This is a genomic window from Enterobacter sp. ENT02 (genome assembly GCF_019219165.1).
In the GTDB taxonomy this organism is placed as follows: Bacteria; Pseudomonadota; Gammaproteobacteria; order Enterobacterales; family Enterobacteriaceae; genus Enterobacter; species Enterobacter mori.
On sequence record NZ_JAHUWD010000004.1, the window covers coordinates 230,687 to 278,235 of the forward strand.

Sequence of the window (47,549 nt, forward strand, 5' to 3'; positions counted from 1 at the left end):
AGGCAGGCGAAACCCGCTGCCATCGCGATGGGGTTGCCCGAGAGCGTTCCCGCCTGGTAAACCGGACCGGTTGGTGCCAGCGCTTCCATGACGTCTTTACGACCACCGAATGCCCCGACCGGCATGCCGCCGCCGATGATTTTGCCGAGGCAGGTGAGGTCTGGCTCAACGCCGTAGTAAGACTGGGCACCCGCCAGCGCCACGCGAAAGCCGGTCATCACTTCATCGATGATCAGCAGCGCGCCGAACTCGTCGCACAGGGCGCGCAGGCCCGGCAGGAAGTCTGGCTGCGGTGGGATGCAGTTCATGTTGCCCGCAACCGGCTCAACGATGATGCAGGCGATCTCCTGCGGATACTGCTCGAACGCCGCGCGAACGGTGTCCAGATCGTTGTAGGTACAGGTCAGGGTATGCTTAGCGAAATCGGCCGGTACGCCCGGCGAGTTTGGCTGGCCGAGCGTCAGCGCGCCAGAGCCCGCTTTCACCAGCAGACAGTCGGCGTGGCCGTGGTAGCAACCTTCGAATTTGATGATTTTATCGCGACCGGTAAAACCTCGCGCCAGACGAATGGCGCTCATGGTGGCTTCGGTGCCGGAGTTCACCATACGTACCATGTCCATGGTGGGCACCAGTTCGGTCACCAGTTCCGCCATTTTGACTTCCATTTCGGTTGGCGCACCAAAGCTCAGGCCGCGCTGGGCCGCTTCAATCACAGCGTTACGAATGGTTGGGTGGTTGTGCCCCAGCACCATCGGGCCCCAGGAGCCGACATAATCGATATAGGCTTTGCCATCGACATCATACAGATACGCGCCGTCAGCACGTTCGATAAACAGCGGCGTGCCGCCCACGCCGGTAAAGGCGCGCACAGGTGAGTTCACGCCACCCGGAATAAGCTCGCGGGCTGCACTGTAGAGGTTTTCAGACTTGCTCATGGCGTCGTTCCTGGTTCGTATAAAATGATTAAGCACACTATTCTAAGTGATTCGGGGATGGTTATGAAATTTTTACCCTGGCAATGCTTTAAGATTTGTTAAGTAATTTTCAGGAGACGGTGGGGCGGTCTCTGGTAAAATCCTGACGGCGATTTGTATGACGAAAAGAACAGGCAATGAAATCAGACTCACCCTCATTTGAAGAACAACAGTTTGCGCGCGCGCGACACCGTATCAGCATCCGACGACTGCTCAACCGCGACAAGACGCCGCTGGCGATTCTGCTGGGCGCTGCCGTGGTGGGAACGCTGGCGGGGCTGGTGGGCGTCGCGTTCGAAAAGGCCGTCAATGGCGTGCTTAACTGGCGTATTGGCACCGTTGCGGGTTATGCCGATCGCGAATGGCTGGTCTGGATCCTGGCGTTTGGTTTATCTGCACTGCTCGCCATGGTGGGCTATTTTCTGGTGCGGAAATTTGCCCCGGAAGCGGGCGGTTCAGGGATCCCGGAAATAGAAGGGGCACTCGAAGAGCTGCGTCCGGTCCGTTGGTGGCGCGTGCTTCCCGTGAAGTTTATCGGTGGGTTAGGCACGCTGGGTGCGGGCATGGTGCTCGGGCGCGAAGGGCCGACCGTACAACTGGGCGGTAATGTTGGCCGTATGGTCAGCGATCTGTTCAGGATGCGCAGTGCTGAAGCCCGCCATACGCTGCTGGCAACCGGTGCCGCCGCAGGGCTTTCCGCCGCGTTTAATGCCCCGCTGGCAGGGATCCTGTTTATTATCGAAGAGATGCGCGCTCAGTTTCGCTATAACCTGATCTCGATAAAAGCGGTGTTTACCGGGGTGATCATGTCGAGTATCGTCTTTCGCCTTTTCAATGGCGAAGGGGCGGTCATCGAGGTCGGGAAGCTCACCAATGCGCCGGTCAATACGTTGTGGCTGTATCTGATCCTCGGCATGATTTTTGGCATTGTTGGTCCGCTGTTTAACAGCCTTATTTTACGTGCTCAGGACATGTTTCAGCGGATCCACGGTGGTAACACGACCAAATGGGTGCTGGTGGGAGGGCTGCTCGGCGGCATGTGTGGGGTTCTGGGCTTTATCGAACCCAACGCGGCAGGTGGCGGTTTTGGGCTTATCCCCATTGCGGCGGCGGGAAATTTCAGCATTGGTCTTTTGCTGTTCATGTTCATCTCGCGGGTGATCACTACCGTGCTCTGCTTCTCCTCCGGCGCGCCTGGCGGCATTTTTGCCCCGATGCTGGCGCTGGGCACGCTGCTGGGAACCGCTTTTGGCATGGCGGCGGCTGTGGGTTTCCCGGCCTATCATCTTGAAGCCGGGACGTTTGCCGTCGCCGGAATGGGGGCACTGCTCGCCGCGTCCCTGCGTGCACCCTTGACCGGGATCGTGCTGGTGCTTGAGATGACGGACAATTACCAGCTCATTTTGCCAATGATCATTACCTGTCTCGGCGCGACACTATTAGCCCAATTCCTGGGTGGAAAACCGCTATACTCCACCATTCTTGCACGGACCCTGGCGAAACAGGAGGCTGAACGGGCCTCAACGCAGAATACTTGAATGAATTACCAGGGTATTAGATAATGAAAAAAAGAATTGGGTGATTTTTACCCAATAGCAGTATGCAGTATTCATGGGAGCATAAGATGAGTGATGACGTAGTAGCTGTACCGCTCGAATTTACCGAAGCAGCAGCCAAAAAAGTGAAAGTCCTGATTGCCGATGAAGACAATCCGGAACTGAAACTCCGTGTTTATATTACCGGTGGTGGCTGCAGCGGCTTCCAGTATGGTTTTACCTTTGACGACCAGGTGAACGAGGGCGATATGACCATCGAGAAGCAGGGCGTCGCGCTGGTGGTTGACCCGATGAGCCTGCAATACCTGGTCGGTGGTTCGGTTGATTACACCGAAGGTCTGGAAGGTTCGCGCTTTGTGGTGACCAACCCGAACGCGACAAGCACCTGTGGGTGTGGTTCGTCGTTCAGTATTTAAGAGGGTGCGAGCTGATGCTCTCACCCCGGCCCTCTCCCACAGTGAGAGGGAGAAAAGACGAAAAACGGTAACCTTGCGGTTACCGTTTTGCGTTTACCTGTCATCCAGCGCAAACGTCGGCAGTTTCAGGTGCCAGCGTATCGCCGCTAAACGTATCACCAGCGTCACGACCATGCCCAGCATCGCGGCATTTTCCAGCGGGACCGCAAAGGTGTAATACGCGGTGGCGTGAACAATTCCCCCTACAATACAGGCCGTCGCGTAAATTTCAGTACGCAGGATCATCGGCACTTCACGCGCCAGAATGTCGCGAATGATCCCGCCGCCCACGCCGGTTAATACACCCATGCAGATCGCCACCATCGGACCGGTACCCGCATTAAACGCCTTATTAACGCCAATACCGACAAACACGGCGAGGCCGACGGCATCCAGCACCGGTAATATCCATTTGGGTAATCTTCGGGGTTGACGAACCAGTACAATGGTCAACATGCAGGTGACCATCGCCACCACCAGGTCGGTGGGATCTTTTACCCAAAATACCGGGCCATTCGCCAGCGCCATATCGCGGATTGTTCCGCCGCCCACGGCGGTCACAACGCCCAGCACCAGCACGCCAAACGGATCCATGCGCAGTTTTCCGGCGAGTAAAACACCGGAGATAGCAAAAACGGCTGTGCCAAGAATATCCAGCCAATACACGAGCATCGTTAAATCCTCGAAAAGTATTTATCTATGTTAGTGACTCTCTGCCAGCGCGGCACAGAGTTGTTTTGCGGCGAGGATAATACGCGGGCTGGCGCGTTCAAACCAGTCACCGTTGAGCGGGATCACTGGAATTTTAAGCTGGCTTTGCCAGAATTGTTCAACTTTAGGAATATCGCTCGCATTTCCGACCACGACGATAGCCTGCGGCTGGCGAGCAAGCACCTGTTCACGGCTGACCTGAGGCCACGGTACCCGGCTGGCTGCAAAGATATTTTCGCCGCCGCAGATTTCCAGCACCTGATTCTGAATCGAACCTTTTCCGGTGGTGAACAACGGCTGGCTACCAAATTGCAGAAAGATGCGTTTTTTGGCGGGGGTGTTGTACCGGGATTTCAGCGCCGCATAGTCGCTGAGCATCTGTTTCGCAGCGTCCTCGGCTTTTTTGGGCGTGGGGCTAAAAGGGGCCAGATCGCGCAGCGTCTGGGCGATTTGCTCAATACTGACTGCGTCCACCCACATGACCTTAATACCCAGTGAGGTCAGTTGGTTGACCTGCCGCTCGGCATTGCCGCCACGCCAGGCCAGCACGAGGTCAGGCTTAAGCGCCACAATGCGCTCGAGATTCATTCCTTGCCAGGTCGCGACCTGCTCAATGCTGGCGGCCTGGGGGGGATTATTCGAAAAGCTACTCACGCCCACAGGGGTGATCCCGGCAGCAAAGGCCAGTTCGGTATTCGCGGGGGAGAGAGTAATCACACGCGGCATGGCGAAAAGCCATGCCGGTGCGAGAAGAAGCAGGGCGGCCAGCGCCCTGACGGTATGTTTAGCCACGAGCCAGTTTCTGCACCAGACGCTCCACCATCACGGTGGACTGTTTTGCCGCCACAACAAGGAACTCGTCAAAGCTAATGTGGGACTGCTGGTCTGCCACGTCAGAGATCGCGCGAACCACCACAAACGGTACGCTAAAGTTATGGCAAACATGAGCAATCGCGGTTGCTTCCATCTCAACGGCAACCGCCTGCGGGAAGTTATGGCGGATTTTCGCCAGGCCCACGGAGCCGTTAATGAACGCATCACCGCTGACAATCAGGCCGCGTACCGCGTTGAGGTTGAGTTCTGCGATGCAGCTTTCTGCCGCGGCAATCAGGTTGTCGTCGGCTTTAAACCCGGCCGGGCAACCTGGAAGCTGACCATATTCGTAGCCGAAGGCGGTCACGTCGGCATCGTGGTAACGTGCTTCGTCGGAAACAACGATATCACCCACTTTCAGCGTCGGTGCCAGACCGCCCGCAGAGCCAGTGTTAACGATCACGTCCGGCTTGCAGCGTTCGAGCAGCAGGGTCGCACCCAGCGCAGCCGCAACTTTACCGATGCCAGATTTCAGCAGAGCCACGTCAACACCGTTCAGCTGGCCGGTGTAGATCTCACAACCACCAAGAGAGAGAGTCTGACGGTTCTCAATTTTGTCACGCAGCAGCGTAACTTCTTCTTCCATTGCACCAATAATGCCGATTTTCATAGATTTACTCGCGATGTGCCTTGTTAAGATGCATAGTCTATCATGCGGTTAAGGGGAAACGCATTCTCACGCGGGGGAGCACATGTCACCAATCGATTTTCGCACCAAAATTAACTGGCACCGACGTTTCCGTTCGCCGCAGGGCGAAAAGAGCGAACATGAGATCCTGCGTATCTTCGAGAGCGATCGCGGGAGGATCATTAACTCGCCCGCTATCCGGCGCTTGCAGCAAAAGACCCAGGTGTTCCCGCTGGAGCGTAACGCCGCGGTGCGCACGCGCTTAACCCACTCCATGGAAGTTCAGCAGGTTGGGCGCTACATTGCCAAAGAGATTTTGAGCCGCCTGAAAGAGCAGCGGCTGCTGGAAACTTATGGTCTGGATGAACTGACCGGGCCGTTTGAAAGCATCGTTGAGATGGCCTGCCTGATGCATGACATCGGCAACCCGCCCTTCGGCCATTTCGGCGAGGCGGCAATCAACGACTGGTTTAAGCAGCGGCTTTTCCCTTTGGACGCGAAAAGCCAGCCGCTGAGCGACGATCGCTGCGTGGTGAGGGATTTACGCCTGCGTGAGGGTGAAGAGGGCCTTAACGATCTGCGTCGCAAAGTCCGTCAGGATCTCTGCCATTTTGAAGGTAACGCGCAGGGGATCCGCCTGGTGCACTCCCTGATGCGCATGAATCTGACGTGGGCGCAGGTGGGCTGCATACTCAAATACACGCGCCCGGCCTGGTGGATGGGAGAAACGCCTGACACGCACAGCTACCTGATGAAAAAGCCGGGCTACTATCTCTCCGAAGAGGCTTATATTGAGCGGCTGCGTAAAGAACTTTCATTAACGGCAAAGGGACGTTTCCCATTAACGTGGATTATGGAAGCCGCCGATGACATTTCCTATTGCGTGGCCGACCTGGAAGACGCCGTTGAGAAAAGAATATTCAGCGTCGAGGAGCTTTATCAGCATCTTTATGATGCCTGGGGTAAACATGAAAAAGGGTCGCTGTTTTCTCAGGTCGTCGAAAATGCCTGGGAAAAATCGCGCTCTAATTCCCTCAGCCGCAGTACCGAAGATCAGTTCTTTATGTATTTGCGGGTCAATACATTAAATAAGCTGGTGCCTTACGCGGCGTCGCGCTTTATTGATAATTTGCCGCTGATTTTCAGCGGGGAATTCAATCACGCGCTGCTGGAAGATGACAGCAGTTTCAGTCAACTCCTTGAGCTTTATAAACATGTGGCGATGCGCCATGTGTTCAGCCATCCGGACGTGGAGCAATTAGAGCTGCAGGGATACCGGGTGATCAGTGGGTTACTGGAAATTTATTCCCCGTTGCTTCACTTATCGGTCGATGAATTCAGCGAGCTGGTGGAACACGAGCGCGTGCGGCGAATACCTATCGAATCCCGGCTTTATCAGAAACTTTCTACCCGTCATCGTCTGGCGTATGTCGAAGCGATTGGTAAGCTGGCGCGCCACTCTCCTGAATGGCCGGTAATGGAATATTATTATCGCTGTCGCCTTATCCAGGACTATATCAGCGGCATGACAGATTTGTATGCCTGGGATGAATACCGCAAGCTCATGGCCGTGGAATAAGCGCTGAGTTTTGTAAAGACGACCAATAAATTTTTACTTTTTCCATAAACTTAATCCCGGAACTAAGCGGTATAAAACGAATCTGAGTTACACAGCAATTTTGCGTTATCTGGTAAATCGAGATTGAGAAACATGAAAAAAACCACATTAGCAATGAGTGCACTGGCTCTGAGTTTAGGTTTAGCGCTGTCTCCTCTGACTGCTACTGCAGCCGAGACCGCGTCGTCGGCAGCAACCGCGCAGCAGATGCCAAGCCTGGCACCGATGCTCGAAAAAGTGATGCCATCGGTGGTGAGTATTAACGTTGAGGGCAGTACGACCGTCAATACGCCGCGTATGCCGCGTAACTTCCAGCAGTTCTTCGGCGACAACTCGCCGTTCTGCCAGGACGGTTCGCCATTCCAGAGTTCACCGTTCTGTCAGGGCGGTGGAGCAGGAGATGACAGCCAGGGCGGCGGCCAGCAGCAGAAATTCATGGCGCTTGGCTCGGGTGTCATCATTGACGCCGCAAAAGGCTACGTGGTAACCAACAACCACGTTGTGGATAACGCCAGCACCATTAAAGTTCAGCTGAGCGACGGTCGTAAATTCGATGCCAAAGTCGTGGGTAAAGATCCGCGCTCCGATATCGCGCTGATCCAGATTCAGGATCCGAAAAACCTGACGGCGATTAAGCTTGCCGATTCCGACGCGCTGCGCGTGGGTGACTACACCGTGGCAATCGGTAACCCGTTTGGTCTGGGCGAAACCGTGACTTCGGGGATCGTCTCTGCGCTGGGTCGTAGCGGCCTGAACGCGGAAAACTACGAAAACTTTATCCAGACGGATGCGGCGATCAACCGCGGTAACTCCGGCGGTGCGCTGGTTAACCTTAACGGTGAACTGATCGGTATCAACACCGCCATTCTGGCACCGGACGGTGGCAACATCGGTATCGGCTTTGCTATCCCGAGCAACATGGTGAAAAACCTGACCGCGCAGATGGTGCAGTATGGCCAGGTGAAACGCGGTGAGCTGGGTATCCTCGGGACTGAGCTGAACTCCGAGCTGGCGAAAGCGATGAAGGTTGACGCCCAGCGCGGGGCATTCGTCAGCCAGGTGATGCCGAATTCCTCTGCGGCGAAGGCGGGCATTAAAGCGGGGGATGTGATCACCTCCCTGAACGGTAAGCCGATCAGCAGCTTTGCCGCCCTGCGTGCCGAAGTAGGCTCGATGCCGATTGGCAGCAAAGTCACCCTCGGCCTGCTGCGCGACGGTAAGCCGGTTAACGTGAGCCTGGAGCTGCAGCAGAGCAGCCAGAATCAGGTGGATTCCAGCACCATCTTCAGCGGGATTGAAGGTGCTGAGATGAGCAATAAAGGCGCAGACAAAGGCGTGGTAGTGAATAACGTGAAAGCGAATTCACCGGCAGCCCGTATCGGCCTGAAAAAAGGTGATGTGATCATGGGCGCTAACCAGCAGCCGGTGAAAAACATCGCTGAACTGCGCAAAATTCTCGACAGCAAGCCTTCCGTGCTGGCGCTGAATATCCAGCGTGGTGATACCTCACTTTATCTGCTGATGCAGTAATCCTCTCAAGCCCCTGTTCGCAGGGGCTTTCTCGTTTCTGTGACTGTTACCACAACTCCATACTTCTCCCTCTCTCTTTGTGCATTCGCACAATGCAGCCGTCGCTGAACTTCCCTATGCTTGAGCTCTGCTCACAGGAGGGTTACATGGCTGGCTGGCATCTTGATACCAAAATGGCGCAGGATATCGTGGCGCGCACCATGCGCATCATTGATACCAATATCAACGTGATGGATGCTCGCGGGCGCATTATCGGCAGCGGCGATCGCGAGCGTATTGGGGAATTGCACGAAGGTGCATTGCTGGTGCTCTCCCAGGGCCGCGTGGTAGATATCGACGATGCGGTAGCAAAACATCTGCATGGCGTACGTCAGGGCATCAATTTGCCGCTGCGCCTTGAAGGTGAGATTGTGGGAGTAATCGGTCTGACCGGCGAGCCGGAGTCGCTGCGTAAATACGGCGAGCTGGTCTGTATGACGGCGGAGATGATGCTGGAGCAGTCGCGCCTGATGCACCTTCTTGCCCAGGACAGCCGCCTGCGCGAAGAGCTGGTCATGAACCTTATACAGGCGGATGAGCATACGCCTGCACTCAGCGAATGGGCGCAGCGGTTGGGGATCGATCTAAACCAGCCGCGCGTGGTGGCGGTGATTGAGGTCGATAGCGGCCAGCTTGGCGTGGACAGCGCCATGGCAGAGCTGCAGCAGCTGCAAAACGCGCTGGCGACGCCGGAACGCAATAACCTGGTGGCGATTGTGTCTCTGACTGAAATGGTGGTGCTTAAACCCGCGCTCAATCAGTTTGGCCGCTGGGATGCAGAAGACCATCGCCGCCGTGTGGATCAGCTGATTGCACGTATGCAGGAGAACGGCCAGTTGCGTTTTCGCGTTGCGCTGGGCAACTACTTTACCGGGCCGGGCAGTATCGCCCGCTCATGGCGGACCGCACGCACCACCATGATGGTGGGTAAACAGCGTATGCCGGAAAGCCGCAGTTATTTCTATCAGGATTTGATGTTGCCGGTGCTGCTCGACAGCCTGCGCGGCGGCTGGCAGGCCAATGAGCTGGCTCGGCCATTAGTGCGCCTGAAAGCCATGGACAACAACGGCCTGCTGCGCCGCACATTGCAGGCCTGGTTCCGTCACAACGTGCAGCCGCTGGCGACCTCGAAGGCGCTGTTTATTCACCGCAATACCCTGGAGTATCGGTTAAACCGGATTTCGGAGCTGACGGGGCTGGATCTGGGGAATTTTGACGACAGGCTGCTGCTGTATGTGGCGCTGCAGCTGGATGAGCAGCGATGATGTTGTTTGCCGGGTGGCGGCTTCGCCTTACCCGGCCTACATGATGGTTTTCTCCCTCTCCCTGTGGGAGAGGGCCGGGGAAAGGGCATCAGGCCGCACCCAACTTATTTGTTGCGAGTTAATTTCTCAAGATCTGCTTCAATCTCGCTGATCTTATTCGTCACAACGCTTTCAAGATGACGCAGATCGTCAAGGATCTTACGCTTGAGATCGACTTCAGTGCGGTCGCGCTGGCAGATCTGATCGAGTTCATCGATCACATAGCGCAGGTTAGGGCTGATTTCCTGTACTTCTTTGTAACCCTGACCGATGCCGTCAGCCACCACGGTTTTGCGCTGGCGTGGATATTTAAACTTCACGCTTTTGGCGAAAAACTCACCTTTGTCCTTGTGAAAATAGATTTTAAGAATATCGTTATTGGCTTCCTGACGGAGGCTGTAACGATCAATTTCATCAGGATTGGTAATGCCCAGACTTTTCAGATTATCGTACATAGCGGTACCCTTGATCTCAACATAACCTTTGAATAATTAACGAAAAAATCTATTTTCGCCACCCTCAGATACAAAAAAAGCGGGGTTGCCCCCGCTTTTTGTTATACCCGATTAATCGATGGTGCGCAGCAACTCGTTGATGCCCACTTTACCGCGGGTTTTCGCATCCACTTTCTTCACGATAACCGCGCAGTACAGGCTGTATTTACCGTCTTTAGACGGCAGGTTGCCGGAAACCACCACAGAACCCGCTGGAACGCGACCGTAGTGAACTTCACCGGTCTCGCGGTCATAAATACGGGTGCTCTGGCCGATGTAAACGCCCATGGAGATCACGGAGCCTTCTTCCACGATCACGCCTTCAACCACTTCGGAACGTGCGCCGATGAAGCAGTTGTCTTCGATGATGGTTGGGTTAGCCTGCAGTGGCTCCAGTACGCCACCGATGCCGACGCCGCCGGACAGGTGAACGTTTTTACCGATTTGCGCGCAAGAGCCGACTGTCGCCCAGGTATCCACCATGGAGCCTTCGTCAACGTAAGCACCGATGTTTACGTAAGATGGCATCAGCACGGTATTGCGTGCGATGAACGCGCCCTGACGCACTGCCGCAGGTGGTACCACGCGGAAGCCTTCTTTCTGGAAGCGCGCTTCGTCGTAGTCAGCGAATTTCATTGGCACTTTATCGAAGTAGCGGCTTTCTGCTCCGTCGATAACCTTGTTATCGTTGATACGGAAAGAGAGCAGCACGGCTTTCTTCAGCCATTGATGAGTGACCCACTGACCGTCGATTTTTTCTGCCACGCGTAATGCGCCGGAATCCAGCAGGGAAATAACCTGGTTTACCGCTTCACGGGTCACGGTATCCACATTTGCCGGAGTGATCTCGGCGCGACGCTCAAAAGCGGACTCAATAACGTTCTGTAACTGCTGCATTGTTTACTCTTTCCATTTCACTAAAAAACACGTCACCCTTTATCGTTTGGATTGAGGGCTGCTGTCAACCGTTGTTGCACTTCAAGCTGCAGGTCATTATTAAGGGCACGTCGGTCCGCTGTGGCGATTATAAATAAATCTTCTACTCGCTCACCAATGGTTGTAATTCGGGCGCCATGAAGCGAAATTCCCAGATCGGCAAAAACCTGGCCGACGCGGGCAAGTAGCCCTGGCTGATCGAGCGCAATCAGCTCAAGGAACGATTTGCGGTCGGTGTGGGTTGGCAGGAAATTGACCTCGGTATCGACGGTAAAATGACGCAATTTTGCAGGCTGGCGACGCGGCTGCGGCGGTTGCCAACTGCGCTGGGTAATGGCCTGCTCCAGACCAAAACGAATCCCTTCATGCCTGTCCGACGATAGCGGGCTGCCGTCCGGCTCCAGCACAATAAAGGTGTCCATTGCCATGCCGTCGCGGGTGGTGAAAATCTGCGCGTCGTGAACGCTCAGATTACGCCTGTCCAGTTCGGCGCAGACGGCGGCAAACAGATAGGGTCGGTCCGGGCTCCAGATGAAGATCTCCGTGCCCCCGCGCGTGGCCTGCGGGCTGAGCAGGATCATCGGCTTCGACAAATCGTGCTTCAGCAGATGCCGCGCGTGCCAGGCAAGCTGGTTTGGGCTGTGGCGCACAAAGTAGTTGGCGCGGCAGCGCGCCCAGATCTGATGCAGCGCCTCTTCATCAATATTATCCATCCGCAGCAGCGCCAGCGCCTGCAGCTGATGGTGGCGCACGCGCTCGCGCATGTCCGGGGTGTTTTGCATACCACGACGCAGCTGTTTTTCGGTAGCGAAGTACAGTTCGCGCAGCAGGCTCTGCTTCCAGCTGTTCCACAGGGTTTCGTTGGTGGCGCAAATATCCGCCACCGTCAGGCAGACCAGATAGCGCAGGCGGTTTTCCGTTTGCACCTCTTCGGCGAATTGCTTAATGACTTCAGGATCCTGAATGTCACGACGCTGTGCGGTGACCGACATCAGCAGGTGATGACGGACCAGCCAGGCCACCAGCTGCGTTTCGCGTGAGTTCAGCCCGTGCAGCTCAGCAAATTTCAGCACGTCTTGCGCCCCCAGCACCGAGTGGTCGCCGCCGCGACCTTTGGCGATATCGTGGAATAGGGCGGCGATCAGGATCAGTTCAGGATGGGAGAGGCGTGGCCACAGTTCAACGCACAGCGGGTGGCGGGATCGCGTCTCTTCTTTCGCAAAGCTTTCCAGCTTGAGCATCACGCGGATCGTGTGTTCATCCACTGTGTAAGCGTGGAAAAGATCGAACTGCATCTGACCAACAATATGCGACCACTGGGGCATATACGCCCACAGCACGCTGTGGCGGTGCATCGGCAGCAGGCCGCGGCTGACGGCGCCTGGATGGCGCAGCATGCTCAGGAACAGGGCGCGCGCTTCCGGGATATAGCACAAAGGCTGAGTCAGGTGGCGGCGCGCATGGCGCAGATGACGCAGGGTGGTGGAGTAGATCCCGGTGATGGTGCTGTTGCGCACCATGGTATAGAACATCCGCAGAATCGCTTCCGGCTCGCGCATAAACAGCGTTTCGTCGCGCAGATCGATAAGCGTGCCGCGCAGCTGGAATTCGTCATCAATCGGGCGCGGTTTTTCGTCCGCCGTCAGGGCCAGAATGGCCTCGTCGAACAGCTGCAACAGCATCTGGTTCAGCTCGGTCACCCGGCGGGTGACGCGGAAGAAATCCTTCATCATGTGCTCAACCGGCTCGTTGCCTTCGCCCTGGTAATTCAGGCGCTGCGCCACGCTGAGCTGGCGATCAAACAGCAGGCGGTTGTCGTAGCGGGTGACTTCCAGATGCAGGGCAAACCGGATGCGCCACAGCAGGTGCAGGCACTCGTTTAGCTCGTTACGCTCGGCCTCGGTGAGGAAGCCGAAGCCGACCATCTCATCCATTGACGTCGCGCCAAAGTGGCGACGGGCGACCCATTGCAGGGTATGAATGTCGCGCAGGCCGCCGGGGCTGCTTTTAATATCGGGTTCAAGATTATAGCTGGTGCCGTGGTAACGCTGGTGGCGCTGGTTTTGCTCCTCGACCTTCGCGGCGAAGAACTTTTCTGACGGCCAGAAGCCGTCGCTGAAGATGTGTTTCTGTAGCTCCAGGAACAGCGCGACGTCGCCAATCAGCAGGCGGGTTTCAATCAGGTTGGTGGCGACGGTCAGGTCAGATAGCCCCTCCAGCAGACACTCTTCCAGGGTGCGCACGCTGTGGCCCACTTCCAGCTTCACGTCCCAGAGCAGGGTCAGCAGTTCGCCAATTTTTTGCGCCTGTTCGTCCGGCAGCTTTTTGCGGCTTAAGATCAGCAGGTCGATATCGGAAAGCGGATGCAGTTCACCGCGACCATAGCCCCCGACGGCAACCAGCGCTACGTCGCTAATCTGCCCGAAGCCGTAATCGATCCACAGGCGTTGCAGCAGCTGGTCGATAAACTCGGTGCGTGCTTCGATGAGCTGCTCGGCGGAAATGCCTGCGTCAAACGCGCTACTGAGCCAGCGCTGGAAGACATCCATATGTGCTTTGATATCGGCACACTTCAGTTCATGCGGCGGCCAGACGCCCGGGTTGTCGGGCTGGTCGGGAAGGGTGGGAAGGGCTGTGTTAGCATACTGTTCGGGTAAAAGATTACTCATCGTGCGCCACCCATAAGAAAAAGCTATCGCCATTAAAAAAGCCGGCATTCGCCGGCTCTTTTATCACTCAATGTTCGTCAGTATCGCCGGGATGGTGTCATCCTTGCGCAACGTCATAATTTCGCAGCCGTTGTCTGTTACCACAATAGTATGCTCGTACTGTGCAGACAAGCTTCTGTCTTTGGTTTTCACCGTCCAGCCGTCTTTCATGGTGCGGATGCGGTAATCGCCAGAGTTGACCATTGGCTCAATGGTGAAGGTCATGCCTTTCTGCAGCACCACGCCGCCGTCATCCGCATCGTAGTGCAGAACCTGCGGCTCTTCGTGGAAGACGCGACCAATGCCGTGCCCGCAGTACTCGCGCACCACGGAGAAACCTTCTGCTTCCACGAACTTCTGGATAGCCGCACCGATAGTACGCAGACGGATGCCTGGTTTCACCATCTTCAATGCCAGGTAGAGGCTCTCTTGCGTCACTTTACACAGGCGCTCGCCGAGGATGGTCGGTTTGCCTACGATGAACATCTTAGAGGTGTCGCCGTGGTATTCGTCTTTAATGACGGTCACGTCGATGTTAACGATGTCGCCATCTTTCAGCAGTTTTGCGTCGTCAGGAATACCGTGACAAACCACTTCATTTATAGAGATGCACACGGATTTTGGAAAACCGTGGTAGCCGAGGCAGGCGGAGACCGCGTGCTGCTCGTTGACGATGTAGTCATTACAGATGCGATCCAGCTCGCCGGTGCTGACGCCCGGCTTCACGAATGGCTCGATCATTTCCAGCACTTCAGCGGCCAGACGACCGGCGACGCGCATCTTTTCAATTTCTTCAGGAGTCTTAATAGAGATAGCCATGTAATCTGTCCATCGGTGTCGATTTTTCGACAATACTAGTTCAAGTGTCGTCAATGGTAACAGTCTGGCGCACCCACTGCCAAATTGAGAATCATTAACAGCACACACCGTCAACAATTATTGGTTTCTGGCCGTGTTTTGTGGTATAAAGCGCGCCGGACTTCCGATCCATTTCAGATACACAGGCTGGACGGAAGCGACAAATCTCACTTTGTGTAACAACACACACGTATCGGCACATATTCCGGGGTGCCCTTTGGGGTCGGTAATATGGGATACGTGGAGGCATAACCCCAACTTTTACTATAGAGGTTTTAAACATGGCAACTGTTTCCATGCGCGACATGCTCAAGGCTGGTGTTCACTTTGGTCACCAGACCCGTTACTGGAACCCGAAAATGAAGCCTTTCATCTTCGGCGCACGTAACAAAGTTCACATCATCAACCTTGAGAAAACTGTACCAATGTTCAACGAAGCCCTGGCTGAGCTGAACAAGATCTCTTCCCGTAAAGGTAAGATTCTGTTCGTTGGTACTAAGCGCGCTGCAAGCGAAGCTGTGAAAGATGCTGCTAACAGCTGCGACCAGTTCTTCGTGAACCATCGCTGGTTGGGCGGCATGCTGACCAACTGGAAAACTGTTCGTCAGTCCATCAAACGCCTGAAAGATCTGGAAACCCAGTCTCAGGACGGTACTTTCGATAAGCTGACTAAGAAAGAAGCGCTGATGCGTACTCGTGAACTGGACAAGCTGGAAAACAGCCTGGGCGGTATCAAAGATATGGGCGGCCTGCCAGACGCGCTGTTCGTAATCGATGCAGACCACGAGCACATCGCAATCAAAGAAGCTAACAACCTGGGTATCCCGGTATTCGCTATCGTTGATACCAACTCCGATCCGGACGGTGTTGACTTCGTTATCCCGGGTAACGACGACGCAATCCGTGCTGTTAGCCTGTACCTGAGCGCTGTTGCTGCTACCGTTCGTGAAGGCCGTTCCCAGGATCTGGCTTCTCAGGCGGAAGAAAGCTTCGTAGAAGCTGAATAATAAGGTTTTACCCCTTATTAGTACCGTGTATGAATAGGGGCCAATTATCGGCCCCTTTTTTCAATTTATACTGTTTGGCTTATGGCCGGGCAGTTCACATCTCCCGAGGATTTAAGAATGGCTGAAATTACCGCATCCCTGGTAAAAGAGCTGCGCGAGCGTACTGGCGCAGGCATGATGGATTGCAAAAAAGCGCTGACTGAAGCGAACGGCGACATTGAGCTGGCAATCGAAAACATGCGTAAATCCGGTGCGATCAAAGCAGCTAAGAAAGCAGGCAACGTTGCTGCTGACGGCGTGATCATCACTAAAATCGACGGCACCTACGGTATCATTCTGGAAGTTAACTGCCAGACTGACTTCGTTGCTAAAGATGGCGGTTTCCAGGCATTTGCGAACAAAGTACTGGACGCAGCTGTAGCGGGCAAAATCACTGACGTTGAAGTTCTGAAAGCACAGTTCGAAGAAGAGCGTGTTGCGCTGGTTGCTAAAATCGGTGAGAACATCAACATCCGTCGCGTATCTTCCCTGGAAGGCGACGTTCTGGGTTCTTACCAGCACGGCGCACGTATCGGTGTTCTGGTTGCGGCTAAAGGCGCTGATGAAGAGCTGGTTAAACAGCTGGCAATGCACATCGCTGCAAGCAAGCCAGAATTCGTTAAGCCAGAAGACGTGTCTGCTGAAGTGGTAGAGAAAGAGTACCAGGTTCAGCTGGACATCGCGATGCAGTCTGGTAAGCCTAAAGAAATCGCAGAGAAAATGGTTGAAGGCCGCATGAAGAAATTCACCGGCGAAGTTTCTCTGACTGGCCAGCCTTTCGTTATGGATCCAAGCAAGTCTGTTGCTCAGCTGCTGAAAGAGCACAACGCTGACGTAACTGGCTTCATCCGCTTCGAAGTGGGCGAAGGCATCGAGAAAGTTGAGACTGACTTCGCAGCAGAAGTTGCTGCAATGTCCAAGCAGTCTTAATGATTGAAAAGGAGCCGCCTGAGGGCGGCTTCTTTTTGTCACCCGTCATACAAAATCAGACAGGTTACTGTATCCCTGCGCTGGTTTGCGGCATAACATGTCGCCAGAATTAACCCCATCTTAATCGTTGACAGTCTCAGGAAAGAAACATGGCTACCAATGCAAAACCCGTGTACAAACGCATTCTGCTTAAGCTGAGTGGCGAAGCGCTGCAGGGAACGGAAGGCTTCGGTATTGACGCAAGCATCCTTGACCGCATGGCACAGGAAATCAAAGAACTGGTCGAACTGGGTATTCAGGTTGGCGTGGTCATTGGCGGTGGCAACCTTTTCCGTGGTGCTGGTCTGGCGAAAGCGGGGATGAACCGCGTTGTGGGCGACCACATGGGTATGCTGGCAACCGTGATGAATGGCCTGGCCATGCGTGATGCGCTCCATCGCGCCTATGTGAACGCCCGCCTGATGTCCGCTATTCCTCTGAACGGCGTGTGCGATAACTACAGCTGGGCAGAAGCCATCAGCCTGCTGCGCAATAACCGCGTGGTGATCCTCTCCGCCGGTACGGGTAACCCGTTCTTTACCACCGATTCCGCTGCCTGCCTGCGCGGTATCGAAATCGAAGCCGATGTGGTGCTGAAAGCGACCAAAGTGGATGGCGTGTTTACTGCCGATCCGGCAAAAGATCCTTCTGCGACCATGTACGATCAGCTGAGCTACAGCGAAGTGCTGGATAAAGAGCTGAAAGTAATGGATCTTGCCGCCTTCACGCTGGCTCGTGACCACAAACTGCCGATCCGTGTCTTCAACATGAACAAGCCGGGCGCACTGCGCCGCGTTGTAATGGGCGAAAAAGAAGGCACTTTGATCACGGAATAATTTCCGTCGGCGATAAATACAGGTAAGATTCCGCTTTACTTTGTAGTGGTATCTTACCCGGACGCGCCTTTGGCGTTGTCATGAATTAAACGCGACTATACTTAGCACACCTGTAGCGCTGTGCTGGCGGTTAGTCTGCCTGAGACAAGTTTTCAAGGATCCGTAACGTGATTAACGACATCAGAAAAGATGCTGAAGTACGCATGGATAAATGCGTAGAAGCGTTCAAAAACCAAATCAGCAAAATCCGTACTGGCCGTGCTTCTCCAAGCCTGCTGGATGGCATCATCGTAGAATACTACGGTACGCCAACTCCACTGCGTCAGCTGGCGAGCGTTACCGTAGAAGATACCCGTACGCTGAAAATCAACGTATTCGATCGTTCAATGAGCCCGGCTATTGAGAAAGCGATCATGGCGTCTGACCTCGGTTTGAACCCAAGCTCTGCGGGTGCTGACATCCGCGTTCCGCTGCCTGCGCTGACCGAAGAACGTCGTAAAGACCTGATCAAAGTGGTGCGCGGTGAAGCTGAGCAAGGTCGTGTTTCCGTACGTAACGTACGCCGCGACGCGAACGATAAAGTGAAAGCGCTGCTGAAAGAAAAAGAGATCAGTGAAGATGATGACCGTCGTTCCCAGGATGACGTGCAGAAGATGACTGACGCGGCTATCAAGAAAATTGATGCGGCGCTGGCAGATAAAGAAGCGGAACTGATGCAGTTCTGATTTCTGTCGTACACTGATAAACGCCGTTCAGGGGACGTTGTGTCTTACTGGCGGCGTTTTGCTTTTATCTGGTCTAACTTTTTCCCGGGCATCTCATGAAGCATTTAACACTCCTTGGCTCAACCGGCTCTATCGGTTGCAGCACTCTTGACGTGGTTCGCCATAATCCTGAAAGCTACACCGTGACCGCCCTTGTGGCCGGTAAAAACGTGCAGCGCATGGTGGAGCAGTGTCTGGAGTTTACGCCCCGCTTTGCAGTGATGGATGACGAAGAGAGTGCTCGCCAGGTGAAAGCGCAGCTGCAGGAAAAGGGCAGCCGCACCGAGGTGCTCAGCGGTCAACAGGCGGCATGCGAAATGGCGGCGCTGGATGAGGTCGATCAGGTGATGGCCGCCATCGTTGGGGCGGCTGGGCTTCTGCCGACGCTTGCCGCTATTGATGCCGGTAAAGATGTTCTGCTGGCGAATAAAGAGTCGCTGGTGACCTGCGGACGCCTCTTTATGGAGGCCGTCAAACAGCGCGGCGCGCGTCTTTTACCGGTTGATAGCGAACACAACGCCATTTTTCAGAGTTTGCCGCAACCTTTTCAACAGAACCTGGGGTACGCTGACCTGGAGCAGAATGGCGTTGTGTCGATTCTGCTCACCGGGTCTGGTGGCCCGTTCCGTGAAACGCCACTGTCTGAACTGAGCGCAATGACGCCGGATCAGGCGTGCCGTCATCCGAACTGGTCGATGGGTCGTAAGATCTCCGTTGATTCAGCCACCATGATGAATAAAGGTCTGGAATACATTGAAGCGCGCTGGCTGTTTAATGCGTCAGCGAAACAGATGGAAGTGCTGATCCACCCGCAATCGGTGATTCACTCTATGGTGCGCTATCAGGATGGCAGCGTGCTTGCTCAGTTGGGCGAACCGGATATGCGCACGCCTATTGCTCACGCCATGGCGTGGCCAAACCGTGTGACATCCGGGGCAAAACCGCTCGATTTTTGCAAGCTGAGTTCACTGACCTTTAGCGAGCCTGATTACGACCGTTACCCTTGCCTTAAGCTCGCGATGACGGCCTTTGACCAAGGGCAGGCGGCGACGACGGCACTGAATGCAGCGAATGAAGAGACCGTTGAGGCATTTCTGAATCAGCAGATCCGCTTTACCGATATCGCAGCAATGAATCTTTCAGTGCTTGAATTGATGGATTTGCGCGAGCCACAAAGCGTGGAAGAGGTGCTGGCGGTCGATGCAGAGGCTCGCATTGTTGCGCGTAAACTGGTGACACGTCTCGCAAGCTGGTGATAAAGCAGCCACTAGTCGTCGTGCTATTTGTTAGCGTTGTGCTTCAGTGATATAGTCTGCGCCACCTGATCGCAGGTATTTGACTTTATGTGGTCAGGTAAGCCGTGGTTTGACACGGCTTTTTTATGTATAGGCTTCAGTATTCCTGTGTACCGTTAAATCCTTTTCAGGGACTAAAAACGCGTTATGTTGTCTGCGAATCAACCAATGAGCGAAAACTTGCCAGCGCATGGCTGTCGTCATGTAGCAATCATCATGGATGGCAACGGCCGCTGGGCGAAAAGACAAGGGAAGATACGAGCCTTTGGGCATAAAGCGGGGGCGAAGTCCGTTCGCCGCGCCGTTTCTTTTGCCGCCAATAACGGCATTGATGCGTTAACGCTCTATGCTTTTAGCAGTGAGAACTGGAATCGACCACCGCAGGAAGTGACTGCGTTGATGGAACTGTTTGTGTGGGCGCTCGATAGCGAAGTAAAAAGCCTGCACCGCCACAACGTCCGCCTGCGTATTATTGGCGAAACCAGTCGTTTTAACTCACGTTTGCAGGAACGGATTCGCAAAGCAGAAGCGCTGACGGAAAATAATACCGGCCTGACGCTCAATATCGCGGCGAATTACGGCGGACGCTGGGATATTATTCAGGGCGTTCGGCATCTTGCCGAGCAGGTTCAGGAAGGGCTGTTGAGACCCGACCAAATTGATGAAGAGGCGCTCAGTCGGCAAATCTGCATGAATGAACTGGCGCCTGTGGATTTGGTAATAAGGACAGGGGGAGAACACCGCATAAGTAACTTTTTGCTTTGGCAAATCGCCTACGCCGAACTTTACTTTACTGATGTTCTTTGGCCCGATTTTGATGAACAAGACTTTGAAGGTGCGCTGCATGCCTTTGCCAATCGAGAGCGTCGTTTCGGCGGCACCGAGCCTGGTGGCGACAAAGCCTGATGGGGGTAGCTTTTGCTGAAGTATCGCCTGATTTCCGCTTTTGTATTAATACCCATTGTCATTGCGGCGCTGTTTTTACTGCCCCCAGTGGGATTCGCGATTGTTACGCTGGTGGTGTGCATGCTCGCCGCCTGGGAATGGGGACAGTTTAGCGGCTTTACCTCGCGCACACAGCGGGTATGGCTGGCGGTGCTTTGTGGCTTTATCCTGGCCCTGATGCTGTTCACGTTGCCTGAATATCATCACGATATTCACCAACCGCTGGTTGCCGGATCCTTATGGATATCGCTGGCATGGTGGGTTGCTGCGCTTGTGTTGGTGCTTTTTTATCCAGGCTCTGCGGCACTGTGGCGAAATTCTAAAGTGTTGCGCCTTATTTTTGGTCTGCTCACAATTGTTCCATTTTTCTGGGGTATGGTCGCGCTGCGCGCCTGGCACTATGACGAAAACCACTATAGCGGTGCCCTCTGGCTGCTTTATGTGATGATTCTCGTCTGGGGGGCTGACTCTGGAGCCTATATGTTTGGTAAACTGTTCGGCAAACATAAACTGGCGCCGAAGGTTTCCCCGGGTAAAACCTGGCAAGGATTCATTGGTGGCCTGTTTACGGCGGCGATCATCTCCTGGGGTTATGGCCTATGGGCGAATCTGGAGGTAGCACCGTCAACATTGCTGGTGTGCTCAATTTTCGCTGCGCTGGCCTCGGTGCTGGGTGATCTCACCGAAAGTATGTTCAAGCGTGAAGCAGGGATTAAAGACAGTGGTCACTTGATTCCAGGCCATGGCGGGATACTGGATCGCATTGACAGCCTGACGGCGGCTGTTCCAGTGTTTGCTTGCTTGCTTTTACTGGTATTCGGGACGATTTAACGGAAGGTTTTATGCTGAGCATTCTCTGGAATCTGGCGGCGTTCATTGTTGCACTGGGTGTACTGATTACCGTGCATGAATTTGGCCATTTCTGGGTTGCTCGACGCTGTGGCGTGCGGGTGGAGAGATTCTCCATCGGGTTTGGTAAATCGCTCTGGAAGCGTACCGATCGCCATGGCACCGAGTTTGTCATCGCCCTTATTCCGCTGGGCGGCTACGTCAAAATGCTCGACGAGCGCGTCGAGCCTGTCGCGCCAGAACTGAGACACAGCGCGTTTAACAACAAAACCGTTGGGCAACGTGCTGCCATCATTGCTGCCGGTCCGGTAGCCAATTTCATCTTTGCTATCTTCGCTTACTGGCTGGTGTTTATCATCGGTGTCCCTGGCGTGCGTCCGGTTGTCGGTGAAATTGCCCCTGGCTCTATTGCAGCGAGTGGGCAAATTGCACCTGGGATGGAACTTAAAGCGATTGATGGCATCGAAACCCCTGATTGGGATGCCGTGCGATTGCAGCTGGTTGCGAAAATTGGTGATGAGAAGACGACTGTCAGCGTGTCGCCTTTTGGATCAGACCAGCGGCAGGAAAAAGTGCTGGATTTACGCCACTGGAGTTTCGAACCCGACAAAGAAGATCCCGTTTCCGCTCTGGGGATTCGGCCGCGCAGCGCGCAAATCGAACCGGTATTAGCCGAAGTACAGGCTAACTCCGCAGCGAGTAAAGCGGGTTTGCAAGCGGGCGACAGGATCGTTAAAGTCGATGGTCAACCATTAACACAATGGATGACCTTTGTTACTCTGGTACGCGATAATCCGGGTACATCGCTCGCGCTGGAAGTGGAAAGACAGGGGAGTCCGCTCTCACTGACGCTGATTCCGGATACCAAATCGAGCAGCGGAAAGGCAGAAGGGTTTGCAGGCGTTGTGCCGAAAGTGATCCCACTGCCAGATGAGTACAAGACAATACGCCAGTATGGGCCGTTCAGCGCCATCCTTGAAGCCACGGATAAAACATGGCAACTGATGAAGCTGACGGTAAACATGTTGGGGAAATTGATAACCGGTGATGTGAAACTGAACAACCTCAGTGGGCCTATTTCGATTGCTCAGGGGGCTGGGATGTCAGCGGAGTTCGGGGTGATTTACTATCTCATGTTTCTCGCGCTCATTAGCGTGAACCTCGGGATAATCAACCTGTTCCCGCTTCCCGTATTAGACGGGGGCCATCTGCTGTTTTTAGCCATTGAAAAGCTAAAAGGCGGACCGGTATCCGAGCGAGTTCAAGACTTTAGTTATCGCATTGGCTCGATTTTGCTGGTGCTGTTAATGGGGCTTGCACTTTTCAATGATTTCTCTCGGTTGTAAGAGAGTTAGTTAGGAAGAACGCATAATAACGATGGCGATGAAAAAGTTGCTCATAGCGTCGCTGCTGTTTAGCAGCGCCACCGTATACGGTGCTGACGGGTTCGTAGTGAAAGATATTCATTTCGAAGGCCTTCAGCGTGTCGCCGTTGGTGCGGCCCTCCTCAGTATGCCTGTGCGCCCCGGCGATACGGTTAATGATGAAGACATCAGTAACACCATCCGCGCTCTGTTTGCCACTGGCAACTTTGAGGACGTCCGCGTCCTGCGCGATGGTGATACGCTGCTGGTTCAGGTAAAAGAACGTCCAACGATCGCCAGTATCACCTTCTCCGGCAACAAGTCGGTGAAAGATGACATGCTCAAGCAAAACCTTGAAGCATCCGGTGTTCGTGTGGGGGAGTCCCTGGACCGCACAACCCTTGCAGACATTGAAAAAGGTCTGGAAGACTTCTATTACAGCGTCGGTAAATACAGCGCCAGCGTGAAAGCGGTAGTGACGCCGCTGCCGCGTAACCGTGTTGACCTGAAACTGGTCTTCCAGGAAGGTGTTTCTGCGAAGATCCAGCAGATCAACATCGTGGGTAACCATGCGTTCAGCACCGACGAGCTGATCTCAACGTTCCAGCTGCGTGACGAAGTGCCGTGGTGGAACGTGGTGGGTGACCGTAAATACCAGAAACAGAAACTGGCAGGCGACCTTGAAACCCTGCGCAGCTATTATCTGGATCGCGGTTATGCCCGTTTCAACATTGATTCAACTCAGGTCAGTCTGACTCCGGACAAGAAAGGGATCTACATTACGGTTAACATCACAGAAGGCGATCAGTACAAGCTTTCTGGCGTTGAAGTAAGTGGAAACCTGGCGGGGCATTCTGCTGAGATTGAGTCGCTGACCAAAATTCAGCCCGGCGATCTGTATAGCGGTTCTAAAGTCACCAAAATGGAAGACAGTATTAAAAAGCTGCTCGGCCGCTATGGTTACGCCTATCCTCGCGTACAAACTCAGCCGGAAATCAACGACGCTGAGAAAACCGTTAAGCTGCACGTGAACGTTGATGCGGGTAACCGTTTCTACGTGCGTAAGATCCGCTTCGAAGGTAACGATACTTCTAAAGATTCCGTTCTGCGTCGCGAAATGCGCCAGATGGAAGGGGCGTGGTTGGGTAGCGACCTGGTTGACCAGGGTAAAGAGCGTCTGAATCGTCTGGGTTACTTCGAGACGGTTGATACTGATACCCAGCGTGTACCAGGCAGCCCGGATCAGGTTGATGTCGTCTATAAAGTAAAAGAGCGTAACACCGGTAGCTTCAACTTCGGTGTGGGCTACGGTACTGAAAGCGGTGTGAGCTTCCAGGTCGGTGTTCAGCAGGATAACTGGCTGGGTACGGGGTACTCTGTTGGTATCAACGGTACCAAAAACGACTACCAGACCTACTCTGAGTTTTCTGTCACAAACCCATACTTCACCGTTGACGGTGTGAGCCTGGGTGGTCGTATCTTCTATAACGACTTTAAAGCAGACGACGCGGATCTGTCCTCCTATACCAACAAGAGTTACGGTGTAGACGGTACGCTCGGCTTCCCGGTGAACGAATACAACACGCTGCGTGCGGGCTTAGGTTATGTGCATAACGACCTGTCCAACATGCAGCCTCAGGTGGCGATGTGGCGTTATCTGGATTCCATTGGCCAGTCGGCAAGTACGTCCAGCGATGACAACGGTTTCGCGGCGGATGACTTCACCTTCAACTACGGCTGGACATATAACCGCCTTGACCGTGGTTACTTCCCTACGGAAGGTTCTCGCGTCAATCTGAACGGTAAAGTGACCATTCCTGGCTCTGATAACGAGTTCTACAAGTTGACGCTGGACACGGCGTCTTACTTCCCAATTGATGATGACCACAAGTGGGTTGTCCTGGGTCGTACTCGTTGGGGCTACGGTGACGGGATTGGCAGTAAAGAGTTGCCGTTCTATGAAAACTTCTATGCGGGCGGTTCCAGCACCGTTCGTGGCTTCCAGTCCAATAACATTGGTCCGAAAGCGGTCTACTACGGCGGTAATGACGAAGATAACTGCGCAAGCCGTGATCCAAAACAAGTGTGTAGCTCTGATGATGCAGTCGGCGGTAACGCTATGGCCGTGGCGAGCCTTGAGTTCATCACGCCTACGCCGTTTATCAGCGACAAGTACGCGAACTCTGTCCGTACCTCCTTCTTTATGGATGCGGGTACGGTGTGGGATACCAACTGGGAGAATACCGCCCAGATGCGTGCGGCAGGTGTTCCAGACTACAGCGATCCGGGCAACATTCGCATGTCCGCAGGTATCGCATTACAATGGATGTCACCGCTGGGGCCGTTGGTCTTCTCTTACGCCCAGCCGTTTAAGAAATACGATGGAGACAAAGCGGAGCAATTCCAGTTTAACATTGGTAAAACCTGGTAATAATTCGCTGCAAAGGAATGCGTTGGCAGTGTAGCGCTGACAACTGGCGATCGGTAACACGATCGCCTTGCCACGCAAAGAACGGTACCTTCAGGTGCCAATGGGATGGTAAGGAGTTAATTGTGAAAAAGTGGTTATTAGCTGCAGGTCTCGGTTTAGCGATGGCAACTTCTGCTCAGGCAGCGGACAAAATCGCAATCGTCAACATGGGTAATTTGTTCCAGCAAGTTGCACAGAAAACGGGCGTTTCTGCGACGCTGGAAAACGAATTCAAAGGCCGTGCTAGCGAACTGCAACGTATGGAAGGCGACCTCCAGACTAAAATGCAGCGTCTGCAGCGCGATGGTTCTACCATGAAAGCAAGCGATCGCAGCAAGCTGGAAAAAGACGTAATGGCTCAGCGCCAGACCTTCTCCCAGAAAGCGCAGGCTTTCGAGCAGGATCGTCAGCGTCGTTCTAACGAAGAGCGCGGTAAACTGGTTACTCGCATTCAGTCTGCAGTTAAAGCTGTTGCTGCCGATCAGAGCATCGATCTGGTTGTTGATGCGAATGCCGTTGCTTTCAACAGCAGCGATGTTAAAGACATCACCGCTGATGTTCTGAAACAGGTTAAATAAGTAATGCCTTCAATTCGACTGGCTGATTTAGCTCAGCAGTTGGATGCAGAATTACACGGTGATGGCGATATCGTCATCACCGCTGTTGCGTCCATGCAATCTGCTAAAGCTGGCAACATCACTTTCATGGTAAGTCCTAAGTACCGTGAACACCTGGCTCAATGCCAGGCGTCTGCCGTTGTTCTGACGCAGGACGATCTTCCGTTTGCCACAGGCGCTGCTCTGGTAGTGACAAATCCCTACCTGACGTATGCACGCATGGCCCAAATTCTTGATACCACGCCGCAGCCGGCGCAGAACATTGCGGCTAGTGCCTCAATTGATCCGACGGCTCAGCTGGGTAACAACGTTGCAGTTGGTGCAAACGCTGTCATTGAATCCGGCGTTGTGCTGGGTGACAACGTGGTGATTGGTCCGGGCTGCTTTGTTGGTAAAAATACGAAGATTGGTGCAGGGTCCCGCTTGTGGGCCAATGTATCTGTCTACCATGAGGTTGAGATTGGCGAAAATTGCCTCATTCAATCCAGCACGGTGATTGGTTCTGACGGTTTCGGTTACGCCAACGATCGGGGTAACTGGGTTAAGATCCCACAGTTGGGTCGCGTGATTATCGGCGATCGTGTTGAGATCGGTGCCTGTACCACTATTGACCGCGGTGCGCTTGACGACACCATTATTGGCAATGGTGTTATCATTGATAACCAGTGCCAGATTGCACATAACGTTGTGATTGGCGACAATACCGCAGTTGCGGGCGGCGTGATCATGGCAGGCAGCCTCAAAATTGGCCGTTACTGCATGATTGGCGGTGCCAGCGTGATCAACGGCCATATGGAAATATGCGACAAAGTGACGGTGACAGGTATGGGCATGGTTATGCGTCCTATCACTGAACCTGGCGTCTATTCCTCAGGCATTCCGCTGCAACCGAACAAGGTCTGGCGTAAAACAGCTGCTCTGGTGATGAATATTGATGATATGAGCAAGCGTCTCAAAGCGATTGAGCGCAAAATCGATCAACAAGACTAAGCGTTCATCCGTTTAACGCTAATTTTCCCGGCCTGTCGGCTTTTTTATAAACCGGCAGGCCGTGTTATTATTGCTACTTAGTACATTTGACAGGAAGAGTATTTTGACTACTGACACTCATACTCTGCATATTGAAGAGATTTTAGAACTTCTGCCGCACCGCTACCCGTTTTTGCTGGTAGACCGTGTGCTGGATTTTGAAGAAGGTCGTTTTCTGCGCGCAGTGAAAAATGTCTCCGTTAACGAGCCTTTCTTCCAGGGACACTTCCCTGGTAAGCCGATCTTCCCGGGTGTGTTGATCCTGGAAGCAATGGCACAGGCAACCGGTATTCTGGCGTTTAAAAGCGTAGGTAAACTGGAGCCGGGTGAACTCTATTACTTCGCAGGTATCGATGAGGCGCGCTTTAAGCGTCCAGTTGTGCCTGGTGATCAGATGATCATGGAAGTCACTTTTGAAAAAACGCGTCGCGGCCTGACTCGCTTCAAAGGCGTAGCTCTGGTTGACGGCAAAGTTGTTTGCGAAGCGACGATGATGTGTGCTCGTAGCCGGGAGTCCTGATACGTGATTGATAAATCTGCCTTTATTCATCCTACTGCCATCGTGGAAACCGGTGCCATCATTGGTGCTAACGTCCACGTTGGCCCGTTCTGTATTGTTGGACCCCATGTCGAAATTGGTGAGGGTACAGTACTGAAATCTCACGTTGTGGTGAATGGTCACACGACCATTGGCTGTAATAACGAGATTTATCAGTTCGCTTCCATCGGTGAAGTTAACCAGGATCTGAAATATGCTGGTGAAGCTACCCGTCTGGAAATTGGCGATCGTAACCGTATTCGTGAAAGCGTCACCATTCATCGTGGAACAGTACAGGGCGGTGGGTTGACGAAGGTAGGCAGCGACAACCTGTTTATGGTTAATGCGCATATCGCGCATGACTGTACCGTGGGTGACCGCTGTATCCTCGCCAACAACGCAACGCTGGCGGGGCACGTATCGGTAGATGATTTCGCAATTATCGGTGGTATGACCGCAGTTCATCAGTTCTGCATCATTGGTGCACACGTGATGGTCGGCGGCTGCTCAGGTGTGGCGCAAGACGTTCCACCTTACGTTATTGCGCAGGGTAACCATGCCACGCCATTTGGCGTGAACATCGAAGGCCTTAAGCGCCGTGGCTTTAGCCGCGAAGCGATTACAGCCATCCGCAACGCGTACAAACTGCTGTACCGTAGCGGGAAAACGCTGGAAGAGGCGAAGCCGGAAATTGCCGAGCTGGCGAACAAACACCCTGAAGTGAACGCGTTCATGGAGTTCTTTGACCGTTCAACAAGGGGTCTGATTCGTTAATGGTCGACAGTCGTCCGCTTACGATAGCCCTGGTCGCCGGAGAAACCTCCGGCGATATTCTTGGTGCTGGTCTCATCCGCGCGCTAAAAGCTCGCGTACCTAATGCTCGCTTTGTGGGTGTTGCTGGCCCGCTGATGCAGGCTGAAGGTTGCGAAGCCTGGTATGAGATGGAAGAGCTGGCCGTGATGGGCATCGTTGAGGTGCTGGGGCGTCTGCGTCGCTTACTTCATATTCGTGCCGATCTCACCCGCCGTTTTACCGACCTCAAACCTGATGTGTTTGTCGGTATCGATGCGCCTGATTTCAACATTACCCTCGAAGGGAATTTGAAAAAGCAGGGGATCAAAACCATTCATTACGTCAGTCCGTCCGTCTGGGCGTGGCGACAGAAACGCGTTTTCAAAATCGGGAGATCCACCGATCTGGTGCTGGCTTTCCTGCCTTTCGAAAAAGCGTTTTACGACAGATTTAATGTTCCGTGCCGTTTTATCGGTCATACCATGGCGGATGCGATGCCATTGGATCCGGATAAAAACGCGGCGCGCGACGTACTGGGTATTCCCCATGACGTTCACTGTCTGGCGCTGCTGCCGGGCAGCCGCGGTGCTGAAGTTGAAATGCTGAGTGCCGATTTCCTCAAAACAGCGCAAATGCTTCGCCAGACCTATCCCGACCTTGAAGTGGTCGTGCCGCTGGTGAATGCCAAACGCCGCGAGCAGTTTGAGCGTATCAAAGCGGAAGTCGCCCCGGATCTTCACGTCCGTCTGCTGGACGGGAAAGGACGGGAAGCGATGTATGCGAGCGATGCCGCACTGCTGGCCTCCGGCACGGCGGCGCTGGAGTGTATGCTGGCGAAATGCCCGATGGTGGTCGGTTATCGCATGAAGCCGTTCACCTTCTGGCTGGCAAAACGTCTGGTGAAAACGGATTATGTCTCCCTGCCAAACCTGCTTGCCGGTCGCGAGCTGGTGAAAGAATTGTTGCAGGATGAGTGCCAGCCGCAGGCGCTCGCGGATGCACTGCTGCCGCTGCTGGCAAACGGCAAGACCAGCCACGAGATGCACGATACCTTCCGTGAACTGCATCAACTGATCCGCTGTAATGCTGATGAGCAAGCGGCTGATGCGGTGCTGGAGCTAGCAAAATGATGGAATTTGTTTATCCTCACACCCACCTTGTGGCGGGCGTGGACGAAGTGGGTCGCGGTCCGTTAGTGGGAGCTGTGGTCACCGCGGCGGTGATCCTCGATCCGGCTCGTCCCATTATCGGGCTGAACGACTCTAAAAAATTGTCCGAAAAGCGCCGGCTGGCGCTGTTTAGCGAGATTCAGGAGAAGGCGCTAGCCTGGAGCCTGGGGCGCGCTGAACCGCATGAAATAGACGAGCTGAATATTTTGCATGCCACGATGCTGGCGATGCAGCGTGCGGTTGCGAGTTTGAAAATTCCCCCTGAATATGTCCTGATTGACGGCAACCGCTGTCCGGCACTGCCAATGCCTTCAATGGCGGTCGTCAAAGGCGATAGCCGGGTCGCAGAAATCAGCGCGGCTTCTATTATTGCCAAAGTGACGCGCGATGCCGAAATGGCCGCGCTGGACCTGACTTACCCTCAGTACGGTTTCGCCCAGCATAAGGGATATCCCACCGCTTTCCATCTGGAAAGATTGGCTGAACATGGCGCAACCGAACATCACCGGCGAAGCTTTGGCCCGGTGAAACGCGCGCTGGGACGGGTGTCCTGAATCAATACGCAAGCAATTAAGTAACGCGGAATCTGAAGATGGCTGAACCACGTTTCGTACACCTGCGGGTGCATAGCGACTACTCCATGATCGATGGGCTGGCAAAGACCGGACCGCTGGTAAAAAAGGCGGCCGCGCTCGGCATGCCTGCGCTGGCGATCACCGATTTTACCAACTTGTGTGGCCTGGTGAAGTTCTACGGAACTGCGCATGGTGCCGGGTTAAAGCCAATTGTCGGCGCGGATTTTCATGTCCAGAGCGAGCTGCTCGGCGATGAAATGACGCAGATCTCCGTGTTGGCGATGAACAACACCGGTTATCAGAACCTTACCCTGCTTATCTCTAAAGCCTATCAGCGTGGATATGGTGCGATGGGCCCGTGGATCGACCGCGACTGGCTGGCAGAGCTGAACGAAGGCCTGCTGCTGATTTCCGGCGGTCGCATGGGCGATGTCGGCAAGTGTCTGCTGCGTGGCAACAGTGCGCTGGTGGATCAGTGCGTCTCGTTCTACGAAGAGTATTTCCCGGATCGCTACTATCTTGAGCTGATCCGCACCGGGCGTGCGGACGAAGAGAGCTATCTGCATGCCGCCGTGGCACTCGCCGAAGAGCGCGGTCTGCCTGTGGTGGCCACCAACGATGTCCGTTTCCTCGAAGCGGGCGATTTTGACGCACATGAAATTCGTGTGGCGATCCATGACGGCTTCACCCTCGACGATCCTAAACGTCCGCGTAACTACTCCTCTCAGCAGTATATGCGCAACGAAGAGGAGATGTGTGAGCTCTTCTCTGACATCCCGGAAGCGCTGGAAAACAGCGTTGAAATAGCAAAACGCTGTAACGTCACCGTGCGTCTCGGCGAGTACTTCCTGCCGCAGTTCCCGACGGGTGACATGACCACGGAAGATTTCCTGGTCGTAAAATCGAAGGAAGGCCTGGAAGAGCGTCTGGAGTTCCTGTTCCCGGATGAAGCCGTTCGCAAAGAGAAACGCCCACCGTACGATGAACGTCTGGATATTGAACTCCAGGTGATCAACCAGATGGGCTTCCCTGGCTACTTCCTGATCGTTATGGAGTTTATCCAGTGGTCGAAAGATAACGGCGTGCCGGTCGGACCGGGGCGTGGCTCCGGAGCAGGATCGCTTGTGGCCTATGCGCTTAAAATTACCGATCTCGACCCGCTGGAGTTTGACCTGCTGTTCGAACGTTTCCTTAACCCGGAACGTGTTTCCATGCCCGACTTTGACGTCGACTTCTGCATGGAAAAACGCGACCAGGTGATCGAGCACGTCGCCGATATGTACGGCCGTGATGCGGTATCGCAGATTATTACGTTCGGTACGATGGCGGCGAAAGCGGTTATCCGTGACGTCGGCCGCGTGCTGGGTCACCCGTACGGGTTTGTTGATCGTATTTCTAAGCTGGTGCCGCCCGATCCGGGCATGACGCTGGCAAAAGCGTTTGAAGCCGAACCTCAGCTGCCGGAAATCTACGAAGCCGACGAAGAAGTTAAAGCGTTGATCGACATGGCGCGCAAGCTGGAAGGCGTCACGCGTAACGCCGGTAAGCATGCGGGTGGCGTGGTTATCGCCCCGACCAAAATCACCGACTTCGCACCGCTATACTGCGATGAAGCGGGCCAGCACCCGGTTACCCAGTTCGATAAGAACGACGTAGAATACGCCGGGCTGGTGAAGTTCGACTTCCTTGGCCTGCGAACACTGACGATCATCGACTGGGCGCTGAAGATGATCAACCCGCGCCGGGAAAAGCAGGGCCTTGAGCCAATAGACATCGCTGCCATCCCGCTGGATGACAAAAAAAGTTTCGACATGCTGCAGCGCTCGGAGACTACCGCCGTCTTCCAGCTTGAATCCCGCGGCATGAAAGATCTGATTAAGCGTCTGCAGCCTGACTGCTTCGAAGATATGATCGCACTGGTGGCCCTGTTCCGTCCGGGCCCGCTGCAGTCGGGGATGGTAGATAACTTTATCGACCGTAAGCACGGGCGCGAAGAGATTTCCTATCCGGACGTTCAGTGGCAGCACGAAAGCCTGAAGCCGGTGCTTGAGCCAACCTACGGCATCATTCTGTATCAGGAACAGGTGATGCAGATTGCCCAGGTGCTTTCCGGCTATACCCTCGGCGGCGCGGACATGCTGCGTCGTGCAATGGGTAAGAAAAAGCCGGAAGAGATGGCCAAGCAGCGAGGCACTTTCGAAGAAGGCGCGAGAAAAAACGGCGTTGATGGTGAACTGGCGATTAAGATCTTTGACCTGGTGGAGAAATTCGCCGGGTACGGATTTAACAAATCCCACTCCGCCGCCTATGCTTTGGTGTCGTATCAAACGCTGTGGCTGAAAGCGCACTATCCTGCTGAATTTATGGCGGCGGTAATGACGGCCGATATGGACAACACCGAGAAGGTGGTTGGCCTGGTGGACGAGTGCTGGCGCATGGGGCTCAAGATCCTGCCGCCGGACATTAACTCGGGTCTCTATCACTTCCACGTCAACGACGACGGGGAGATCGTTTATGGGATCGGCGCGATCAAAGGCGTGGGTGAAGGGCCGATCGAGGCGATCATCGAAGCGCGTAACAACGGCGGGTATTTCCGCGAGCTGTTCGATCTTTGCGCTCGTACCGATACCAAAAAACTGAACCGCCGCGTGCTGGAAAAACTGATCATGTCCGGCGCGTTTGACAGGCTAGGGCCGCACCGCGCCGCGCTGATGAACTCGCTCGGCGACGCCCTGAAAGCGGCGGATCAGCATGCAAAAGCGGAAGCGATTGGTCAGGCGGATATGTTTGGCGTGCTGGCGGAAGAGCCAGAGCAGATTGAACAGTCATACTCCAACTGCCAGCCGTGGCCAGAACAGGTCGTACTGGATGGGGAGCGTGAAACGTTAGGCTTGTACCTGACGGGGCACCCAATCAACCAGTACATCAAAGAAATTGAGCGCTATGTCGGCGGACATAGGCTAAAAGACATGCATCCGACAGATCGTGGTAAAATCACCACGGCTGCGGGGCTCGTGATTGCTGCAAGGGTAATGGTCACCAAGCGCGGCAATCGTATCGGCATCTGTACGTTAGATGACCGTTCCGGGCGTCTGGAGGTGATGTTATTCACCGATGCGCTGGATAAATACCAGCACTTGCTGGAAAAAGACCGCATACTTATCGTCAGCGGACAGGTCAGCTTTGATGACTTCAGCGGGGGGCTTAAAATGACCGCCCGCGAAGTGATGGACATTGACGAAGCCCGGGAAAAATATGCTCGCGGGCTTGCTATCTCGCTGACGGACAGGCAAATTGATGACCAGCTTTTAAACCGACTCCGTCAGTCTCTGGAACCCCACCGCTCGGGGACCATTCCAGTACATCTCTACTATCAGAGGGCGGATGCACGTGCGCGGTTGCGCTTTGGTGCAACGTGGCGTGTCTCTCCGAGCGATCGTTTACTGAACGATCTCCGTGGCCTCATTGGTTCGGAGCAGGTGGAACTGGAGTTTGACTAATACAGGAATACTATGAGTCTGAATTTCCTTGATTTCGAACAGCCGATTGCAGAGCTGGAAGCGAAAATCGATTCTCTGACAGCGGTAAGCCGTCAGGATGAAAAACTGGATATTAACATCGACGAAGAAGTGCATCGTCTGCGCGAGAAAAGCGTAGAACTGACGCGCAAAATCTTTGCCGATCTCGGCGCATGGCAGGTGGCCCAGCTGGCACGCCATCCACAGCGTCCGTACACCCTGGATTATGTCCGCCTGGCGTTTGACGAATTTGACGAACTGGCAGGCGATCGCGCATACGCTGACGATAAAGCTATCGTTGGCGGTATCGCGCGTCTGGACGGACGCCCGGTGATGATCATTGGTCATCAGAAAGGTCGTGAAACCAAAGAGAAAATCCGTCGTAACTTCGGGATGCCAGCACCAGAAGGCTACCGTAAGGCCCTGCGTCTGATGGAGATGGCTGAACGGTTCAACATGCCTATCATCACTTTCATCGACACCCCGGGTGCGTACCCTGGCGTGGGCGCAGAAGAGCGCGGTCAGTCTGAAGCTATCGCGCGCAACCTGCGCGAGATGTCTCGTCTGAAGGTGCCGGTCATCTGTACCGTTATTGGTGAAGGCGGTTCCGGTGGTGCGCTGGCCATTGGCGTGGGTGATAAAGTGAATATGCTGCAGTACAGCACCTATTCCGTTATCTCCCCGGAAGGCTGTGCGTCCATTCTGTGGAAAAGCGCCGACAAAGCGCCGCTGGCTGCAGAAGCAATGGGCATCATTGCGCCGCGCCTGAAAGAGCTTAAGCTGATCGACTCCATCATCCCGGAACCGCTGGGTGGTGCGCATCGTAAGCCGGAAGTGATGGCCGCTTCCCTGAAAGCACAGCTGCTGGCTGACCTGGCGGATCTGGACGTGCTGAGCAAAGACGATCTGCTCAACCGTCGCTACCAGCGTCTGATGACCTACGGTTACGCGTAAGCTTCACAATTATCTGAAAAGCCGCACACTGTTGCGGCTTTTTTTATACCTGCGGTTTAGCCGGACTATGCTTAGCTAATGTTTTTTAAGGAGGAAGCCCATGAATATCATTGCCATTATGGGGCCACACGGCGTCTTTTATAAAGATGAGCCGATTAAGGAGCTGGCGCAAGCCCTACAGTCGCGCGGGTATCAGCTAATCTGGCCGCACAACAGCGCCGACCTGCTGAAGTTCATCGAGCATAATCCGCGTATCTGTGGCGTGATCTTCGACTGGGATGAATATGACCTCGAACTGTGCAGCGATATCAACAAGCTGAACGAATATCTCCCGCTTTACGCGTTTATCAATACCCACTCAACCATGGACGTCAGCGCCAATGATATGCGAATGGCGCTGTGGTTCTTTGAATATTCGCTCGGCGTGGCGGAGGATATTGCGACCCGCATTCAGCAATATACCGGTGAATATCTCGATAACATTACGCCGCCGTTTACCCGCGCGCTATTCACCTACGTCAAGGAAGGCAAATATACCTTTTGTACGCCAGGCCATATGGCGGGAACGGCCTATCAAAAAAGCCCGGTGGGCTGCCTGTTCTATGATTTCTTTGGCGGCAACACGCTGAAAGCGGACGTGTCGATTTCAGTCACCGAATTAGGCTCTCTGCTGGATCACACCGGTCCGCATCTGGAGGCCGAAGAGTATATTGCCCGCACCTTTGGTGCTGAACAGAGCTATATGGTGACCAACGGCACCTCGACCTCGAACAAAATCGTCGGGATGTACGCTGCCCCTGCAGGCAGTACCTTGCTGATTGACCGCAACTGTCATAAATCGCTGGCGCATCTGCTGATGATGAGCGACGTCGTGCCGCTCTGGCTGTCACCCACGCGCAACGCGCTCGGTATTCTTGGCGGCATCCCGCGTCGTGAGTTTACGCATGACGCCATAGAAGGTAAGGTCGCGGCGATCCCCGGCGCGAGCTGGCCTGTTCACGCGGTGATCACTAATTCCACCTACGACGGCCTGCTGTACAACACCAACTGGATCAAGCAGACGCTGGATGTGCCGTCGATCCACTTTGATTCAGCGTGGGTGCCGTACACCAATTTCCACCCGATTTACGCCGGTAAAAGCGGTATGAGCGGCGAGCGGGTGCCGGGCAAAGTGTTCTTCGAAACGCAGTCGACGCATAAAATGCTGGCTGCTTTTTCGCAGGCTTCGTTAATTCACATCAAAGGTGAGTACGACGAAGATACGTTTAACGAAGCCTTTATGATGCACACCACTACCTCGCCGAGCTATCCGCTGGTGGCTTCGATTGAAACGGCCGCGGCGATGTTGCGCGGCAATCCGGGCAAACGCCTGATCAACCGCTCGGTGGAGCGCGCGCTGCATTTCCGCAAAGAAGTTCAGCGGCTGAAAGATGAAGCCGACGGCTGGTTCTTTGATATCTGGCAGCCGGAAGAGATTGATGAAGCAGAATGCTGGCCCGTCTCGCCCGGCGAAGACTGGCATGGTTTCCGGGATGCCGATGCCGACCATATGTTCCTCGATCCGGTCAAAGTGACGATCCTGACGCCGGGCATGGACGAGCAGGGCATTATGGGTGATGAAGGGATCCCCGCCGCGCTGGTGGCGAAGTTCCTGGACGAGCGCGGCGTGGTGGTGGAGAAAACCGGGCCGTATAACCTACTGTTCCTGTTCAGCATTGGGATCGACAAAACCCGCGCGATGGGGTTGTTGCGCGGCCTGATGGAGTTTAAGCGCGCCTACGATCTCAACCTGCGGGTGAAGAACATGCTGCCGGATCTCTACGCGGAGGATCCTGACTTCTATCGTAATATGCGCATTCAGGATCTGGCTCAGGGGATCCACAAACTGATCCGCCAGCACGACCTGCCGCGTCTGATGTTGCAGGCGTTTGATGTCCTACCGGAAATGAAACTCACGCCACACAAAGCGTGGCAGCGGCAGGTGAAAGGCGAGGTGGAAACCATCGAGCTGGAGAATTTGGTCGGGCGGGTGTCGGCCAACATGATCCTGCCTTATCCGCCGGGTGTTCCGCTTTTAATGCCCGGTGAGATGATCACCGAAGAGAGTCGTGCGGTGCTCGATTTCTTGTTGATGCTCTGCTCTGTCGGACGCCATTATCCGGGCTTTGAGACCGATATCCACGGTGCGAAGCGCGATGAACAGGGCGTGTACTGGGTGCGAGTCCTAAAATAAAGGTGACCGCTTGCAAGGTGCGGGTTTTCGGTTGTAACGTTCAGGCATCATAAAAAGGAGAAGATATGCTGGGTTTAAAAGCTGTTCATCATATTGCGATTATTGCGACCGATTACGCGAAAAGTAAGTCCTTCTATTGCGATATCCTTGGCTTTACGCTGCTCAGTGAGGCTTACCGCGAGGAGCGCGACTCCTGGAAGGGCGATCTGGCGTTAAACGGGCAGTATGTGATTGAGCTGTTCTCATTTCCTTTTCCGCCTGCGCGTCCTTCCCGCCCGGAAGCCTGCGGCCTGCGCCATCTGGCCTTTAGCGTTGATGACCTTAATAGCGCGGTCAAGCATCTGGAATCGCACGGCGTGATGTGCGAAGCGATACGCGTCGATCCGTTCACCGACAAGCGTTTTACCTTTTTCAGCGACCCCGATGGCCTGCCGCTGGAGCTTTACCAGCAGTAATCGCCATCATGTGTGATAATGCCCTCTTAGTCCGGGCATTTTTTATGTGTAATTTCCTATGACCTCACCCGCTATCGCACAAGCCGTTTCACCGTTCCGCCAGCTGCTGGTGGGGTTTAGCGGTGGGCTGGATTCCACCGTTTTGCTCCATCGCCTTAAGCTCTGGCGTGACCAGGTGTCTGACGTCCAGCTCCGGGCGATACATATCCATCACGGGTTAAGTCCTCATGCTGATGCATGGGGAGCGCACTGTGAAGCCCTCTGTGAGGCGTGGAGCATTCCGTTGAGGGTTGAACGCGTGATTCTCCACGAGGAAGGGCTGGGCATTGAGGCGCAGGCGCGCAAGGCCCGCTATGCCGCTTTTGCTCGCGCCTTACGACCCGGTGAAGCACTCGTTACGGCGCAGCATCTTGACGATCAGTGCGAAACTTTTTTACTTGCGCTTAAGCGGGGCAGTGGTCCGGCGGGGCTATCCGCCATGCCTGAGCGCGCGCGTTTTGCCGGAACCGAATTAATCCGCCCGCTGCTGGGTGAAACACGTGCTTCTCTTGAATCCTGGGCGCATGGATATCAGCTGAGCTGGATTGAGGACGAAAGCAATCAGGACGACAGCTACGATCGTAACTTCCTGCGTCTGCGCGTCTTACCGTTACTGACCGAACGCTGGGAGCACTTTGCTGCAGCGACGGCCAGGAGCGCCACGCTCTGTGCCGAGCAGGAGAGCCTGCTGGATGAGTTGCTGAGTGAAGAGCTGGCCGAGCTGATTTCCTCTGAGGGTGCGCTGGCAATTGCGCCGCTGGAAGCGATGAGTGCGGTACGCCGTGCTGCAGTTTTACGCCGCTGGTTGGCCTCTCATCATGCCGTCATGCCGTCGCGAGCAATGCTCGGCAGAATATGGGATGAAGTGGCGCAGGCGCGAGAAGATGCCACACCGAGCGTTTATCTGAACGGCTTCGAGGTCAGGCGCTATCAGGGCAAACTGTGGTGGGTTAAATCCCGTTCTTCTCTTTCTGATGTTGTTCTCGACTGGCCCTGCGTGGTGGAAGCGCTGACATTACCCGCTGGCGCGGGTAGTGTATCCCTGACGAATGCCGGTCACGTGCGTCTGCCAGAAGCGGATGAGCCCGTTACGGTGCGTTTTAAAGCCGGTGGTTTGCTGCATATCGTCGGGCGTAATGGCGGACGAAAGCTGAAGAAAATCTGGCAGGAGAACAATGTGCCGCCCTGGCTGCGCGATACCACGCCGCTACTGTTTTATGGTGAGACGCTTATTGCCGCTGCGGGCGTGTTTATCACTGAAGAAGGGTGGGCAGAAAAGGGCGTTTCGTTTGAGTGGAATGCGTAACGGGCAGCCGGGCTGCCCGTGAGTGTCATCAGGATTCGCTTACCACAACGGTACCGATTTCCGGGTGGCTGAAGCTGGCAATTTTGTCCAGACGAAGCTCGCGCGTCGCGCCGGCATCTTCCACTATAAGATATTCCACATTCTTACGCGAAACCAAATCGCTGGCTTTCGCCTTCAACACTTCGCCATCTTTTAGCTCCAGCGTCAGTATTAAATGATGCTGGCAGGCGAGTTCGAGGTTGTCATAGTCATCACAATTGATGGGTTGATAAGTATCATTCATCGACATAATCGCTCACCAGTAAATTCGCCGCAGCATACGCTGCTTTTTCCCTGACCGACTCTGAAAGGCTCTCATCAGAGGCCACTTCATTAAGCACCTTCAATACACAGCCCAACGCGTCCGGGACATATCCCAGATCGCCGCTGGCGATTTCCGCATACCGTTTGCGAATTAACTCACAATAATTATTCACATCCCCTCCCGCCAGCGCACTGACTTACTGTGAGATATCATTAAGCCTACGAAGATAAACTCGGTTTAGCAAGGTGACTATACCATACTCATTTAAGCAATATCAGCGCCTTGATAGCGCACTATTCATCACCTCGTAACAGCGTTTTGCTCCGGTTTTCGCTACAATGTCCGCCTGAATCGAAAGGAGTTCTCTGATGGCGCTGAAAGCGACAATTTATAAAGCTGTGGTCAATGTGGCGGATCTTGACCGCAACCAGTTCCTTGATGCGTCATTGACGCTGGCGCGTCACCCCTCTGAAACCCAGGAACGCATGATGCTGCGCCTGCTGGCGTGGATTAAATACGCCGACGAGCGTTTGCAATTTACGCGTGGTTTGAGTGCGGAAGATGAACCCGAAGCCTGGCTGCGCAACGATCATCTCGGTATCGATTTGTGGATTGAGCTTGGCCTGCCGGATGAGCGCAGGATTAAAAAGGCGTGCACCCAGTCCGCTGACGTGGCGTTATTCGCGTATAATCAACGCGCTGCGGAGATCTGGTGGCAGCAAAACAAGAGCAAGTGCGGACAGTTTAAAAATCTCACCGTCTGGTATCTGGATGATGAGCAGCTGGCGCAACTGAGCGAGTTTGCTGGCCGAACGATGGTCCTGCAGGCGACGATTCAGGACGGTGCGATCTGGCTTTCTGATTCTCAGAATAATCTGGAAATCCATTTGACGGCGTGGCAACCGGCGTCATGATTGTTTTGTCCCGAAACGTCAGCATTCCGGATAACGAGCTGGAGATCACTGCCATCCGGGCGCAGGGCGCGGGCGGTCAGCACGTTAACAAGGCCTCAACGGCTATCCATTTGCGCTTTGACATTCGGGCCTCCAGCCTGCCAGAGTATTATAAAGAAAGTCTGCTTGCCGCCAGCCATCATCTGATCACCAGCGATGGCGTCATTGTGATTAAAGCGCAGGAGTACCGCAGCCAGGAGTTAAACCGGGAAGCGGCAATTGCGAGGCTGGTGGCGATGATTAAAGAATTAACGACAGTGCAGAAAAGCCGTCGGGCAACGCGGCCCACACGTGCATCGAAAGAGCGTCGGCTATCGTCAAAGGCGCAGAAATCCACAGTGAAAGCACTACGCGGTAAAGTTCGTCGCCCTACAGAGTGACGAAAGGGAACACACTTTTCATAAGGAATTCATTGTGAAAAAAGTATTATGGTCAGCGCTGGCAGTGAGTACGCTGTTTGCGCTTTTTGGGTGTAACAACCGTTCGGAAACGCAGGTATTACAGCCTACGCAAACGGAAGAATTAAAGCCGATGCAGCAGAGCTGGCGTGGCGTATTGCCTTGTGCGGACTGCGAGGGCATCGAAACATCCCTGTTCCTGCAAAAAGACGGCACATGGGTAATGAACCAGCGCTATCAGGGCGCGAAAGAGCCTTCTTCGTTTGGGTCTTACGGCACCTGGGCACGTACGGCTGAGAAGCTGGTCCTGACGGATACGACCGGGGAGAAAACCTGGTTCCGCCCTAAAGGTGACAGCATGGAAATGCTTGACCGTGAAGGCAATCCTATTGAGTCTCAGTTCAATTACACGCTAGCCCCGGTAAAAGCGGCACTGCCTGCCACGCCAATGGCGATGCGAGGAATGTATTTCTACATGGCAGATGCGGCAATCTTCACCGATTGCGTCACCGGTAAGAAAGTCAGCGTGGCAAACAATGCTCAGCTGGAGCGTGATTACGCCGTGGCGCGCGGCAACGACAGCAAGCCGGTTCTGCTGACGGTGGATGGTCACTTTACCCTGGAGCCGAACCCGGACAGCGGTGAGATGGTGAAAACACTGGTGGCCGATAAAGACGCGAAATTTGTTGCAGGTAAAAACTGCGACAGTAAATAGGCTGACGTAGCGCCATTAAAAAACCCCGCCGGAGCGGGGTTTTTTGTTTCTTAACCTTTAATGGCTTTCACCAGGTAATCAAGAATGTCGCCAGTCTTGATCATCTGTTTCTCGCCGCTGCGACGGTATTTGTATTCAATCTCGTCGCTGTCGAGGTTACGGTCGCCGATGACAACGGTGTGCGGAATACCAATCAGTTCCATATCAGCAAACATCACGCCAGGACGCTCTTTACGGTCATCCATCAGCACGTCGATGCCCTTGGCGCGCAGCTCAGCGTAAAGTTTTTCCGCCAGTTCCTGCACGCGGTAAGACTTATGCATGTTCATTGGCAGAATCGCAACCTGGAACGGCGCGATGTTGTCAGGCCAGACGATGCCTCGCTCGTCGTAGTTTTGCTCGATAGCCGCAGCAACTACGCGCGTTACACCGATACCGTAGCAGCCCATTGTCAGAACCTGGTTACGGCCATCTTCGCCCTGAACGGCAGCGTTCATCGCGCGGGAGTATTTATCGCCCAGCTGGAAGATATGACCCACTTCGATACCGCGCTTGATCATCAGCGTACCCTGGCCGTCCGGGCTTGGATCGCCTGCGACCACGTTACGGATGTCAGCTACTTCTGGCGTCGCCACGTCGCGATCCCAGTTGATGCCGAAGTAGTGCTTACCGTCGATGTTTGCACCAGCAGAGAAGTCGCTCATTGCGGCAACCGTGCGGTCAATAACAACCGGAACGGGCAGATTGACTGGACCCAGTGAACCTGGACCCGCATTCACAACGGCGCGGATTTCCGCTTCCGTGGCGAAGGTCAGCGGGCTGGCAACCTGCGGCAGCTTCTCGGCTTTCACTTCGTTCAGCTCGTGATCGCCACGGACCAGCAGGGCAACCAGCGGGTATGCGCTACCTTCGGTGGATTTTACCAGCAAGGTTTTTACCGTTTTCTCAATCGGCAGGTTGAACTGTTCAACCAGCTCGGCGATGGTTTTCGCGTTTGGCGTATCAACCAGCTTCATCTCTTCGGTGGCAGCAGCGCGTGGCGTTTTTGGTGCCAGTGCTTCAGCAAACTCGATGTTTGCCGCGTAATCAGAGGAGTCAGAGAAGATCACATCGTCTTCACCACTCTGTGCCAGTACCTGGAACTCATGGGATGCACTACCGCCAATAGAACCCGTATCAGCCTGCACCGCACGGAAATCCAGACCCATGCGGGAGAAGATTTTGCTGTACGCAGCGTACATGGCGTCGTAAGTCTCTTGCAGCGATTCCTGAGAAGTATGGAAAGAGTAGGCATCTTTCATCAGGAATTCGCGAGAGCGCATGACGCCAAAGCGTGGACGCACTTCGTCACGGAATTTGGTCTGGATCTGGAAGAAGTTCAGCGGCAGCTGTTTGTAAGAGCTCAGCTCATTACGGATCAGGTCGGTAATGACTTCTTCATGCGTTGGGCCGAGGACAAACGGACGATCGCCGCGATCGGCAATACGCAGCAGTTCCGGACCGTACTGCTCCCAGCGACCGCTCTCCTGCCACAGTTCAGAGGGCTGAACGACCGGCATTAACACCTCGATAGCACCGGCGTTGTTCATCTCTTCACGCACGATGTTTTCGACTTTTTTCAGGACGCGCACGCCGGTCGGCAGCCAGGTGTATAACCCGGAGGCCAGCTTGCGGATCATCCCGGCGCGCAGCATCAGCTGATGGCTGATCACTTCGGCGTCGGCAGGTGTCTCCTTTAAAGTGGAGAGCAGATATTGGCTAGTACGCATGTTGTTACGGTTCCGTTTCGACGAGTAGGGCTGGCTTAAAGGCCAACCTGACACAAAAAAAGTGGTTTAGTTTACCAGTGTGGCAAAGATGCCAAAAGAGAGGAGGTTAAAATTACCTGGGTTCCAGGGCAAACACTTCAAAACCTGCCCCGGTTACGCGCCAGCGCACGTTAAAATCCAGTAGCCAGACGGCATAGGTTTTACCGGCTTCCTCTTCTTTTCGGTAGGCGGGACGAGGGTCCTGCGCCAGTACTTCAACGATAAAGTCCCGAAGATGGGGATAACGCTTTTCGAGCTGATGTATCTGGACGGTGAGCTCAGGCGTGAAGTGTACCGGCATATCGGCCTGTGGGGCGTCCTGAGCATAACTTGCCCGGGCGTCCGGTAGCGCTTCAGCGAAAGGCAAATACGGCTTGATGTCGATAACCGGCGTGCCATCCACCAGGTCAAGACTGCCTAACTCGAGGATCACTTGATCCTTCTGACAGCGTATACCTTTCAGTTCAACCAGCGACATGCCGATGGGGTTGGGACGAAAGGTCGAACGGGTGGCGAAAACACCCATTCTTGCATTTCCTCCCAGACGAGGAGGGCGCACCGTAGGGCGCCAGCCACCTTCCATGGTCTGGTGAAACACAAAGACAACCCACAGGTGGCTGAAGGCGTCGAGCCCGCGTACCGCATCGGCCTGATTGTAGGGCGCGATCAGATGAAGCTCGCCGCCGCCCCGTGTCACCAGACCGGGCTGGCGCGGTACGGCGAATTTCTCTTTATAAGGAGAGTGGATAACGCCTATTTGCTCAAACTGAAATGCACTCATTTCGCCGTAATGTTTAGTGCAGAACCGATACAAACAGCCTGACGATAACATCCTGGCGTACCGCTGGTCACTTCACAGCTGTGCAGCAGCACCGCGTTGGCTTTCATTTTGGACGCGTTAATCTGCATACGCTTGCGGGCCGTTGGAATGTTTGGAGGAGAGTCCTGATTCGTTGCCTGGCAGGATTCGCCGCTCACTTCACCCAGTTCACGGAATGGCTTGCCCACGAGATCGTCGGCTTTAGTGATAATGCGTACCGGTGCAGGGCGAGGCGCTTTCGGTTTTGCTGGCTCCGCTTTTGGCGGGGTTGCTGTGCTTTGAACAGGTTCAACAGGAGATCTGCTTAGCATAGAACAGCCGCTCAGCATGAGTGCTAAGAGACAGATCGGTAAAGCACGCATAATAGTTCCTCAATGGATAATCAAAACAACGGATATTGAATCAGTTGCCTGCATAAATGACAAGACGGGCATAAGCCCGTCCTGATGATATTACACTGAGAGGAGATTACCAGCCTTTAACAGCACCGCCGTTAAACACCTTGTTGGCTTCCTGGTAAACTTCGTCAGACTGATAAGCCTGAACAAATTTCTTCACGTTTTCCGCGTCTTTGTTGTCTTCGCGAGTCACGATCAGGTTGACGTATGGGGAGTCTTTATCTTCAACGAAGATGCCGTCTTTCGCAGGGGTCAGGCCGATCTGGCTGGCGTAAGTGGTGTTGATCACCGCCAGTGCGATCTGTGCATCGTCAAGTGAACGTGGCAACTGTGGTGCTTCCAGCTCAACCAGTTTCAGATTTTTCGGATTCTCGATAACGTCCAGTGCAGTCGGCAGCAAACCCACGCCGTCTTTCAGTTTAATCAGGCCCACTTTCTGCAGCAGCAGCAGGGAGCGACCGAGGTTTGTTGGGTCGTTAGGGATCGCAACCTGGGAGCCGGGCTGCAGTTCATCAAGCGATTTGATTTTTTTCGAGTAACCGGCAATTGGGTAAACGAAGGTGTTACCGGCCGCAACGAGCTTGTAGCCGCGATCTTTGATCTGCTGATCCAGGTATGGTTTGTGCTGGAAGGCGTTGGCGTCAATATCGCCTTTGCTCAGCGCTTCGTTCGGCAGCACGTAATCGTTGAAGGTTACCAGCTCAACGTCCAGACCATATTTTTCTTTCGCCACTTTCTGCGCAACTTCAGCAACCTGCTGCTCAGCACCCACGATAACGCCCACTTTAATGTGGTTTGAATCTTTTTCGTCCTGACCGCAACCCACCAGTGCCAGAGAGCCGATCAGCGCGCCTACCGCTGCAAGGGTCTTTAATTTAAACGCCATGTTTTATCCTTAACTCGTCGAGTTTGTGTTGTGTGTAACGTTATTTGTGAGTAACAGCCCGGACGATGCGATCGCCAGAGAATTGGATTAAGTAAACCAGCACAACCAGCAATACCAGAACGGTATTCATTACGGTAGCGTTATAACCAATATAGCCATATTGATAGCCGATCTGGCCTAAACCGCCAGCACCGACTGCGCCACCCATCGCGGAATAGCCGACCAGCGTAATAAGCGTAATGGTCGCTGCGTTCACCAGGCCAGGCAACGCTTCAGGCAGCAGCACTTTGCGTACGATCTGCATCGGCGTTGCGCCCATTGCGCGGGAGGCTTCGATCAGACCGGTTGGGATCTCCAGCAGGGCGTTTTCCACCATACGGGCGATAAACGGCGCTGCACCTACGGTTAGCGGAACGATGGCCGCCTGCAGACCGATAGACGTTCCGACGATCACGCGGGTAAACGGAATCATCCATACCAGCAGGATAATGAACGGGATAGAACGGAAGATATTCACCAGCGCAGAGAGGGTGCGATACAGCTTCGCGTTCTCAATGATTTGACCCGGACGCGTCACGTACAGCAGGACGCCGACCGGCAGACCAATCACAAAACCAAAGAAGCCCGATACAAAGGTCATTGCCAGCGTTTCCCAAACGCCGCGAACCAGCAGCCACATCATCGGCTCAGACATAACCCAGTACCTCTACTTTTACATGGTGTTCTTGCAGCCAGGCAATCGCCGCCTGGGTTTCTTCTTGTGTCCCGTGCATTTCCGTCAGCATGATGCCGAACTTCACGCCACCGGCGTAATCCATCTGCGCGCTAATGATGTTGTTGTTCACGTTAAAGCGACGGGCAGTTTCGGAAAGTAATGGAGCGTCAACGGACTGACCGGTGAATTCCATACGCAGCATTGGGACGCTGTCTGCCGTTGCTTCTGTTTTCAGACGTTCCAGATAATCTTCCGGAATATCCAGATGCAGCGTGGACTGAATAAACTGCTGCGCCAGCGGAGTTTTCGGATGCGAGAACACTTCACTTACCGTGTCCTGCTCGATCAGTTCACCGTTACTGATGACCGCCACGCAGTCACAGATGCGTTTCACCACATCCATTTCGTGCGTAATAAGGAGGATCGTCAGGCCCAGGCGACGATTAATATCTTTCAGCAGTTCCAGAATCGAACGAGTGGTCGCCGGGTCCAGTGCGCTGGTCGCTTCATCGCACAGCAGCACCTTAGGATTACTTGCCAGCGCGCGGGCAATGGCCACACGCTGTTTCTGCCCACCGGACAGGTTCGCCGGGTAGCTATCATGTTTATCGCCCAGTCCCACGAGGTCGAGCAGTTCGGTGACGCGACGCTGCACTTCTTCTTTAGGCGTGTTGTCCAGCTCCAGCGGTAATGCGACGTTACCGAAAACGGTACGGGAAGCCAGCAGGTTGAAGTGCTGGAAGATCATGCCAATCTGGCGGCGTGCTTTAGTGAGTTCTTTCTCTGAGAGGGCGGTAAGCTCTTGCCCGCCAACTTCAACGCTGCCCTGGGTTGGACGCTCAAGCAGGTTAACACAACGGATAAGTGTACTTTTACCTGCACCCGATGCGCCAATGACGCCATAAATTTGACCAGCAGGAACATGCAGGCTGACATTGTTCAACGCCTGAATGGTTCGGTTCCCCTGCTGGAACACTTTGGTGATATTGGAAAGTTTAATCATTAGATTATTTTTATCATATGTAAGTTAGCCGTGGCATTTTGTTCTGCCAGATACGGGTGATGACCGTAAACAAAACGGATGTTAAGGCATCCAGACGTCTAAATCAATCCAACTCTGTGCGATGAGCACTTTATTGCGCTGCGATTCATGAGATACTAGCGGAACATGCCTTTTTCAGGAGCAAACCGGTGGCAAAATCAGTACCCGCAATTTTTCTCGATCGTGATGGCACTATTAATGTGGATCATGGTTACGTCCATGAGATTGATGAGTTCGAGTTTATCGAGGGCGCAATAGATGCCATGCGCCAGCTGAAAGAGATGGGTTATGCGCTGGTGGTTGTGACTAACCAGTCCGGTATTGCACGCGGTAAATTCACCGAAGCGCAGTTCGAGACGCTGACGGAATGGATGGACTGGTCGCTGGCCGATCGCGGTGTGGATCTCGACGGCATCTATTATTGTCCGCATCACCCGCAGGGAACGGTAGAAGAGTATCGCCAGACCTGTGATTGCCGTAAACCGCATCCGGGGATGTTCATCTCTGCGCAGGAATTTCTGCACATTGATATGGCTGCCTCTTATATGGTGGGCGATAAACTGGAAGATATGCAGGCAGCTGCTGCTGCGGGGGTTGGGACCAAAATATTAGTTCGCACCGGTAAGCCAGTGACGCCAGAAGCAGAGAATGCAGCAGATTGGGTAATTAATAGTCTGGCAGACCTGCCTGAAGAGATTAAAAAGCACCAAAAATAGCCTTTTTGGTGAAAAGGTGAGCGGTCGAAATAAAAATGCATATTTCCGCTTGTCATTCCTCGGCGGCTCCCTATAATGCGCCTCCATCGACACGGAACATGTGAATCACTTCACAAACAGCCGGGTCGGTTGAAGAGAAAAAATCCTGAAATAACGGGTTGACTCTGAAAGAGGAAAGCGTAATATACGCCACCTCGCAACGGTGAGCGAAAGCCGCGTTGCACTGCTCTTTAACAATTTATCAGACAATCTGTGTGGGCACTCAAAGTGACATGGATTCTTAATGTCTTCGGACAATAAATGAATACCAAGTCTCTGAGTGAACATACGTAATTCATTACGAAGTT

At 54.1% G+C, this 47,549-nt stretch carries 45 protein-coding genes (1 of these 45 cut by a window edge); 29 read left to right on the forward strand and 16 right to left on the reverse strand.

What is annotated here, in order from left to right; genetic code table 11:
• Positions 1-935, reverse strand: the 5' portion of a protein-coding gene (gene hemL / locus KW829_RS15630; protein ID WP_089599144.1) for a glutamate-1-semialdehyde 2,1-aminomutase. It extends 346 nt beyond the left edge of the window; only the first 935 of its 1,281 coding nucleotides appear in the window; its start codon is at positions 933-935; the stop codon falls past the left edge of the window.
• A gap of 176 nt (positions 936-1,111) precedes the next feature.
• Between hemL and clcA the strand changes: the two genes are divergently transcribed.
• Positions 1,112-2,512, forward strand: a complete 1,401-nt coding sequence (gene clcA, locus KW829_RS15635; protein WP_089599143.1) for a H(+)/Cl(-) exchange transporter ClcA — start codon at positions 1,112-1,114, stop codon at positions 2,510-2,512.
• 86 nt (positions 2,513-2,598) lie between these two features.
• Positions 2,599-2,946 carry an iron-sulfur cluster insertion protein ErpA gene (gene erpA / locus KW829_RS15640; protein WP_010426752.1) on the forward strand — a complete coding sequence of 116 codons (348 nt, stop codon included), beginning with the start codon at positions 2,599-2,601 and terminating at the stop codon, positions 2,944-2,946.
• A gap of 93 nt (positions 2,947-3,039) precedes the next feature.
• Here the strand turns inward: erpA and KW829_RS15645 are convergent, their stop codons facing one another.
• Genes KW829_RS15645 through mtnN form a run of 3 tightly spaced genes read right to left on the reverse strand, consistent with a single transcriptional unit; the run spans position 3,040 to position 5,179 of the window.
• Positions 3,040-3,657, reverse strand: a complete 618-nt coding sequence (locus KW829_RS15645) for a TRIC cation channel family protein (protein ID WP_089599142.1) — start codon at positions 3,655-3,657, stop codon at positions 3,040-3,042.
• A 30-nt stretch (positions 3,658-3,687) separates the two neighbouring features.
• Entirely contained in the window at positions 3,688-4,488 is an 801-nt protein-coding gene (gene btuF / locus KW829_RS15650) for a vitamin B12 ABC transporter substrate-binding protein BtuF (RefSeq protein WP_218308577.1), read from the reverse strand.
• Positions 4,481-5,179 carry a 5'-methylthioadenosine/S-adenosylhomocysteine nucleosidase gene (mtnN, locus tag KW829_RS15655; protein WP_010426746.1) on the reverse strand — a complete coding sequence of 233 codons (699 nt, stop codon included), beginning with the start codon at positions 5,177-5,179 and terminating at the stop codon, positions 4,481-4,483. The genes btuF and mtnN overlap by 8 nt, the downstream gene beginning before the upstream one ends.
• Positions 5,180-5,261: 82 nt before the next feature.
• On the opposite strand from mtnN, the gene dgt reads away from it, so the two are divergent.
• From dgt to KW829_RS15670, 3 genes are all read left to right on the forward strand, one after another.
• Positions 5,262-6,776: a dGTPase gene (gene dgt, locus KW829_RS15660; protein WP_218308578.1), complete on the forward strand. Its 1,515-nt coding sequence runs from the start codon at positions 5,262-5,264 to the stop codon at positions 6,774-6,776.
• Positions 6,777-6,908: 132 nt separating this feature from the next.
• Complete coding sequence (gene degP, locus KW829_RS15665) at positions 6,909-8,345, forward strand: serine endoprotease DegP (protein WP_010426743.1); 1,437 nt, start codon at positions 6,909-6,911, stop codon at positions 8,343-8,345.
• A gap of 146 nt (positions 8,346-8,491) precedes the next feature.
• Positions 8,492-9,649, forward strand: coding sequence for a CdaR family transcriptional regulator (locus KW829_RS15670; protein ID WP_010426741.1), 1,158 nt, complete (start codon positions 8,492-8,494; stop codon positions 9,647-9,649).
• 104 nt (positions 9,650-9,753) lie between these two features.
• Here the strand turns inward: KW829_RS15670 and KW829_RS15675 are convergent, their stop codons facing one another.
• The 4 genes from KW829_RS15675 to map all read right to left on the reverse strand — a co-directional run bounded on the left by KW829_RS15675 (position 9,754) and on the right by map (position 14,645).
• Complete coding sequence (locus KW829_RS15675) at positions 9,754-10,143, reverse strand: DUF3461 family protein (protein ID WP_010426739.1); 390 nt, start codon at positions 10,141-10,143, stop codon at positions 9,754-9,756.
• A gap of 111 nt (positions 10,144-10,254) precedes the next feature.
• A complete protein-coding gene (gene dapD, locus KW829_RS15680; RefSeq protein ID WP_218308579.1) occupies positions 10,255-11,079 on the reverse strand; it encodes a 2,3,4,5-tetrahydropyridine-2,6-dicarboxylate N-succinyltransferase in 825 nt (274 codons plus the stop codon).
• Between the two features lie 32 nt (positions 11,080-11,111).
• Positions 11,112-13,787: a bifunctional uridylyltransferase/uridylyl-removing protein GlnD gene (glnD, locus tag KW829_RS15685; RefSeq protein WP_218308580.1), complete on the reverse strand. Its 2,676-nt coding sequence runs from the start codon at positions 13,785-13,787 to the stop codon at positions 11,112-11,114.
• Positions 13,788-13,850: 63 nt separating this feature from the next.
• On the reverse strand, positions 13,851-14,645 hold the full coding sequence (map, locus tag KW829_RS15690) for a type I methionyl aminopeptidase (protein ID WP_010426734.1): 795 nt from the start codon (positions 14,643-14,645) through the stop codon (positions 13,851-13,853).
• Between the two features lie 320 nt (positions 14,646-14,965).
• Between map and rpsB the strand changes: the two genes are divergently transcribed.
• From rpsB to tilS, 20 genes are all read left to right on the forward strand, one after another.
• Entirely contained in the window at positions 14,966-15,691 is a 726-nt protein-coding gene (gene rpsB, locus KW829_RS15695) for a 30S ribosomal protein S2 (RefSeq protein ID WP_003856207.1), read from the forward strand.
• A gap of 117 nt (positions 15,692-15,808) precedes the next feature.
• Positions 15,809-16,660 carry a translation elongation factor Ts gene (tsf, locus tag KW829_RS15700; protein ID WP_006173611.1) on the forward strand — a complete coding sequence of 284 codons (852 nt, stop codon included), beginning with the start codon at positions 15,809-15,811 and terminating at the stop codon, positions 16,658-16,660.
• 149 nt (positions 16,661-16,809) lie between these two features.
• Positions 16,810-17,535 (forward strand): UMP kinase, encoded by a 726-nt coding sequence (gene pyrH, locus KW829_RS15705; RefSeq protein ID WP_006173609.1) that lies wholly within the window; start codon positions 16,810-16,812, stop codon positions 17,533-17,535.
• Positions 17,536-17,702: 167 nt separating this feature from the next.
• Complete coding sequence (frr, locus tag KW829_RS15710) at positions 17,703-18,260, forward strand: ribosome recycling factor (protein ID WP_006173607.1); 558 nt, start codon at positions 17,703-17,705, stop codon at positions 18,258-18,260.
• Positions 18,261-18,355: 95 nt separating this feature from the next.
• Positions 18,356-19,555 (forward strand): 1-deoxy-D-xylulose-5-phosphate reductoisomerase, encoded by a 1,200-nt coding sequence (gene ispC / locus KW829_RS15715; RefSeq protein ID WP_109081838.1) that lies wholly within the window; start codon positions 18,356-18,358, stop codon positions 19,553-19,555.
• Positions 19,556-19,741: 186 nt separating this feature from the next.
• Positions 19,742-20,500 (forward strand): (2E,6E)-farnesyl-diphosphate-specific ditrans,polycis-undecaprenyl-diphosphate synthase, encoded by a 759-nt coding sequence (ispU, locus tag KW829_RS15720; RefSeq protein WP_089599138.1) that lies wholly within the window; start codon positions 19,742-19,744, stop codon positions 20,498-20,500.
• 12 nt (positions 20,501-20,512) lie between these two features.
• Entirely contained in the window at positions 20,513-21,370 is an 858-nt protein-coding gene (gene cdsA, locus KW829_RS15725) for a phosphatidate cytidylyltransferase (protein ID WP_010426717.1), read from the forward strand.
• An 11-nt stretch (positions 21,371-21,381) separates the two neighbouring features.
• On the forward strand, positions 21,382-22,734 hold the full coding sequence (gene rseP, locus KW829_RS15730) for a sigma E protease regulator RseP (protein WP_042719072.1): 1,353 nt from the start codon (positions 21,382-21,384) through the stop codon (positions 22,732-22,734).
• A 31-nt stretch (positions 22,735-22,765) separates the two neighbouring features.
• Positions 22,766-25,183, forward strand: coding sequence for an outer membrane protein assembly factor BamA (gene bamA, locus KW829_RS15735; protein ID WP_042719073.1), 2,418 nt, complete (start codon positions 22,766-22,768; stop codon positions 25,181-25,183).
• A 122-nt stretch (positions 25,184-25,305) separates the two neighbouring features.
• Positions 25,306-25,800, forward strand: a complete 495-nt coding sequence (skp, locus tag KW829_RS15740) for a molecular chaperone Skp (protein WP_010426710.1) — start codon at positions 25,306-25,308, stop codon at positions 25,798-25,800.
• 3 nt (positions 25,801-25,803) lie between these two features.
• A complete protein-coding gene (gene lpxD / locus KW829_RS15745) occupies positions 25,804-26,829 on the forward strand; it encodes a UDP-3-O-(3-hydroxymyristoyl)glucosamine N-acyltransferase (protein ID WP_010426709.1) in 1,026 nt (341 codons plus the stop codon).
• Positions 26,830-26,932: 103 nt separating this feature from the next.
• The gene (gene fabZ, locus KW829_RS15750; protein WP_010426706.1) at positions 26,933-27,388 is read left to right on the forward strand and encodes a 3-hydroxyacyl-ACP dehydratase FabZ; all 456 of its coding nucleotides are present in this window, start codon (positions 26,933-26,935) and stop codon (positions 27,386-27,388) included.
• Between the two features lie 3 nt (positions 27,389-27,391).
• Positions 27,392-28,180 (forward strand): acyl-ACP--UDP-N-acetylglucosamine O-acyltransferase, encoded by a 789-nt coding sequence (gene lpxA / locus KW829_RS15755; protein WP_010426704.1) that lies wholly within the window; start codon positions 27,392-27,394, stop codon positions 28,178-28,180.
• Positions 28,180-29,328, forward strand: a complete 1,149-nt coding sequence (lpxB, locus tag KW829_RS15760) for a lipid-A-disaccharide synthase (RefSeq protein ID WP_214594859.1) — start codon at positions 28,180-28,182, stop codon at positions 29,326-29,328. Before lpxA ends, lpxB begins: the two co-directional genes overlap by 1 nt.
• Positions 29,325-29,921 (forward strand): ribonuclease HII, encoded by a 597-nt coding sequence (gene rnhB, locus KW829_RS15765; protein ID WP_218308581.1) that lies wholly within the window; start codon positions 29,325-29,327, stop codon positions 29,919-29,921. The genes lpxB and rnhB overlap by 4 nt, the downstream gene beginning before the upstream one ends.
• A 38-nt stretch (positions 29,922-29,959) precedes the next feature.
• On the forward strand, positions 29,960-33,442 hold the full coding sequence (dnaE, locus tag KW829_RS15770) for a DNA polymerase III subunit alpha (protein WP_089599133.1): 3,483 nt from the start codon (positions 29,960-29,962) through the stop codon (positions 33,440-33,442).
• Between the two features lie 12 nt (positions 33,443-33,454).
• Positions 33,455-34,414 (forward strand): acetyl-CoA carboxylase carboxyl transferase subunit alpha, encoded by a 960-nt coding sequence (gene accA, locus KW829_RS15775; RefSeq protein ID WP_023310466.1) that lies wholly within the window; start codon positions 33,455-33,457, stop codon positions 34,412-34,414.
• Between the two features lie 100 nt (positions 34,415-34,514).
• Entirely contained in the window at positions 34,515-36,647 is a 2,133-nt protein-coding gene (locus KW829_RS15780) for a lysine decarboxylase LdcC (RefSeq protein ID WP_218308582.1), read from the forward strand.
• Between the two features lie 65 nt (positions 36,648-36,712).
• Positions 36,713-37,102 (forward strand): VOC family protein, encoded by a 390-nt coding sequence (locus KW829_RS15785; protein WP_010426691.1) that lies wholly within the window; start codon positions 36,713-36,715, stop codon positions 37,100-37,102.
• A gap of 58 nt (positions 37,103-37,160) precedes the next feature.
• On the forward strand, positions 37,161-38,447 hold the full coding sequence (gene tilS, locus KW829_RS15790; RefSeq protein WP_218308583.1) for a tRNA lysidine(34) synthetase TilS: 1,287 nt from the start codon (positions 37,161-37,163) through the stop codon (positions 38,445-38,447).
• Positions 38,448-38,475: 28 nt separating this feature from the next.
• On the opposite strand, the gene rof is transcribed toward tilS, so the two are convergent.
• Complete coding sequence (gene rof / locus KW829_RS15795) at positions 38,476-38,736, reverse strand: Rho-binding antiterminator (RefSeq protein ID WP_010426685.1); 261 nt, start codon at positions 38,734-38,736, stop codon at positions 38,476-38,478.
• Positions 38,723-38,923 carry a YaeP family protein gene (locus KW829_RS15800; protein ID WP_008501889.1) on the reverse strand — a complete coding sequence of 67 codons (201 nt, stop codon included), beginning with the start codon at positions 38,921-38,923 and terminating at the stop codon, positions 38,723-38,725. The genes rof and KW829_RS15800 overlap by 14 nt, the downstream gene beginning before the upstream one ends.
• 196 nt (positions 38,924-39,119) lie before the next feature.
• Between KW829_RS15800 and KW829_RS15805 the strand changes: the two genes are divergently transcribed.
• Genes KW829_RS15805 through nlpE form a run of 3 tightly spaced genes read left to right on the forward strand, consistent with a single transcriptional unit; the run spans position 39,120 to position 40,817 of the window.
• On the forward strand, positions 39,120-39,665 hold the full coding sequence (locus KW829_RS15805) for a YaeQ family protein (RefSeq protein WP_010426674.1): 546 nt from the start codon (positions 39,120-39,122) through the stop codon (positions 39,663-39,665).
• Entirely contained in the window at positions 39,662-40,084 is a 423-nt protein-coding gene (gene arfB / locus KW829_RS15810) for an alternative ribosome rescue aminoacyl-tRNA hydrolase ArfB (RefSeq protein WP_089599130.1), read from the forward strand. The genes KW829_RS15805 and arfB overlap by 4 nt, the downstream gene beginning before the upstream one ends.
• A 34-nt stretch (positions 40,085-40,118) precedes the next feature.
• Entirely contained in the window at positions 40,119-40,817 is a 699-nt protein-coding gene (gene nlpE / locus KW829_RS15815; protein ID WP_100165436.1) for an envelope stress response activation lipoprotein NlpE, read from the forward strand.
• A 50-nt stretch (positions 40,818-40,867) separates the two neighbouring features.
• Here the strand turns inward: nlpE and proS are convergent, their stop codons facing one another.
• The 6 genes from proS to metN form a co-directional block, all read right to left on the reverse strand.
• A complete protein-coding gene (proS, locus tag KW829_RS15820) occupies positions 40,868-42,586 on the reverse strand; it encodes a proline--tRNA ligase (RefSeq protein ID WP_010426668.1) in 1,719 nt (572 codons plus the stop codon).
• A gap of 112 nt (positions 42,587-42,698) precedes the next feature.
• Positions 42,699-43,406, reverse strand: a complete 708-nt coding sequence (gene tsaA / locus KW829_RS15825; RefSeq protein WP_010426666.1) for a tRNA (N6-threonylcarbamoyladenosine(37)-N6)-methyltransferase TrmO — start codon at positions 43,404-43,406, stop codon at positions 42,699-42,701.
• Entirely contained in the window at positions 43,403-43,807 is a 405-nt protein-coding gene (gene rcsF / locus KW829_RS15830) for an Rcs stress response system protein RcsF (RefSeq protein WP_010426664.1), read from the reverse strand. The genes tsaA and rcsF overlap by 4 nt, the downstream gene beginning before the upstream one ends.
• 106 nt (positions 43,808-43,913) lie before the next feature.
• Entirely contained in the window at positions 43,914-44,729 is an 816-nt protein-coding gene (gene metQ / locus KW829_RS15835; protein WP_218308584.1) for a methionine ABC transporter substrate-binding lipoprotein MetQ, read from the reverse strand.
• 40 nt (positions 44,730-44,769) lie between these two features.
• Entirely contained in the window at positions 44,770-45,423 is a 654-nt protein-coding gene (locus tag KW829_RS15840) for a methionine ABC transporter permease MetI (RefSeq protein WP_003856130.1), read from the reverse strand.
• Positions 45,416-46,447, reverse strand: a complete 1,032-nt coding sequence (gene metN, locus KW829_RS15845) for a methionine ABC transporter ATP-binding protein MetN (protein ID WP_010426657.1) — start codon at positions 46,445-46,447, stop codon at positions 45,416-45,418. The genes KW829_RS15840 and metN overlap by 8 nt, the downstream gene beginning before the upstream one ends.
• A gap of 188 nt (positions 46,448-46,635) precedes the next feature.
• On the opposite strand from metN, the gene gmhB reads away from it, so the two are divergent.
• On the forward strand, positions 46,636-47,202 hold the full coding sequence (gmhB, locus tag KW829_RS15850) for a D-glycero-beta-D-manno-heptose 1,7-bisphosphate 7-phosphatase (RefSeq protein ID WP_218308585.1): 567 nt from the start codon (positions 46,636-46,638) through the stop codon (positions 47,200-47,202).
• The last annotated feature ends 347 nt before the right edge of the window (positions 47,203-47,549 follow it).

Coding starts and splice junctions, on each gene's coding strand:
- clcA (WP_089599143.1), top strand. CDS start 1,112: ATGAAATCAGACTCACCCTCATTTGAAGAACAACAGTTTGCGCGCGCG.
- erpA (WP_010426752.1), top strand. CDS start 2,599: ATGAGTGATGACGTAGTAGCTGTACCGCTCGAATTTACCGAAGCAGCA.
- KW829_RS15645 (WP_089599142.1), bottom strand. CDS start 3,657: ATGCTCGTGTATTGGCTGGATATTCTTGGCACAGCCGTTTTTGCTATC.
- mtnN (WP_010426746.1), bottom strand. CDS start 5,179: ATGAAAATCGGCATTATTGGTGCAATGGAAGAAGAAGTTACGCTGCTG.
- dgt (WP_218308578.1), top strand. CDS start 5,262: ATGTCACCAATCGATTTTCGCACCAAAATTAACTGGCACCGACGTTTC.
- degP (WP_010426743.1), top strand. CDS start 6,909: ATGAAAAAAACCACATTAGCAATGAGTGCACTGGCTCTGAGTTTAGGT.
- KW829_RS15670 (WP_010426741.1), top strand. CDS start 8,492: ATGGCTGGCTGGCATCTTGATACCAAAATGGCGCAGGATATCGTGGCG.
- KW829_RS15675 (WP_010426739.1), bottom strand. CDS start 10,143: ATGTACGATAATCTGAAAAGTCTGGGCATTACCAATCCTGATGAAATT.
- dapD (WP_218308579.1), bottom strand. CDS start 11,079: ATGCAGCAGTTACAGAACGTTATTGAGTCCGCTTTTGAGCGTCGCGCC.
- glnD (WP_218308580.1), bottom strand. CDS start 13,787: ATGAGTAATCTTTTACCCGAACAGTATGCTAACACAGCCCTTCCCACC.
- map (WP_010426734.1), bottom strand. CDS start 14,645: ATGGCTATCTCTATTAAGACTCCTGAAGAAATTGAAAAGATGCGCGTC.
- rpsB (WP_003856207.1), top strand. CDS start 14,966: ATGGCAACTGTTTCCATGCGCGACATGCTCAAGGCTGGTGTTCACTTT.
- tsf (WP_006173611.1), top strand. CDS start 15,809: ATGGCTGAAATTACCGCATCCCTGGTAAAAGAGCTGCGCGAGCGTACT.
- pyrH (WP_006173609.1), top strand. CDS start 16,810: ATGGCTACCAATGCAAAACCCGTGTACAAACGCATTCTGCTTAAGCTG.
- ispC (WP_109081838.1), top strand. CDS start 18,356: ATGAAGCATTTAACACTCCTTGGCTCAACCGGCTCTATCGGTTGCAGC.
- ispU (WP_089599138.1), top strand. CDS start 19,742: ATGTTGTCTGCGAATCAACCAATGAGCGAAAACTTGCCAGCGCATGGC.
- rseP (WP_042719072.1), top strand. CDS start 21,382: ATGCTGAGCATTCTCTGGAATCTGGCGGCGTTCATTGTTGCACTGGGT.
- bamA (WP_042719073.1), top strand. CDS start 22,766: ATGGCGATGAAAAAGTTGCTCATAGCGTCGCTGCTGTTTAGCAGCGCC.
- lpxD (WP_010426709.1), top strand. CDS start 25,804: ATGCCTTCAATTCGACTGGCTGATTTAGCTCAGCAGTTGGATGCAGAA.
- lpxB (WP_214594859.1), top strand. CDS start 28,180: ATGGTCGACAGTCGTCCGCTTACGATAGCCCTGGTCGCCGGAGAAACC.
- rnhB (WP_218308581.1), top strand. CDS start 29,325: ATGATGGAATTTGTTTATCCTCACACCCACCTTGTGGCGGGCGTGGAC.
- dnaE (WP_089599133.1), top strand. CDS start 29,960: ATGGCTGAACCACGTTTCGTACACCTGCGGGTGCATAGCGACTACTCC.
- accA (WP_023310466.1), top strand. CDS start 33,455: ATGAGTCTGAATTTCCTTGATTTCGAACAGCCGATTGCAGAGCTGGAA.
- KW829_RS15780 (WP_218308582.1), top strand. CDS start 34,515: ATGAATATCATTGCCATTATGGGGCCACACGGCGTCTTTTATAAAGAT.
- KW829_RS15785 (WP_010426691.1), top strand. CDS start 36,713: ATGCTGGGTTTAAAAGCTGTTCATCATATTGCGATTATTGCGACCGAT.
- tilS (WP_218308583.1), top strand. CDS start 37,161: ATGACCTCACCCGCTATCGCACAAGCCGTTTCACCGTTCCGCCAGCTG.
- rof (WP_010426685.1), bottom strand. CDS start 38,736: ATGTCGATGAATGATACTTATCAACCCATCAATTGTGATGACTATGAC.
- KW829_RS15805 (WP_010426674.1), top strand. CDS start 39,120: ATGGCGCTGAAAGCGACAATTTATAAAGCTGTGGTCAATGTGGCGGAT.
- arfB (WP_089599130.1), top strand. CDS start 39,662: ATGATTGTTTTGTCCCGAAACGTCAGCATTCCGGATAACGAGCTGGAG.
- proS (WP_010426668.1), bottom strand. CDS start 42,586: ATGCGTACTAGCCAATATCTGCTCTCCACTTTAAAGGAGACACCTGCC.
- tsaA (WP_010426666.1), bottom strand. CDS start 43,406: ATGAGTGCATTTCAGTTTGAGCAAATAGGCGTTATCCACTCTCCTTAT.
- rcsF (WP_010426664.1), bottom strand. CDS start 43,807: ATGCGTGCTTTACCGATCTGTCTCTTAGCACTCATGCTGAGCGGCTGT.
- metQ (WP_218308584.1), bottom strand. CDS start 44,729: ATGGCGTTTAAATTAAAGACCCTTGCAGCGGTAGGCGCGCTGATCGGC.
- KW829_RS15840 (WP_003856130.1), bottom strand. CDS start 45,423: ATGTCTGAGCCGATGATGTGGCTGCTGGTTCGCGGCGTTTGGGAAACG.
- metN (WP_010426657.1), bottom strand. CDS start 46,447: ATGATTAAACTTTCCAATATCACCAAAGTGTTCCAGCAGGGGAACCGA.